The organism is uncultured Roseobacter sp. (assembly GCF_947488185.1).
Classification (GTDB): domain Bacteria; phylum Pseudomonadota; class Alphaproteobacteria; order Rhodobacterales; family Rhodobacteraceae; genus Roseobacter.
The window spans coordinates 953,359-1,010,212 of sequence record NZ_CANKYM010000001.1 but is presented as its reverse complement, the minus strand read 5'-3'; the positions used below and the strand labels follow the sequence as shown (position 1 = coordinate 1,010,212).

The following is a 56,854-nucleotide window of genomic DNA, read 5'->3' as shown; positions in this document are numbered from 1 at the left end:
GCGTGAAAGACGAGGATCTGAGCAGCCTCAAGGCGCAGGATGATGCGCTGAATACTGCCATTTCACAAGGTGATATTCCGGGATACCTGACCCATAATTACCAGTTTCACGCAACGCTCTATGAGATCGCACAAGCCCCAATCCTGAGTGCCACTGTAGATCGGCTGTGGCTGCGTTTTGCGCCATCGCTGCGCGTTGTCTGCGGTCGCTACGGCACGCTGAACCTGCCGGACAAACACGCGGACCTGCTGGTGGCTTTGCGCGCCCGCGATGCGGAGGCGGCGGCGACAGCCATGGCAGAAGACGTGCATCAGGGAATGCTGCAGATCCGGGCGTCCCTCGATACGGCTTCACCTGCCAAGCGATTCGATTGACTCTGGATAATTTGATCATATTCTGCCCGCACCGGCCACACGCCACACTCTCCAACTGACAGGTGCCCCATGTCCGCAATCACCAACCACATGCCCACGGCGGAGCTTCAGGCGCTGGATGCAGCACACCATATGCATCCTTTCACCACGAATGACGAGCTGGCGGACAAAGGGGCGCGGGTCATCACGCGGGCAAAGGGCGTTTACCTGACGGATAGCGAAGGCAATCAGATCCTCGATGGCATGGCCGGCCTGTGGTGTGTAAACATCGGCTACGGGCGCAAGGAAATGGCCGAGGTGGCGGCCCGCCAGATGATGGAGCTGCCCTATTACAACACATTCTTCATGACGACCCATGTTCCGGCCATCGCCCTGGCGCAGGAAATCGCCAAGCTGGCACCAGAGGGGTTGAACCATGTGTTCTTTGCCGGATCGGGATCAGAGGCAAACGACACAAACATCCGCATGGTCCGCACCTACTGGGCGGAGAAAGGCAAACCCGGCAAGAGCCATATCATCAGCCGCAAGAATGCCTACCACGGATCGTCTGTCGGGTCCGGGTCGCTCGGTGGCATGAACTATATGCACGCGCAGGGCGGCATGCCAATCCCCGGTATCCACCACATCAACCAGCCCGACTGGTGGGCCGAAGGCGGTGATATGACGCCAGAAGCGTTCGGCCTGGCCCGCGCGCAGGAGCTTGAGGCCAAAATTATAGAACTCGGCGAGGACAAGGTTGCCGCCTTCATCGCCGAGCCGGTTCAGGGCGCAGGTGGCGTTATCGTCCCGCCCGAGAGCTACTGGCCGGAAATCCAGCGTATCTGCGACGCCTACGATATCCTTCTGATCGCCGACGAAGTGATCTGTGGCTTTGGACGCACCGGCAACTGGTTCGGCAGCCAGACCATGGGTATCCGCCCGCACATCATGACCATCGCCAAGGGATTGAGTTCCGGCTACCAGCCGATCGGCGGATCGATCGTCTGTGACGAGGTTGCCGAGGTGATCAGCGCCACCGAATTCAATCACGGCTATACCTATTCCGGCCATCCGGTCGCCGCCGCCGTGGCGATGGAGAACCTGCGTATTCTGCAGGAAGAAGACATCATCGAACGTGTTCGAACCGTTGGCGCGCCTGCGCTCAGGGCAGGTCTTGAAAAGCTGGCCGAGCACCCGTTGGTCGGAGGGCTGTCGATCAAGGGGATGATGGCGTCGCTGCCCCTGACCCCGCATAAGGAAAGCCGCGCGAAATTCGCGGCCGACGCGGGGACCGTAGGGTACATGTGCCGCGAGCGGTGTTTTGCGAACAACCTGGTCATGCGTCATGTCGGCGACCGGATGATCATCTCGCCTCCGTTGATCATCGAGCCCGAGGATATCGATGTTTTCATGACCCGCGCGCGAACCGCGCTGGACGAAACCTATGCGCAATTGAAAGAACAGGACATGCTCAAGTCGGCATCCTGAAACCGTTGACTTGATTCGCTGCACCGCGGCTTGGCCGGAAATTTTGTCACTATTGCGGAAATTCACAGTACGTCGGCGCAATACCAGCGCTACATTCAGTCAAATCGCCTTGAATCAGGAATGATACCGCTAGCTGTCAGTTAAGCGCTTGCACCTGATCGGTTGCTTCGTGTTAGATTTGCGGCAATCAGTGCGGAAAACCGCCGGACACAATGGGGAGCCACTCTTGGCCGACACTAGCAATGCAGACGCGTTCGTCGAATTCGAACGCGTGCAAAAAAGTTATGATGGCGAAAATCTCGTTGTCAAAGACCTCAACCTCTCGATGCCCAAAGGTGAATTCCTGACGATGCTTGGCCCCTCGGGGTCCGGAAAGACGACCTGTCTGATGATGCTGGCAGGATTTGAGACCGCCACCCACGGCGATATTCGTCTGGATGGGGTGTCGATCAACAACATACCACCGCACAAGCGGGGCATCGGCATGGTGTTTCAGAACTACGCGCTGTTTCCGCATATGACCGTGGCTGAAAATCTCTCTTTCCCGCTGGAAGTGCGCAAGATGAGCAAACCGGACCGCGAGGCAAAGGTAACCCGCGCGCTCGGCATGGTGCAGATGGGCGATTTTGCCGGACGCCGCCCCTCGCAACTTTCGGGTGGCCAGCAGCAGCGGATCGCTCTGGCGCGCGCGCTGGTTTTTGAACCTGAACTGGTGCTGATGGACGAACCGCTGGGCGCTCTGGACAAGCAACTGCGGGAAACCTTGCAATTCGAGATTACCAAGCTGGCGCATGATCTGGGGATCACCGTCGTCTACGTGACACACGACCAGACCGAAGCGCTGACCATGTCCGACCGCGTTGCCGTCTTTGACGATGGCCGCATTCAGCAGCTGGCCCCGCCCGACAAGCTCTATGAAGAGCCTGAAAACAGCTTCGTGGCGCAGTTCATCGGCGAGAACAACACGCTCGAGGGCACAGTCAAGGAAATCAAGGGCGGGACGGCGCTCATCGAGTTGGACAGCGGTGAATTGATTGACGCACAGCCCGTGAATGTCGCGGCGGCGGGGGAGCGCACACGTGTGTCAATCCGACCGGAGCGGGTGGAGTACAACAAGGACCGTCTGAGCGAGGATGCCCATACGCTGAAGGCCGAAGTGCTGGAATTCATTTACATGGGCGACATCTTCCGCACACGCCTGCGCGTCGCGGGCACCGACGAGTTCATCATCAAGACCCGTAATGCACCCGACGTGCAGCGGCTCACCCCTGGTCAGCAGATCGAAATCGGCTGGCTGCCACAAGATTGCCGTGCATTGGACGCCTGAAGGCTGAGATGTACGACCTGTCGTGTCCGGGCAACGGGCACGATCTGACAGAGGCGGAGGCCAAGCCCGTTGCCACCTGCCTCAAGACCCAAACGGGCATATAATTGGGAGACTATAATGAAACTGACCAAGACGCTTTTGGCATCTACCGCGCTGACAGTTGCAGCCGGCATGGCCACAGCTGACGGCCACATGGCCAATGAAATGACAATTGTCAGCTGGGGTGGCGCCTACTCCAATTCGCAGCAACAAGCCTATCACAATCCGTACATGGAAAAGACCGGCATCAACATCATCAACGACGAATCCTCTGCCGAAGCCGTGGCCAAGCTGCGCGCGATGAACGAAGCAGGCAACGTCACATGGGACGTGGTTGACGTGGTTGCCGCCGACGCCATCCGTCTGTGCGACGAGGGCCTGGCGATGGAGATCGACCCGGACGAGCATCTCGCGGCCGCGCCTGACGGCACCTCCGCCGAGGATGACTTCGGTGACCTGCTGGTCTCCGACTGCTTTATCCCGCAGATCGTCTATTCCACGACCTTCGGCTACCGCACGGATATGGTTGGCGACACGCCGCCCACCTCTGTCTGCGCCATCTTCGACACAGATGCCTATCCCGGCAAGCGCTCGCTGGAAAAGCGCCCGATCAACAACATGGAATGGGCTCTGCTCTGTGATGGTGTTGCCAAGGACGACGTCTATGACGTGCTGGAAACGGACGAGGGCCAGCAACAGGCGCTCGATAAACTGGCCACCATTAAGGATGACGTGATCTGGTGGTCTGCCGGTGCCGACACGCCACAGCTGCTGGCAGACGGCGAAGTCGTGATGGGCTCGACCTACAATGGTCGTCTGTTCTCGGTGATCGAAGAGCAAAATCAACCCGTAGCTATGCTCTGGGACGCGCAGGTGTTCGATCTGGACGGCTGGATCATCCCAACCGGTCTGAGCGAGGAACGTCTGGCCCGTGCGCTGGACTACATCTATTTCGCCACAGACACGCAGCGTCTGGCGGATCAGGCCAAGTATATCAGCTATGGCCCGGCCCGTGCGTCGTCGGCACCGCTGGTTTCCACCCACGCGGATCTGGGTATCGACATGGCACCCCATATGCCAACCGATCCCAACAACGCGCAGAACACGTTCCTCTACAACTACGAGTTCTGGGCTGACTATCGCGACGACATCGACGCGAAATTCCAAGCGTGGCTGGCACAATAACCCCTCTCAGGGACTGATATCCAAGGCAGGGGCCGCGTAGTGGCCCCTGCTACATCAAAAGGACAGACCAATGCCCAAAGGCTACATCATCGGCCATATCACCGTCACCGATCCGGAGGCCTACAAGGAATACGTGATCAAGGACACGCCCATTCTGGAAGGGCTCGGAGGACGTTTCATCGTCCGCGGCGGACCGTCGGAAGTGATGGAGGGTGAAAGCCACGAGCGGCATGTGGTCATCGAATTCCCGTCGTATGAGGCTGCCAAAGCCGCCTACAACGACCCCGCCTATCAGGAAGTGATGAAAATCCGGCATCGCACGGCAAAGAGCACGATCATCGTGGTTGAAGGTGCCTGAATGACAGATGCGACGCAAAACTCCGGCCCGATGATGGCCGCCGATGGCACAACGCTGAAATCCAGCCTCAACCGGGCGCTGCGGCGTCAAAAACTACGTGCGCTGATGCTGATCGCGCCGCTGCTGATCTTTGTGCTGGTGACCTTTATCGCGCCGATCGCAGATATGCTGTTCCGCTCGGTGGAGAACCAGATTGTCTCCGACACCCTGCCGCGCACGACCACACTGCTGGCGGATTGGGACGGTGATACCGGTGGACTGCCTTCATCTGAGGTCTTCGAGGCGCTGTACACAGATATTTTCGTCGCGCAGGAACGCAAGCTGCATACCCGTCTCGGCTCGCGTCTGAATTACGAATTGACCGGCGTATCATCGCTCTTTCGTAAATCGGGCCGCAAGGTCGAGGATATGGGCGAGGTCTATCAGGATCAGTTCGAAGACCTCGATGGCTTCTGGAAGGACAGCGAAAACTGGAATGCGTTGATGGGCAGCGACAGCTGGCTTGCTGACCAGACCGCGTGGGATGAAAAATCAGACACCCGCCAGCCTGCCTTTGAGCTGCGCGAGGGAATCGACGGCCTGCTGCCGCAAACTGCGGCGACCTTCGAGATATTTGCCGATTTCGTCCAGAATGAAGACGAAGACAATCTCGCCAAGGAAGACCCCTGGGCGCTGGTCTATTCCGCGCTCTACACCGACCTGATGCAAGAACCGGACGTCTCGGGATATGGCGGTCCTGGCTCTGCCGAACTGCTGGAAGCGATGGGCGCCGTCGGCACATTCGAGACCGTGGACTACCCGGCGGCCTTTGAGGAGATCGACAAGGATTGGCACAGCATTGACGTCTGGCAGACGATCCAGACCTACAGCCCGGATTTCACCTCGGGCTATTTCCTCAACGCCGTCGATATGAAGAAATCACCCGACGGGCCTGAGATGCGCCCTGACAACGAACAGCTCTACATCAAGCTCTTTATCCGCACGCTGTTCATGTCGCTGGTTATCACCGGGAGTTGCATATTGCTCGGCTACCCGGTGGCCTGGATCCTCGCCAACCTGCCCGCGCGCACGGCGAACCTGCTGATGATCCTCGTGCTCCTGCCCTTCTGGACATCGCTGCTGGTGCGCACCTCCGCCTGGAAAGTCATGCTGCAACAGCAGGGCGTGATCAACGATACGCTCGTCTGGCTGGGCGTGGTTGCCGATGACAGCCGCCTTGCGCTGATCAACAATCAGACCGGCACGATCATCGCGATGACCCATATCTTACTGCCCTTCATGATCCTACCGCTCTACTCGGTGATGAAAACCATCCCGCCCAGCTACCTGCGTGCGGCGAAATCCTTAGGCGCCACGAATTGGACAGCCTTCTGGCGCGTCTATTTTCCCCAATCGGTACCGGGGATCGGCGCGGGTTCGATCCTCGTCTTCATCCTCTCCATCGGTTACTACATCACGCCGGAACTTGTGGGCGGGACGACGGGCACCTTTATCTCCAACCGGATCGCCTATCACATCTCCAGCTCTTTGAATTGGGGTCTGGCTGCCGCGCTTGGGGCAATCCTGCTGGCAGTCGTGCTGGGCCTCTACTGGGCCTACGACAGGATCGTCGGCATCGATAACGTGAAGCTCGGAGGCTGACCATGGCTGCATTGACCCCCATCTCCCGCACGCCCGTGTCATTCTATGTGCCCGTTGTCGCCGCAGCGGGCGCGGTGGCCGGTCTCCTTGTCGGCACCGCACAGGGCAGTTCCCTGATCGGCATCATCAGCGGCGCCATCCTTCTGGGTGCCATTGCCTTTCTGCTGACCCAAATCATCAAGGCCGAGGCACCGGGGCGGTGGGCACTGACCGCCTTGTTTGCCGTGGCCGGGTTTTTGATGGGCGGACTGGCCGCAGGCATCATCGGGCTGCTCTTCGGGTGGTTCTTTGGCTGGTTCACCTTCTGGCTCTTTGAGGGGCGATACCGCGCCTATGTCGCCCCCTATCTCACGCCCGGTCAGGTGCTCTGGCACTACACATTCCGCGTAATCTGCGGCGCGATCCTGGTCTTTTTGATCACCCCCATCCTCGTGGTGATGCCACTCAGCTTCAATGCCGAGGATTTCTTCACCTTCACACCAGAAATGCTGCGCTTTGATCCCGCAGGCTATTCGCTGAAACACTACGAAGACTTCTTCACCAACTCCGATTGGCAGGGCGCACTGGCAAACTCGGTGCGGATTGCCCCCATGGCGACCCTGCTCTCCGTCAGCTTCGGTACCCTCGCGGCCATCGGGCTCAGCCAGCCCCACGTGCCTTTCCGTCGCGCCATTATGGCGATCCTGATCTCCCCGATGATCGTGCCCCTGATCATCTCGGCCGCGGGCATGTACTTCTTCTACAGCCGCATCGGCCTGCAAGGCACCTACATGGGTGTGGTGCTGGCGCATGCCGCCTTGGGTATTCCTTTTGTCATCATCACGGTCACCGCCACGCTTGTCGGCTTTGATAATTCGCTGACAAGGGCAGCCGCCAATATGGGCGCCGGGCCGGTCACAACCTTTTTCCGGGTGCAGATGCCGCTGATCCTGCCGGGTGTCATCTCCGGTGGTCTCTTCGCCTTCATTACCAGCTTTGATGAAGTCGTGGTGGTGCTCTTCGTCGGTTCCGCCGGTCAGAAAACACTACCCTGGCAGATGTTCACCGGCCTGCGCGAGCAGATCAGCCCGACCATCCTCGCCGTGGCCACGATCCTCGTGATCGTCTCCATCGCTCTGCTGACCGTGGTCGAACTGCTGCGCCGCCGCTCCGAACGCCTGCGCGGCATGTCCCCCGCCTGAACGAAAACCACACAGCCTTCATTGTTCCAAAAATATGCCCGCTGGAGGCGCAGGGTCCCATCCCGCGCCCCGGCCACGTTCTACCGCAGACGTTTCAGCAGGCTCAACGAAGCATACCCGTCCTGCACTAACCCCTGGCTGCGCTGATAGGCCCGCACCGCCTCGATGGTTTTTGGCCCGATCCGCCCGTCAATCCCTTGCGTGCTGAACCCGGCCCGTGTCAGGCGCTGCTGCATCTCCTTGCGCTCCGCAAAGGTCAACGCCCGATCACCACGGGGCCAATTCGCCTTGATCTCAGGCCCGCCCTTGATCCGATCACTCAGATGACCAACCCCAATCACATAAGCATCTGCGGTGTTGTACCGCTCGATGACACTGAAATTCTTGAATATCATAAAGGCCGCCCCCTGCCCGCCCGCAGGCAGCAGGATCGACGCCTTGCCATAGTTGGGCACCGCGCGACCACTCATATCGACCACACCCAGCCGCGCCCACTGCCCGGGCGTCTTGGTGATCTTGCGGCTGGCCTGGGCATAGTTGAACCCGCGCGGCACCTGAACCTCGACGCCCCAGGGCTGGCCTTTGACCCAACCGAAACGCTTGAGGTAGGCCGCCGTTGACGCCAGCGCATCCGATGGATCGTCCGACCAGATATCGCGCCGCCCGTCTCCGGTGAAATCCACCGCGTAAGCAAGGTAGGAGGTGGGGATGAATTGCGTATGTCCCATCGCCCCCGCCCAACTGCCGGTCATGTTGCGCGGGCTGGTGTCGCCGTTCTGCAGGATCTTCAGCGCGGCAATCAGCTGTTCTTCGAAAAACGCGCCGCGCCGCCCGTCATAGGCCAGCGTGGCCAGCGATTGGATGATATCGTTCGAGCCGCGATACTCGCCATAGGCGCTCTCCAACCCCCAAACGGCGACCACAACCTCTTTTTCCACCCCAAAACGCGCCTCGATGGCGTCCAGCTTGCGCCGGTGCTTGCGCAGCGCCGCCTTGCCATTCTGGATTCGCGTGTCTGACGCGGCACTGTCGAGATACTCCCAGATCGTCTTGGTGAACTCCGATTGATTGCGATCCCGGCGGATCACATCGGGATCGTATTGCACACCCCGAAACGCCGCCTGCAGGGTCGAGGCACGAATGCCCTGCGCCCGCGCACGACCTTCGAAACTATTGATCCAACGCTCGAAACCTGGATTGGACGCCACCTGCGTCGCTGGGGTCAGGGTCGGCGCTACAGCCTCAGGGCGCAGCTTGGGACGGAGCGCAGAGGCGACAACCGTCACCTGATCTGCCGCGCGCGTCGGCTGCTCCGCCGGACGCAACACCGGCCGCAAGGATTGTGCCGTGCCCGCTGCTCCAACGCTTGTGCTCATCAATCCAGTTGCCAAAGCAACTGCGCAAAACGATCTTAACCGCATGATATGCCCTACTGCTGCTCATTATTGTTTCCAAAACTGTAGCGCGAGTCGGGCAAATTCGAAAGGATTCAATCGCTGGTTATGCGGTCCTTCGCCATTTCTTCGACCTGACAGCGGATAATTTCCAAATGCTCTCGTAGCATCGGCACGCGGCGTGGTCGAAAACTGTGATCCGTCCGCTTGAGCTTACGCATCCGGTCCAACCGGAACGTCCGGAAATCTTTGCGCAGATGGCACCATGCCAATAAGACATTTGTCTTGTCCAGATAGACCAGACCGAGCGGATCAACCTGTCGCACGGTATCTGCCCCTTTACGGTCGCGGTAATCAAAGGACACGCTGACCTCGTCCCAGGTGGCGGTGCGCAAGGCGGCCACATCGATCTCGATCTTGGGTAGGCTGACGAAACGGTGCGCATCCAGCACGGCATGTTGCAACCGGTGCGCCTGACGCGGTGGCACGCGCGCCTTGATCTTGGCAAGCGCAGACCGCGCCGCCTTGGCCAGCGCCGGATCGCCAATGACCGCCACATCGCGCAGCCCCAGTACTAGGGCCTCCAACTCATCATCCTCGAACCCCAAAGGCGGCAGCGCGGCATCCTCGATCAGCGTATAGCCAAAGCCCGCCTCACCGTCGATCACCGCACCCATGCTGCGCAGCGCGTCGATGTCACGGTAGATCGTCCGGGGCGACATTTCCATTTCATCGGCAAGCTGGGTTGCTGTGACGGGCGGTGGCAGACGGCGCAGGGTTTGCATCATCTGGAACAGGCGGTGTGTGCGGCTCATGAGATTACTCTAGCACAAGTAGTGACAGAAACTGGCAGTAGGTCCGTATAACCTTTGTCCAACATGAAAGGAGCGTACCATGATCACATTGCTGACCTACCCGCCCGCCTTTGGCCAGTTCTCCGGCAGCCCGTTCTGCATCAAGGCGGCGCATTTGCTGAACCTTTCCGGGCAACACTGGAAACGCGAAGACACGCTCGACCCGCGCATGATGCCGCATCAGAAACTGCCGGTCATCCGGGCTGAAGACCAGTTAATCGCGGACAGCGACATGATCCGCGCCTATCTGGAATCGCAAGGCGCACACTTCGATGCCGGTCTGTCGGACATCGACCGCGCGACGTCGCGGGCCTTTATCCGCATGGCGGAAGAGCATATTTACTTCCACATCGTCCTGGACCGCTGGGCGAATGAGGATGCCTGGCCGGAAGTGCGCGAGACCTATTTTGCCTCCGTCCCAAAGCTCATCCGCGGCATGGTTGCGAACAAGATCCGCAAAAACCTGCTGTCGGCCATGCGGGCGCAGGGATTGGGACGGTTCACGCCAGAGCAGCGTTTGGCCCGGTTAGAGCCTGATCTGGATGCCATCGTCGCGCGCCTGTGGCAAAACCGGTTCCTCTTTGGCGACAGACCAACCGCTGCGGACGCCTCTGTCGGCCCGATGCTGAGCGCAGCCTTGGCCAGCCCGGGAGAGACGGCCATGTCCAGTCGCATAAGAGAAAACGCGGTGCTGATGGGCTATGTCGAACGCGTCGAAGAGATGCTGCACTAGCGGCGGCTGCGTTTGACCTTGCGCTTGGTCTTATCCGTCTTGCGTTTGGCCTTGACGCTGCGGCGTCGGGGCGAACGCCCGGCGGGCGAGCGGCGACCCTGCGGGATGGCGTCGCCTTCCAGAGACAACAGTTCAAGGGCAATCCCACCGGTGACAGGCGCCGCCTCGGCCAGGCGCACGGTCACCCGCTGCCCCAGGCTGATCATCATGCCGGTGTCCGACCCCATCAGGGTGCCCGCTTCGGCATCGTAGTGGAAATACTCACGCCCGATGGAGCGCATCGGGATCAGCCCGTCAGCACCGGTTTCATCCAGCTTCACAAAGACGCCGAACCGCGCGATCCCGCTGATCCGCCCGGTGAGCTCATTGCCCACCCGCTCGCTCAGATAAGACGCCATGTAACGGTCGGTGGTATCGCGTTCGGCAACCATCGACCGTCGCTCCGTATCCGAGATATGCTCGCCGGTCGCGTCCAGAGTTTCATAGTCTTCGGGCCGCAAACCATCCTTGCCCCAGCCATGGGCAGTGATCAGAGCCCGGTGCACGATCAGATCCGCATAGCGCCGAATAGGCGAGGTAAAATGTGCGTATCGCCCCAGCGCAAGGCCGAAATGGCCCAGGTTTTGCGGCGCGTAATAGGCCTGTGTCATGGAGCGCAGGGTAGACATGTTGATCAGTTCCGCCTCGTCCGAGCCTGCTGCATCATTCAGCAACCGGTTCAGGTGCGCCGTCTTCAACACCTGCCCCTTGGCCAGCGTATAGCCACTGGCTTGCGCCGTCTCACGCAGCGCATCCAGCTTTTCGGGGCTGGGTTCTTCATGCACGCGGAAAAGCAGGGGCACTTTCTTTGCGATCAAAGTCTCCGCTGCCGCCACATTGGCCAACACCATGAACTCCTCGATCAACCGGTGCGCATCCAGCCGGTCCTTGAAATTCACCGAGGTCACCTGTCCGTCATCATCCAGCTCGATCCGCCGTTCCGGCAGGTCCAGATCAAGCGGCTGACGTCTCTTGCGCGCTTCGACCAGAGCCGCATAGGCAGCGTAAAGCGGCTGCAAAACAGGCTCTAACAAAGGGCCACAGCGGTCATTGGGTTGCCCGTAGATAGCCTGTTGAACCTCCTCATAGTGCAAAGACGCCGGGGACCGCATCAGCCCACGGTGGAAGCTGTGAGACAATTTGTTGCCCTCTGCATCCAGCTGCATGCGCACGGCGATACAGGCGCGCGGCACCCCTTCGTGCAGGGAGCAGAGATCGCCAGACAGACGATCCGGCAGCATTGGCACCACACGGTCGGGGAAATACGTGGAATTCCCACGCTTGCGCGCTTCGGCATCCAGCGCGGAGCCGGGCGTGACATAGGCCGCGACATCCGCAATCGCGACCCAGATGATGTGGCCCCCGTCGTTTGCCGGGTCCTCATCCGCATGGGCATAGCAGGCATCATCGTGATCCCGGGCGTCCGACGGGTCGATGGTGATCAGTGGCAGGTCTCGCAGGTCTTCGCGCGCATTGAGACCAACTGGCTTGGCACGGTCCGCTTCAGCAATGACCTCATCTGGGAAGGCGTCCGGTATCCCATGCTGGTGGATCGCGATGAGCGAAACGGCCTTGGCCGCCGAGGGATCACCCAGCCGTGTGACGATCCGCGCGCGGGGCAATCCCATGCGCGCCTTGGCGCCCGCCAACTCGCCTTCGACCAGCTCACCATCCTTGGCCCCGTGGGTAGCATCCGTCGCCACCAGCCATTCCTTGTCCGATCCTTTATCGACCGGCAGGATGCGCCCGCCCTCTGCGGTCTTGCGAAAGACCCCTAGAACCCGGCGTGGATTGGTCCCGATCCGGCGGATCAGACGCGCCTCATAGTGATGCGTGTCGCCTTTGACCAACGTGAGGCGCGCAAGGATGCGATCGCCTGCCCCCAGTGCGGGATCAGAGGCGCGGGGCACCACAAGCACCACGGGTTCTACGCCCTCACCCTGCCATTCCATTGGTTTTGCGAACAAATCCCCGTCGGCATCCGGGCCAGTCACCTGCAGGACGCTCACCGGTGGCAGGCGGTCCGGATCCTGATAGCTGCGCTTGCGCTTTTCCAGATGACCCTCCGCCTCAAGCTCCTTGAGCACGCGCTTGAGATCAATCCGCGCCGCCCCCTTGATGCCAAAAGCCTTGGCAATATCGCGCTTTGCGGTCAGCGTCGGATTTTCGCTGATCCAGTCGAGAATTTCGGTTTTCGTGGGGATGCGGGTCATACCCCTGAGGTAGCATGCGCGCCCGGTGCCGTCATGCGCAAATCGCGCGCCTGATCCACATCACGCAACGTATCGACATAGGCGATGCGGGCATCGGGCCAGCTGGCCACCGTATCGGCCAGCGCGTGTTCGGTGGACCACCGCACATCGGCAAACAGTCGCGGCGGCAGGGCATGTGCGCGTTTCGCACCGATCAGCCAATAGCCACCATCGGGTGCCGGCCCAAAGACGCCTTCCGCAGACCCCAGCGCGGCAAAGGCGCGGGCAATGTGGCCACGGGTAATACCGGGAACATCCGCGCCGATAATACACACCGGGCCTTGTCCCTGCAGGCGCAGGACGCGTTTCATACGGTCGCCGAGATTGCCACGCCCCTGGGGAATGCGGTGCAGATGCCGGGGCCAGACACGGCTCTGTAACCCGGCCACATCCGGGCTGACAGCCAGAACCAGATCCCAGCGCGGGTCCTGCAGCCGGTTCAGCAATGGCCGCGTTTGATGCCGGAACCACCAGGCGGCCGCGACCATGCCAATTTCGCGACCCAGACGGGTTTTCACCCGACCAGGATGCGGTTCCTTCAGCATCACGACGAGGGTGGATGTCACAAAATGCGTTCCATATCACGGTGATCTATGCCTGCGTCATCATAGACAGGACCGAAGGCGGCAAACCCAAGTTTCTCGTAAAAGCCGAGCGCCTGAACCTGTGCCCCAAGCACGGCCCGCGTCACCCCGGATTGCGCGCGCGCCAGGCCCAGCGCGGCCTCGATCAGCTTTGCCCCCAGCCCCGTACCCCGTGCGGTGCGCAGCACACAGACCCTACCGATTTTTGCCGTATCGCCCTTGATCAGAATCCGCGCCGTACCCACAGGCGTTTCACCGTCAACGGCCAGAAGGTGCAGCGCGGTACTGTCCAGCCCATCGATTTCCTCGGCCTCCGACACGCCTTGCTCTTTGATGAAAACCTGGCGTCGCAGTGCCAGACAGGTGGCGAGGTCATCCGTCTGCGCGATCTGCACCGTCACACGAAGTACTCCGTGAGAATGCGCGTATAGATGTTTTTGAGCTGCCTGATGTGGGCAACCTCCACATGTTCATCCACCTGGTGCATGGATTGTCCCACCAAGCCGAATTCCACCACCGGGCAGTGATCCTTGATAAAGCGGGCATCGGAGGTGCCGCCCGTCGTGGACAGAACCGGCGTCACACCGGTTTCGGCCTCCACCGCGCGTGCAACCAGATCGGAAAGCGCGCCGGGCGGGGTCAGGAAACTTTCCCCGGAAATCTTGATTTTAACCTCGGTCTTCACGGCGAAATCAGTCTCTATGAGGGCGATTTGCTCCTTGATCCACTGCGTCAGGGACGCACCACTATGGCTGTCGTTGAACCGGATGTTGACCGCCGATGAGCATTCCCCAGGGATCACATTGGTGGCGGGGTTGCCGGTGTCCACGGTCACAACGGCCAGGGTTGAGGGGTCAAAATGATCGGTGCCCTTGTCCAGTTCGTGGCTGGCCAAGCGGTCCATCAGCCGCATCATCGCCGGGAGCGGGTTGTTGGCGCGATGCGGATAGGCGGAGTGGCCCTGCGTGCCGATCACCTTGATCCAAGCGGTCATGGATCCGCGACGCCCGATCTTGATCATGTCACCCATTTTGTCAGGGCAGGTCGGCTCCCCGACCAGGCAGACATCCATGCGTTCATTCGCGGCCTCCATATGCGCCAAGAGCGCGGTGGTGCCATCGACGGCATCGCCTTCTTCGTCTCCGGTAATTGCCAGAATGATCGCGCCATCCAGTGGCGTGGTCTGAACGAAATCAATCGCGGCGGTGGCGAAGGCGGCGACACCCGACTTCATATCCGTCGTGCCCCGACCGTAAAGAACGCCGCCTTTGATCTCCGCCCCAAAGGGAGGCATCGTCCAGGCGGCGGCGTCCCCCACAGGCACAACATCCGTATGGCCGTTGAACCCGAACGTCTTGTTGTGGCCCTTGGGTCCCCAACGCGCAAAGAGGTTGCGGATGCCCCCCCGATCCGCCCAGGTGCACGCGAATCCGGCACCGCTCAATAGATCATGCAGCACATCCAGGGCACCGGCATCCTCTGGCGTCACAGACGCGCAGCGTACCAGATCTGCCGTGAGTGCAACGGGGTCCTGACCTGCCATGCGCTTTTCCTTATCCCTGACATGATGTGTGACCCAAGGTTTGTGGCCAAAAGGCAGCAATGCCAAGGGGGTCGGAACAAGAAATACTTAACAAATGCCCGCCATACGTGTTAACGAAAGGTTAACAATAATCCCGAGGCAGGGCATCAGCAGTGTGGTCACCATAATAGTGGGACCCAACGCACCAAACGATCGGTAAAGAGCAACCCGTATACACGGCGCTCGGACGATGCATTGTCTCGACCAAAGGGTATGAGGCATATACAATGGTTGCAGCATCCGAACTGCCCATTCGCACGGTCCGTGAAGGCACCGACGCTACCGACATGGCGGAAGCAATCTTTGGGTCTGGCGTGCGCGTCGAACGGGCCTCCTACACGGGCGACGTCGACAGCGCGGGCATCTACACAAACGGCAATTCCGTATCACCCGGTGTCGTACCCGGTGACAGTGGCGTGATCCTGTCGACCGGCAATGCGGAAAGCTTCACCAATTCCAACGGGTCGTCGAACCAGAGCAACAGCACCTCGACCAATACCTCAGGGCCGAATAACAATCCCCAGTTCAATGCCGCTGCAGGCGCGCGCACCTTTGATGCGGCTTATCTGGACGTGGATTTTGTGCCTGATCACGATCAGATGACAATCCAGTTCATTTTTTCGTCCGAAGAGTATCCCGAATTCCAGAATTCAATCTATCAGGATTTCGTGGGCGTCTGGGTCAATGGCACACAGATCGACATGGACGTCGGGAATGGCGACGTAGATCCAGGAAACGTCAATACAACCAATAATATCAACATGTTCGTTGATAACTCCGATGATGATTACAATACGGAGATGGACGGGTTCACCATCACGCTGACCCTGACCATGAATGTTGTGCCTGACGAGGTGAATTCGATCCGCATTGGCATCGCGGACGTGTCTGACAACCGCTACGATTCCAATCTGCTGATCGCCGGGGATTCCATTCAGACAGATCTTGTTGCCATTTCGGATACCGTTGAGGTTCTTACGGACGGTATCAAAACCATCGACGTGCTGAGCAACGACATCAATGAAGGCCCGGGCACGCTCACCATCACGCATATCAACGGGCAACCCGTTGTTGCCGGTGACACGATCACACTGCCAACCGGGCAGCAGGTCGTGTTGCAATCCGATGGCAAGCTGAGCGTGGTAGGGGATGGGGACCCGGAAAACTTCAATTTCACCTACACGGTCACCAACGGCAGTATTTCAGACGTTGGCTATGTCAACGCGACATCAGTGCCCTGCTTTGTCGCTGGTACGATGATCCAAACCACAAGTGGCAATGTGATGGTTGAACGGTTGCGTCCTGGCGATATGGTCATGACTCAGGACGACGGGCCGCAACCCCTGCGCTGGATCGGGACACGGCAGGTCGACGCCGTTGGGAAATTCGCCCCCATTCACATTTGCCCAAACACCTTTGGTGAACATGGACATCTTTTGGTCTCGCCACTGCACCGCGTCCTGATCCGGGACACTGTCGCGGAGTTACTCTTTGGCGAACCCGAAGTATTGGTCTGTGCCCGGGATTTGGTCAACGACCGATCGGTGCGGGCCCGCGAAGGCGGTCGGGTAACATATGTGCATTTGATGTTTGACCGTCACCAAGTGATCTTTTCCGAAGGCCTCCCGACCGAGAGCTTTCTGCCCGGACCGCAGACCACGGATATTTTCGAAGAGGAAATCGTTGCCGAAATATGCGCGATTTTCCCTGAAATAGACCCTGATACGGGGATCGGATACAGCCCGGCCGCGCGGCGAACGCTTAAAAGATACGAGGCCGCCTTGCTGCGCGCCTCCAGCGAGGCCGCATAATGGCGTGGCTGGCGGTTTGCGATCACAAAGAACGTCGGTTTTCCCTGCGGGGCCTTGGGGACGACCGCCATCCGGAACGACGGCATTCGGATGATGCCAACACCCTTTTAACCCGAGGCAGCATCGTCTTTGAGACGCGGACGTCGGCGGATGGGCGTCCACAAGAGCTGTTAGGATTTTCCAGGGGATGGCCAAACCAGGGCAGCCTGTCGTTCCGCGCCATTCCGGGCGGCGGTATTTCCCTGGTACAGGTCCAAGGCGAAAGCATTGCGCATGCCGCTCTCCAAAACAGCATGGTCGCGCGGACGGAAGTGTTGCGTATCACTTTTGCCTGGGACGCATCGCAGGAATGGGCTCAGCTAAGCGTTGAGCAACCCGACACCAATCAGATCGTCTTCGTCCCAGTACCCAATGCCAGTCCGATGCTGTTACAGGATTTGCGCAACATGCTGATGGGGCGCGGCAATCCCTGTTTTGCAAAGGAAATCGTGTTTGCCGCCCTTTCGGACGAAGTTGAGCGGATTGGCCCGATGCCGAGCCTCTGCCCGAGCGCCATGGTAGCAACCCCGCAGTGCTACCGCGCCGCGGGCACTCTGCAGCGCGGTGATACTGTCATAACCCAGTGCGGTGACGTGGTGCCGGTCTTGCACCGGGTTGATCGCACGGTACCGGCTCGTGGCAGTTTTGCGCCGGTGCGTTTGCGGGCGCCCTACTTTGGGCTGCTGGAAGATGTCGTTGTCGGACCCCGGCAACAGCTGATCATCGACGGTACCGAAGTCGAATACCTCTTCGCACAGGAGGCGGTCCTTATCCCGGCGCGCCATCTGGTAAACGGCTTTGCCGCGCTGTCTGCTACTGCAGGGGCCACCCAGCGCTACACGCAATTAATCCTACCGGATCACGACGCGCTTGTCGTGGCGGGCGCCGCTTTGGAGAGTCTCTACATAGGCCGGATTCGCCGTAACCCGGCGGAACTGGCAGCAACACTGCTGACCGACGTCCCAAGACATTCTCTGCCACAACACAGACGACCCGCGTTCAAAGTGCTCAAGTGGTTCGAGGCCATTCACCTGGCACGCCAACGCGCGGCTTAATCAGCTTCCACTTCCGGATGCGTGCCGTAAAAGGGCTCCATCTGTGCGATGATCACTGCGTTCTCATCAAGCGCGCGCTGCATCAGCGCCCGCTCATCGTCACCGATCTCATGACCCTCAGCCTCACGTTCCGTCAGCGTGCCGTAGCCGGTGACGTCGAGCGGTGCAGTGTCAGCCTGTTTCAGAACCGCCACAGTCTCGCGGACAGCCTCGGCCTCGTCGATCCCGCTGGCAAAAACAACCAGACCTGCGCCTGTGGCCTTCGCTGGCAGGCCATCGCCTTCCTTGCGTCCAATCTGAACAACCAGGGTAAAGACTTGCTGCCGTGACGGTTTCTTTTTCTCTGCCATGCACGTGTGTTAGGCCTTGGCGAAAGGTACCACAACGGCTTTTTCCACCAATTGGTCCGGCGCCCAACCGGTGTAGGGCGACCAATCGATAGCCATCTCGTGCAGATGGCGTACCCCGGCGAGGATGGCCGTACGCATCTCGGACCGCATCCGAAGATATCGATCCGCCTGTTCCTCCCAGCGGAATGCCATGCGGCCTTTGGCGTCCCGGCTCACCAGCGCATCAAGCAAAACCAGTGCCGTGCAATGCGCATAGGCGGCATGTTCCGGATCGAGCGAGATCAATTCCACCACTTCACCCGGAAACCAGCCGCCGTATTCCGAGAGAACGCAGCTGCCCTTGAGACAGTTTTCCAGGGCGGTTCGGTGGACGGTACGGGTATCCACCGGTGCTGCATCGCAGACGAGATCGCGCAGGGTGGCTGGCATGGAGCGCGCAATGACCTTCAATACCCGTATCAGGTCGGCGCCATCATAGGTTTGCAGATCGCGGCCCTCAGGCGCCCGATCAAGATTGACGCGGCGCGTCGTATGAGCCCAGCGATATCCATTCATCACCGCGGCCCGCACCGGTGATGAGCCTTTGCGGTAATGATCCTGAAACGCGTCCCAATTCCAAAAGAGATCATCGGCCCCGGAACCACCCTGCAACCTGTCAGCCAGCAACAGCGCGGTGGCGGTCAGAAAGGCATCGAGGCCTTTGTCAGGCAAGGCGGCCACAAGCAGCAGATCAGCATGAATTGACTCAACGTCCCGCGAAGACAGCACGCATTTCTGATCGAAGATGACACGGCGCAGCAATTGCTTTTGCGCCGGTTTCAGGCGGTCTGCCAGACCACTAAACCCGGTGGCGGCAGCAGATTGCAGGTCCCCGACAACCTGCAGGGTCTGGAACGATATGGGGACAGACGCATGACGCATAGATATGCGATAGCTCCACATCCGGGCCGGATTGCATCTCGCACCTGACCTTTGCCGGGTATTCCTGAGGCAGAATTGCCTTAGATATTAATGCAAAGTCTAATCACGCAGCAGTTCGTTGATTGAGGTTTTGGAGCGCGTCTGCGCATCCACCTTCTTGACGATGACCGCGCAATAGAGGTTCACACCGTTCTTGGAGGGCATTGAGCCTGCCACAACGACCGATCCTGCGGGAACTTCACCATAGGTGAACTCGCCGGTTTCGCGGTCGACGATCTTGGTCGATTTACCGATAAAGACCCCCATGCCCAGCACAGAGCCTTCGCGCACGATGCAGCCCTCGACCACTTCGGAGCGCGCGCCGATAAAGCAGTTATCCTCGATGATGGTGGGCCCGGCCTGCATTGGCTCCAGCACACCGCCGATACCGACACCGCCCGACAGATGCACCTTCTTGCCGATCTGCGCACAGGACCCGACCGTGGCCCAGGTATCGACCATCGTGCCCTCGTCCACGTAAGCACCAAGGTTCACAAAAGACGGCATCAGCACCACACCGGGCGCGATGAAGGCGGATTTGCGCACCACGCAGTTCGGCACCGCACGAAAGCCCGCCGCCCGCCATTGATTGTCGCCCCAGCCCGCGAATTTGCTGTCGACCTTGTCCCACCAGCCACCGTCTTGCGGGCCACCGGCCTGCATTTCCATGTCCTTGATGCGGAAGCCCAGCAAAACCGCTTTCTTGGCCCATTGGTTCACGTGCCAATCGCCATTCGCCTGCTTTTCCGCCACCCGCAGCTTGCCCCCGTCGAGTGCCGCAAGTGTATCTTCGATAGCCTCACGGGTTTCCCCGGTGGTTGCGGGCGTGATGGTATCGCGCGCCTCCCATGCGGCTTCGATGGCGGTTTCAAGCTGTGCGTTGGACATGAGGTTCCCCCAGGGAAAGAATTAACATGCAGCGCCTATACAAGTCCGGTGTCCCACGCGCAATCCATCCGGCGCAAAGCCATTGCATCTTGGCGCACAACATGGCCCCCTGCCTGTAATGAGTTATTGGAGTGACCCGGATGAATAAACCCCGCCACCCGCTGCGCGATGCGCATATGGACCGCAACGCGGTTCAGGACGTACCCGACACGCCGCAGACGCGCGCGCCTGCCTACCGGCTTGCCTTTGCCGATGAAGACTTCCTCTGCCGTGAGGAACTGCGCCCGGTGCGGCTGCAGCTGGAGTTGCTCAAGCCGGAGATGATGCTGGATGCGCATAACATCACCAGCACCATCGTGCTTTTCGGGGGCGCCCGCATTCCCAGCCCGGCAAACAAGGACAAGGCACGCACGAAAACGCTGTCCGAGCTGTCCCATTTCTACGACGAGGCGCGGGAGTTTTCACGGCTGATGACCCTGAAAAGCCTCGAAAGCAGCGGGCGGGAGAACGTGGTGGTCACCGGCGGTGGTCCCGGCGTGATGGAGGCGGGTAATCGCGGGGCGGAGGATGCGGGCGGCCATTCCATCGGGCTCAACATCGTCTTGCCGCATGAGCAGGCGCCCAATGAATACGTCACGCCGGAGCTGTGTTTCAACTTCCACTATTTCGCCATTCGGAAAATGCATTTCCTGATGCGCGCCAAAGCGATCTGCGTTTTTCCCGGCGGGTTCGGTACGATGGACGAGCTCTTTGAGACACTCACCCTGATCCAGACCGGACGGATGCAACCAGTGCCTGTCCTGCTCTTTGGGCGTGCCTTCTGGGAGCGTATTCTGAACTGGGAGGCGCTGGCGGACGCGGGCACCATTTCGGATGAGGATCTGTCGCTCTTCCGGTTCGTCGACAGCGCCGCCGACGCCATGCACCTGATCGAGAACTGGCAGGACCTGCCCGCCCGCGACAAACTGCCCGGGCGCAGCTGAGGGAACCATTCAACGGTCAGCCGCGTTACCTCCCCGAATAGCACATCATGGGGTCACATCGTGGCCCCGTTCATTTTCAGGAGGGCCACATGGCACAGGCACGCACAAACGGCAAAACCGACGTGAATGACGTTACCGCACAGATCGATACCATCAAGAATGACATTGCTGCGCTGACAGCGCTGATGTCTGACTTGGCCCAGGACAAGAAAGACGAAGCCAAGGAGCGCGCAGCGAACACCGCAGCAGCACTGAAATCCTCCGCGGCGCAGAAAGTGGATGCGGCACACGCCAAAGCGGTCGAAACCGGAGGACGCGTGCGCACGGATGCCGAGGCCGCGTATTACAAAGCCGAGGAAACGGTCCGTCAGCAACCCGCCATGGCAGTGGGGATCGCCGCCGGGATCGGTTTTCTGGTTGGCATGATGGCGACGCGTCGGTCGTAAGATGTTTTCGCACCTTCGCCAAAATATTCGAGACACTGCCCAACGGTTTGCGTTGGGCAGTGTCGGTGCGCTCATGACGCTGGTGGGACTGGGGTTTCTGAGCGCATCCGCGCTGATGCTCCTGCTCACTGTTACCGACCCGATGACGGCCAGCGCGATCATGGGGGGTGCGTTTCTGGGCATCGGATTGTTGATGATGGCCGCAGCAAGATCATCAAAGCCTGATCACAACCGGCATCACCGACGCGAGGTGCATCCGAAAACAGAAGAAATGCCGCCACTGGCCGCTGCCTTCATGCAAGGCATGGTGCAGGGCATGGCACATCGGCGTTAGGTTTTTCGGCCACCATTGTGTGGCCGTTATCCGTGTCAGGCACAGCCAGTGAATGGCGTTTCGCGCTCCAACTCGATCAGCTTTGCGAGATCTACTGACGGCAAAGCGCCAACTACGACCGTGCGACCAACCACCATGCCTGGCGTTCCGGGGATGCTGAGCGCACGGCCGAGCGCCAATGCCTCTTCGATCTTGACCGTCATCTCAGGGGACATCGCATCGTCCATCATCTGTTGTGCGTCAAGACCGTGACGCTCCGCGAGGTCGCGCACACCCACGATTCCGGGGCGCAGCACGCGCTGCATCATGTCGAGATGGATCGCGGTATGGTCGCCTTGCATGCCCCCAGCAAGCGCCACCCGAGACGCCCAGACAGATCGCTCTCCCAGCAACGGAAGCTCATGAAAGACCAAATCGATGGGCGCTCCGCTGGCCACGAGATCGGCCAGCCGTTTGTCCAGAACTGCGCAATACGGGCAATAATAGTCACTGAAAACGGCAATGGGCAAACGTTTGGGCACAATTTCTTGCGGGTATATCGCGGTACAGAGGTTGCCGGGCAACCGACCCGTCGCCGCTTCTTCTTCAGGCGTCAGAAGACCCGCAAAAAGATCACCACTGGCCGACAGATTTCCGCGCACCAATCGGCGAAAGCCAGGCGGGTTGGGAATCTGGGAAAATTCGAATGCACTGGTCTGCCGTCGCAGAATGGGTGGGATGGCCAGCGCAATTGCGACGGCCCCTCCGACGATCAAAGCATCGCGTCGGCGCATTACTGCCCCGCAAGCCCCGCTTCGGCCTCGATCTGGCGGCGCGATTTCCGCGCCCGTTCCGTCGCGGACTTGAGCTGCCCGCAGGCCGCCATGATGTCTTCCCCCCGCGGCGTACGAATGGGTGAGGCATAGCCTGCCTTGTAGATGATATCCGCAAACGCCCTGATGCGGTTGTTCGACGACCGTTTGTAGGGCGCGCCCGGCCATTCATTGAAGGGGATCAGGTTGATCTTGGCCGGAATACCATCGATGAGATTGATCAAGCGGCGCGCGTCTTCGTCGCTGTCATTCACCCCGTCCAGCATGACGTATTCAAAGGTGATCCGCTCGGAATTCGACACTTTGGGATAGCTGCGCAGCGCGTCGAGCAGCACGTCCAGGTTCCAGCGCTTGTTGATCGGCACCAGCTTGTCGCGCACCTCATCTGTGGTGGCGTGGAAACTGATCGCCAGTTGGCATCCGATTTCCTCCGCCGTGCGCGCGATCTCGGGCACAACGCCGGAGGTCGACAGCGTGATGCGACGGCGGCTGAGCTGAATGCCCTCGGCATCCATGGCGATTTTCATCGCGTCCCGCACGTTCTCGAAGTTATAGAGCGGCTCCCCCATGCCCATCAGGACGATGTTGCTGAGCAGGCGGGTTTCATCCTTGGGCGCACCAATTTCCGGCCACTCATCCAGGTCATCGCGGGCCATCATCACCTGCCCGATAATCTCTGCGGCGGTCAGGTTGCGTACCAGTTTTTGAGTACCTGTATGACAGAACGAACAGGTCAAAGTGCATCCGACCTGTGAGGAGACACAGAGCGTGCCGCGCCCCTCTTCGGGGATGTAAACGACCTCAACCTCATGGCCACCGGCGATGCGGACCAGATACTTACGGGTGCCGTCTTCGCTGACTTGCTTGGAGACAACCTCCGGAACTTCAATGACAAAACGCTCTTTCAACTCCGCACGCAGCGACTTGGCGAGGTTTGTCATCGCGTCGAAATCGCGTACACCCCACTGGTAGATCCACTGCCAGATCTGACCGACGCGCATCTTGGCCTGGTTTTCCGGCACCCCTGCCTCGATCAGCGCGGCGCGCATGGCATCGCGGGTCAAGCCGACAAGGTTGACCGGCCCCTCCGGCAGTTTGCGCGGCATGGTGTGTACATCTTGCGTGATCGGCGCTGAGGCAGACATGGGTTGTTCCTGACATGACGAAGATGCGCCTCTATATAGAGGTTTGCGCCAAGATCAAAAGGAAAAGCCCGTCAGGTCTGCGTGATCAGCTGGCACAGCGTTTTTGGGCTTCGTCCAGTGCAGCGGTGAACCCGCGCAGCGAAAAGGTATCCTTGGTTGTCGTGCCCCGGCTGGAAAGTCCCGTCACCGTTGCGTCTGCACCGCGTTTCATCGCTGCCACGATCTTTGCGTCCTCGGATGTGTCTTCGGGCCATGCCCATTCACCATCAGTAAAGAGCGAATAGTTGGTACCACCAATGTCGATATTCACTTTGGACCCGCTGGCAAAAGGATATCCCCCGGTGAAAGTGACCTGTGCATTCGCCCCCGATCCGGGACGAAAAAAGACCATCAGCAAGATCTGTCCACGGGTCGCGGCAACAACACGGCCATCCCGGGTATTGACCGTTTCTTTCGGAACGGAAACGCCCCAGCATTCACGCGGATTGTCATCCTCGTAGACGCCCCAATCGGTTTTCTCGGCAACCAGATTGCTGCTTTGATCCTGTGCCTGTGCGGCCATACCCGTCAGCGCCAGCGCCGAGACCAAACCAATGAAACCTTTCAAAATTCGCATGTCTTACAGCCTCCAGCCGTCTTTAACCTCAATGTCCCCGAACCTGCCCGGCGTGCCTTTTTCGACCCGCTCTCTTGCAAGACCCGTCAATCTTCTCGACAAGTGTCACAGTAACGCAAAACCCGCGACCCCCGAAAGTCCGATTAGCAGGTTTTTGCCAAATTCTTGAGGGTTAAAATGACGCAAGCGGTTCCGATGGTCGAAATCTGGCGCGGGGACTTTCTGGAAAGCGCGCATAGTGGTCATGCGGTGGTCTGTGATGACAGCGGTCAGATTGTCGAGGCCTGGGGTGATCCGGAGGCTATCGTCCTGCCGCGCAGTTCTGCCAAGATGATACAGGCCCTGCCGCTGATCACCTCCGGCGCGGCCAAGGCGGCACGCCTGACGTCAGAGCATCTTGCCTTGGCCTGCGCGTCGCATAATGGGGCGGCAATTCACACCACACGGGTCGAAGGCTGGCTGGAAACGCGGGGCCTGTCCGATGAGGCTTTGCGGTGCGGACCACAGATGCCCGACGATCGACCCGCGCGCGAGGCGATAATCTGCGCCCACGAAAGCCCCTGCCAGATCCACAATAACTGCTCGGGTAAACACGCGGGCTTTCTGACGCTGGCCCAGCACCTTGATGCCGGTCCTGAATATGTGGGAGCGGATCATCCCGTGCAAAAAGCCTGCCTCGACGCGTTTGAACGCACGACGGGGGAAACCTCTCCGGGGTTTGGCATTGATGGGTGTTCTGCCCCGAACTTCGCAAGCAGCCTGACCGGCATGGCGCGGGCGATGGCGCATTTCGCCGCCGCCCCGACTGACAGCGCCGAGGCGCAGCTGCATCAGGCAATGCGGAAGCATCCGGACCTGGTGGCAGGCGAGAAACGTGCCTGCACGGAACTGATGCGGGCGATGGACGGGAAAGTCGCGATCAAGACGGGTGCGGAGGCGTTTTTTATCGCGATCCTGCCCGAGCAGAAACTGGGCGTCGCCCTCAAGATCGTGGACGGCACGACGCGGGCCTCTGAATGCGCCATCGCGGCAATTCTGGTGAAACTGGGCGTGTTAGACCCTAATCATCCGGCGACCCGCAAACGGATGAACGCGCCCATCACCAACCGGCGCGACATTCAAACCGGGTGGATCAGGCCGTCCGCGGCGCTTGCCTGATCACATCTGGTGCACTTCGGCAACTTCGATGGACCCGGAACCATCGGCCACCATCGGACAGCCCTTGGCCATGTCGATGGCCTCGTCGATATCAGCCGCTGCCACGACGCTGAATCCGGACAGGGGATTGGCCCCACCATGGTCCTTGACCCCGTCTGCGGTCACCGTTTTTGACGTCCCAACGGGGTTGCCCGGATTGACGACCGCCTTTCCCATGGTCTCGAACCACGCTTGCCACGCGGCCATGACCTTGGCGCCCTCTTCTTCCGACTCCGGTGTTTTGCCGCCGTGGTAGGCGAATACATACTCTGGCATGGTGTGTCCTCCCGTGTAACCCGGTTGCAATGGTAGCACATGAAGGCGTGAGTCGTCTTTGATCAGCCGGTGACGAAGTCCGACACCGCGTATCCCTGCAAGAACAGCAGCGCGGTCAGATCACCGTGATTGATCCGCACATCGCATTGCGCTGCCACGGCGGGTTTGGCATGCAGGGCAACGCCCGTCCCCGCGCGGCCCAGCATGCCCAGATCATTCGCCCCGTCGCCGACGGCGATCACATCTGCCTCGCCGATGCCAAGGCGGCGCGTGATGTCGTGCAGCGCATCCACCTTGGCCTGTTGGCCGAGAATAGGCATCCCGACCTCGCCCGTCAGTGTGGCGCCATCGTTGAGCAGGGTATTCGCGCGATTTTCGTCAAAGCCCAGCTTTTCCGCCACGGCGCTGGTGAAATCCGTGAAACCACCGGAAACCAACGCGGCATGCGCCCCCTGCGCCTTCATCGTGGCCAGCAGCACCTCGCCACCCGGCATCAGGGTAATGCGGTCCGCAAGCACCTTTGCAATGGTGGCGACAGGCAGACCTTTGAGCAGTCCGACACGCGCACGCAGGGCTTCTTCAAAGTCCATCTCACCATTCATGGCACGGGCGGTAATCTCCTTGACCCGGTCGCCGATCCCCGCCTCATCGGCCAGTTCGTCAATGCACTCCTGCTGGATCATGGTACTGTCCATATCGGCCAGCAACATCTTCTTGCGCCGTCCTTCCTTACGCTGAACGGCAAGATCAACGCCTTGTTTTTGCAGACCTTCCCAGACCCCCCAGCGATTGTCCGGCAGTCGCGGCAACGTAAATTCTGCCGCCTCATCCGGGGCGAGCCAGACCACATCGCCCCCGCCCCAGGCATTGCGCAGGGCGTCTGGCAGGGCGGGCTGCAGGTTGTGTGCGCCCGCCGCAGACAGGAGAGTGGCGATATACATGGGCAAAGTTTCCGATCCGCGCAGAGTGTGTCGCAAAAAAACAATTTTGCGGCGTTCTAGCCTCGTTTTTTCCGTTGCACCAGACCATGCGCCGCCATAGACCCGTCCGTGGGACACCCTTCCCCAACGAAGGGCGCATATCTGGAAGGATAGCATTGATGGCTACTCAGAAACCGGCGACGCGGCCGGCAAACCCGCGTTTTTCCTCTGGCCCCTGTGCCAAACCCCCTACATTTGATTTGACGAATCTGTCCGACGCACCGCTGGGCCGATCGCACCGCGCAGCCCCCGGCAAGGCCAAGCTGCTGGAGGCGATCGAGACCACGCGCGAGATCCTTGGCGTGCCCGCGGACTATCGTATCGGCATCGTGCCTGCTTCGGACACCGGCGCGTTTGAGATGGCGATGTGGTCGCTTCTGGGGGAACGCCCCGCAGAGATGGTCGCCTGGGAAAGCTTTGGCGCCGGTTGGGTCACAGATGTCGCCAAACAACTCAAGATCGAGCACACCGTGCATACCGCCGACTACGGTGAGATCATCGACATGGCGGCGCTCAACTACGACAATGACGTCTGCTTTACGTGGAACGGTACGACCTCCGGCGTCCGGCTGCCCAGTGGCGATGTGATCCCCGCGGATCGCAAGGGTCTGACGCTTTGCGATGCGACCTCCGCCGCCTTTGCGACGGATTTACCTTGGGACAAGCTCGATGTGACGACGTTCAGCTGGCAGAAGGTGCTGGGGGGCGAAGCCGCACACGGCATGCTGATCCTGAGCCCGCGCGCTGTTGAGCGGCTGGAAAGCTACACGCCACCATGGCCGCTGCCGAAAATCTTCCGCCTGACCAAAGGCGGCAAGTTGATCGAGGGCATCTTCAAAGGCGAGACGATCAACACACCGTCCATGCTCTGTGTCGAGGACTATCTGCAATCTCTGGCCTGGGCGAAATCCGTGGGCGGGTTGCAGGGGCTCATCGCCCGCGCGGACGCAAACACCGCCGCAATCACCGCATTCGTGCAGCAACACAACTGGATCAGCTTTCTCGCAAGCGATCCGGGAACCCGGTCCAACACGTCTGTCTGCCTCAAATTCGCTGACGACCGGGTCAGAGACGGCGCAAGCTTTGCCAAAGCCATCGCGAAACGGCTGGCCGATGAAGAGGTGGCCCTTGATGTCGGTGCTTATCGCGACGCCCCTGCCGGTTTGCGCATCTGGTGCGGCGGCACAGTGGAAACCGCCGATATCGAGGCGATGCTGCCCTGGCTGGCCTGGGCCTTTGAAGCCGAAATCTCCTCCTGAAACAATGGTGGCCCAAGGCCCACCCTACCTGCCAATCCACAGGTAAGGTGGGCCTTGGGCCACCGCTCCCACAGACATTAAAGGACCAACAGAATGGCCCCTAAAGTACTCATTTCCGACAAGCTCTCCGAAGCCGCGGTACAAATCTTCCGTGACCGTGGAATCGATGTCGATTTCCAACCCGACGTTGGCAAGGACAAGGAAAAGCTCACCCAGATCATCGGCGACTACGATGGTCTGGCCATTCGCTCTGCGACCAAGGTGACCGAGAAGATCATTGCTGCTGCCACCAACCTCAAGGTCATCGGGCGCGCCGGGATCGGCACGGATAATATCGACAAGGAAGCAGCCTCTAAAAAGGGCATCATCGTAATGAATACGCCTTTCGGGAACATGATCACCACGGCAGAGCATGCCATCGCGATGATGTTTGCCGTGGCGCGTCAGATCCCCGAGGCCTCCGCTTCGACGCATGACGGCAAGTGGGAAAAATCCAAGTTCATGGGTGTGGAACTGACGGGCAAGACGCTGGGCGTTATCGGTGCCGGTAACATCGGCGGCATTGTCTGTGACCGCGCCCGCGCGCTGAAAATGAAGGTGCTAGCCTATGATCCCTTCCTTGGAGAGGAAAAAGCCAAAAAGATGGGTGTGGAGAAAGTCGAACTGGACGACCTTCTGGGCCGCGCGGATTTCATCACGCTGCACGTGCCCTTCACCGATCAGACCGCGAACATCCTCAGCCGCGAGAACATCGCCAAGACCAAGAAAGGCGTGCGCATCATCAACTGTGCCCGCGGCGGTCTGGTGGATGAAGAGGCTCTGGCCGAAGCGCTGAAATCCGGCCATGTGGCGGGGGCAGCCTTCGACGTCTTTGCCAAGGAACCGGCGAATGAAAACCCGCTGTTTCACCTGCCCAACGTGGTCTGCACCCCGCATCTTGGTGCTGCCACGACCGAGGCGCAGGAAAACGTAGCCCTTCAGGTCGCGGAACAAATGGCGGACTACCTCCTGACAGGCGCCGTGGCCAATGCGCTGAACATGCCTTCCGTCACGGCGGAAGAGGCCCGCGTTATGGGACCGTGGGTCAAGCTTGCCGGGCATCTGGGCAGCTTCACCGGGCAGATGACCGATGAACCCATACGCGCGATCAACATCCTCTATGACGGGGTGGTCGCCGACATGAACCTCGAAGCGCTCAATTGTGGCGTCATCGCGGGCATCATGAAAAAGGCCAACCCGGATGTGAACATGGTCTCCGCCCCCGTCATCGCCAAGGAGCGCGGCATCCAGATTTCGACCACAAATCAGGACAAATCCGGCGCGTTTGACGGCTACATCAAAGTCACGGTCGTCACGGCGAAACGAGAACGGTCAATTGCGGGAACCGTCTTTTCGGACGGCAAGCCGCGGTTCATCCAGATCAAGGGCATCAACATCGATGCGGAAATCGGTGCGCATATGCTCTACACCACCAATGAGGACGTGCCGGGTATCATCGGGGCGTTGGGTCAGACAATGGGCGACAATGGCGTGAACATCGCGAACTTTACCCTGGGCCGGGCCACCGCCGGCGGAGAGGCCATCGCCCTGCTGTATGTTGATGAACCTGTCCCGGCAGAAGCCCGCGCCAAACTGGCCGAAACGGGCATGTTCACCCAGATCAAACCGCTGGCCTTCGACGTGGCATGACCCATCGGGAGGCCGTCGCCACATGGCCTGGCCTCCCATTCCGCTTTCATCCTGCGGGACATTGCGGCATGAAGTGACCGTAACGCTGGGGAGCATTCATGACCAACCCGATCTATGCCATTGGTGACGTGCACGGACAGCTGGAGGAACTTCAACGGGTTCTGGCCCTGATCGAAGCGGATGGCGGACCCGATGCACAGGTGGTGCTGGTTGGGGATTATGTTGACCGCGGGCCCGACAGTCGCGGCGTTCTTCAGTTCCTGATCGACGCGGCGGCCGCAGGCCGCAACTGGGTCACGCTCAAGGGAAACCATGACCGCTATCTCAGTCGCTTTCTCGACGATACGATCGTGTATGATCCCGCCACCCGGCCCGACCTGTCGTGGTTCAACCCGCGTCTGGGCGGAGACAAGACCATGGCCGCTTATGGCGTTGAGGCCAATGAAACCATCCCCCCAACCGTGATCCGCAAAGCAGCTCTCGCCGCAGTGCCGCAGGCGCATCGCGATTTTCTGTCCAGGCTGCCGCTGATGCATGAAACAGAGAACCTACTGTTCGTGCACGCGGGCATCCGGCCCGGTATCGCACTGGACAAGCAGGTCGAAGACGACCTGATCTGGATCAGGGCACCCTTTCTGGATCATCAAGGGTCTCACGGGCCACTGGTGGTGCACGGCCACACCGCGCTCGAGCATCCGGAACACGCTGGAAATCGGGTCAATCTGGATGGAGGGGCGGGGTATTTCCGCCCGCTGCATGCCGCCGTTTTCGAAGGACGCGCGTGCTGGCTACTCTCCGAGACGGGACGCATCCCGTTGCGGCCATAGTGCCGCCCCCAGACACAACCATCCCAGAAGGCCCTGCCCGTGGTGGCTGAGGTCGCTTTTGGCGGAAAAGCCAAGCAGTTTCACCAGAAACAAGGGCGATGGCGGGTCTTGAACCACCCATTGCGGGGTCAACCCGTCAAAGATCAGCAGATAGTAGCCGTAGTAAGCCTGCGGCGAAATCCAGACGAATGCGCCAAAAAGCACCACCCCCACAAAGGCCCGCAGGATGAGACTGCGCGCGCGCGACAACCGCCACGCGAGAAAAACGGTGCCAGCCGCCAGCATAACGGACACCAGCACCAACCCGACCTGACCGGCGAGTGAAAGCGTGAAAAAACTGTCCTGCGCGTAGATGCCGTCTATCCCGTCCAATCCAACACAACCTTGCCCGAGCTGCCGGATTTCATGGCAGCAAAACCTGCCTTAAAATCATCAACCGGAAAACGATGTGTGATCACCCGGCTGACGTCCAAGCCGTTCTGCAGCATGGCAATCATCTTGTACCAGGTCTCGAAAATCTCGCGCCCATAGACGCCCTTGATCGTGATCGCCTTGAAGACGATGCGGCTCCAATCCACAGGGCTCTTCCCCGGCGGAATGCCCAGCATGGCGATGCGACCTCCCATGGTCATCGCCTCGACCATCTGATCCAGTGCGCGCTGGTTTCCCGACATCTCGAGGCCCACGTCGAAGCCCTGCTTCATCTTCAGATCAGAGACTGTTGTGGCCAGATCGGCCTCGGCCACGTTCACCGGCACCACATCGGCGACCTCTGCGGCCAGCGCCAGACGGTCCGGGTTCACATCCGTAATCACCACATGCCGAGCCCCCACATGCCGCGCGACCGCCGCCGCCATAATGCCGATGGGACCGGCACCCGTGATCAGCACGTCCTCTCCCACAAGGTCAAAGCTGAGCGCGGTATGCACCGCATTTCCCAAAGGATCGAGGATCGCGCCGATGTCGTCGGAAATCTCATCCGGCAGCGGAACGACATTAAAGGCGGGCAGCCTGAGGTATTGGGCAAAGGCGCCCTGCTCATTCACGCCAATACCGCGCGTGCCGGGATCAAGGTGAAACTTGCCTGCACGGCTCTGCCGGGAGGTTTTGCCAATCAGATGCCCCTCGCCAGAGCAGCGCTGACCGATTGTCAAATCCGTCACGTTAGAGCCTGTTTCCACGATCACACCGGCAAACTCATGGCCGGTGATCATCGGAACCGGCACGGTATGCGCCGCCCAATCGTCCCAGTTCCAGATGTGAATGTCGGTGCCGCAAATGCCGGTCTTGCTGATCTTGATCAGCACGTCATCCGGGCCGATCTCCGGCACCGGCGCATGGGTCATCCACAACCCCTCGCGCGGATGCAGTTTGGAAAGTGCCTTCATTTCATTGTTCATCAAATATGCCCTTCGCACCATCGCGTCACGCGATTACGCCGCACGCCCTGCCCGCGGCCTCAAAGGCACCGAGCGCCTTGTCCAATTCGCCGCGGGTCAAAGACGCATTCATCTGCGTCCGGATCCGCGCCTGGCCGCGCGGCACTACGGGGAAAAAAAACCCGGACACGAAAACACCCTCTTCGAACAGTTTCGCCGCCATCTCCTGCGCCAGCTGCGCCTCACCGAGCATCACCGGCACAATCGGATGTTCGCCCGGCAGCAGATCGAAGCCCAGCTTTTCCAACCCTGCGCGCCAATAGGCGGTGTTTTCGAACAACCGCGCCCGCAAATCGTCCCCTTTTTCCACCAGCTCCAACGCCTTGATCCCAGCAGCAACAATGGATGGCGGCAACGAGTTGGAGAAAAGATAAGGCCGCGCTCGCTGGCGCAACAGATCGATGACAGGTTGCGGCCCCGCAATATAGCCACCGATCGCCCCGCCCAGCGCCTTACCAAGCGTGCCTGTGAGAATATCAACGTCGACACCCGCATGTGCAGGTGTTCCTGCCCCTTTCGGACCCATGAACCCGGTGGCGTGGCAATCATCAACCATCACCATCGCCCCATATTTCTCGGCCAAAGCCTTGATATCAGACAGTTTCGCCAGATAACCGTCCATACTGAACACGCCATCCGTGGCGACCAGAATAAACCGGGCGCCCTCTTCACGGGCAAGCTTCAACTGCCCTTCCAGATCCGTCATATCCGAATTGGCATAGCGGTATCTTTTCGCTTTGCAGAGCCTGATCCCATCAATGATCGACGCGTGGTTCAAGGCATCGGATACCACGGCATCCTCGGGCCCCAAAAGAGGTTCGAATAGCCCGCCATTCGCATCAAAACAGGCAGCAAACAGAATGGAATCGTCCATACCCAGAAAGGCCGCAAGCTCCTGCTCCAGCTCCCGATGAATGTCTTGCGTACCACAGATGAAACGTACGGAGGCCATGCCAAAACCGCGCGGGTCCATCGCCTCCTTGGCGGCCGCGATCAGCTCCGGATGGTCCGCAAGCCCCAGATAGTTGTTGGCACAGAGGTTGATGACCTCACGCGGACCCACCGAGATCTGCCCGCTTTGCGGAGATGTGATCATGCGCTCGCGCTTCATCATGCCATCCGCCTCGATCTGAGCGAGGGTTTCGGTGATGTGCTGCAGATAGGCTTGCGTCATGATGAGACTCCTTTTGCCATCCATCTAACATAACGGATGCGCCTCCGAAATAGGGGATTTCATGATAGCGGATTTTTTCCGGTATTTCGGATATCAAGCATTCTGCACGACGAGAAAGGCCCGGACGTCGCCCGTTTCCGCGGCGATCCTATGCGTCACATCCGCAGCATAGCGCGCAGTATCGCCTACGTTCAGCGTACTCGACACCTCACCGCTGGTGACCGTCACCGCGCCATCGATCACGGTCAGATGTTCACGCGCGCCCCGCGCATGGGGTTGGCTGTCGAGCATACCTCCTTTGGCGATCGTCAGTTCATAGACCTCATGCCGTCCTGCGTCCTCGGGCGGGGACAGGATGCGAATACGGCAGCCGGAGCCAAGATTGTCGATGGTGGGCACCTCTGCAGCCCGCAGCGTTTCGATCTGCGCAACGTCCGAGGCACCGTCAAGCAGCCCTGCGAAATCGACCTGCAGCGCCCGCGTCAGGTTCCACAGCGTTGCAATCGTCGGGCTGCTTTCGCCCCGTTCGATCTGGCTGACCATGGAACGCGACACGCCCGACAGCTTGGCCACCGCATCCAGTGACAGATCCTGCGCACGCCGCGCCGCTTTGAGCCGGGCGGGCAATTGCGTCAGGATGGCATTATCGGTTTCCGTCATATCGGAGACATCGCCGATGTGCAGGATTGTTGTCAATTGAAACTGCGGCGCTGACGGGACGTCGTTGCTGACAACCGCGCTTTGCGCCAACATAAGGTGCAGAGGATCAACCGGGGAGGCCGCCATGACCAAAGACATCGTGATACTGGACGGAGCACGCACCGCCATCGGCACATTTGGGGGCGCCCTGGCAGGAACGCCGCCCATCGACCTGGGCACGGTTGCGGCCAAGGCGGCGCTGGAGCGGTCGGGTGTGGACGGTGCACAGATCGGCCATGTGGCCTTTGGACATGTGATCAACACCGAGCCGCGGGATATGTACCTCAGCCGTGTCGCCGCAATGCAAGCGGGCGTGCCGGACACGGTGCCCGCGATGAATGTGAACCGCTTGTGCGGCTCCGGCGTGCAGGCAATTGTCTCGGTCGTGCAATCGCTGATGCTGGGCGACGCCGAGTTTGGTCTGGCAGGCGGGGCGGAGAATATGTCCCGTTCTCCCTTCATCGTGCCGCAGCAGCGCTGGGGCGCGAAGATGGGCGACATCAAAACGCTGGATATGATGCTGGGCGCGCTCAACTGCCCCTTTGGCACCGGTCATATGGGGGTCACGGCGGAGAACGTCGCGGCAGAGCACGACATCACACGGGAACAGCAGGACGCCTTTGCGCTGGAGAGCCAGACGCGGGCGGCAGCGGCCATCGAAGCGGGCCATTTTGCCGGGCAAATCACACCGGTAGAGGTACGGGTCAAGCGCGACATGGTTGCCTTCGAGACAGATGAACACCCCAAGGCGACGACAGCGGAGGCGCTCTCCGGTCTGCGCGCGGTGTTCCAGAAAGATGGCTCCGTGACGGCGGGCAATGCCAGTGGGATCAACGATGGCGCCGGCGCGCTGGTTCTGGCCACGGCGGAGGCCGCCGAGAAGGCCGGGCTGAAACCGAGGGCCCGCATCCTGGGGTATGCGCATGCGGGTGTACGACCCGAGGTCATGGGCATTGGACCGGTCCCGGCGGTGGAAAACCTGTTGGCGCGGACCGGCCTGCAGGCCAGCGATTTCGATGTGATCGAAAGCAACGAGGCCTTTGCCGCACAGGCGCTGGCGGTCAGCAAAAACCTCGGTTTTGACCCCGCGAAGGTGAACCCCAACGGCGGTGCGATTGCCTTGGGCCACCCGGTTGGCGCGACGGGCGCGATCATCACGGTCAAGGCGCTCTATGAGCTGGAACGCATTCAGGGGTCCAAGGCGTTGATCACGATGTGTATTGGCGGCGGTCAGGGCATTGCCCTGGCCATTGAGCGTTTGTAGTCGGCGACAGCCAAGCCGCCGCTACAGTCTTAGAAGAACGTCAAATCCACGAGAACTAGCGTGAGCGTGGCACCGGTACCAATGGCGATCCCGAACACGATCGCCAGGAGAACCCTTTGCATCAAACCAGGTTTCGACGCGAGCTCTTCCGGGTTGCTCTGACGGACCAGCGCAGCCTCGACCATCCCCGGCAATCTCGGACCAAACCGGGCAACAACACGTGCGGTTTTTGTCAGGTCGCTCAGTACCGCTTTGGGTCCGATGGATTTGGAAATGTAGTCGGTCACGATGGGGGCCGCGACCTGCCAGATATTCATCTGCGGGTTGAGTGAACGCGCCACTCCTTCGACCACCACCATCGTACGTTGCAGCAGGATCAGTTCGGTCCGCGTTTCCATGCCGAAGCGTTCGGTCACCTCGAAGAGGTAGTTCAGCAGACGGCCCATTGAAATCTTGGACGCATCCATGCCGAAAATCGGCTCCCCAACGGCACGCAGCGCACGGGCGAATTCATCCACATCCTTGTCAGCAGGCACGTAACCGGCCTCGAAATGCACCTCGGCCACGCGTTTGTAATCCTTGCGGATGAAACCAAAGAGGATCTCCGCATAGACCCGGCGGGTGTATTCGTCGATGTGTCCCATGATGCCGAAGTCATAGGCAACGATATCGCCATTGGGCGCGACCTTGAGGTTGCCCTGGTGCATGTCCGCGTGGAAGTAGCCGTCCCGCAGCGCGTGGTTGAGGAAGAGTTGCAACACGCGTTCGCTGAGCGCCACACGATCATGCCCTGCCGCGTCAATCGCATCATTGTCGCCCATCGGGGCACCATCCGCCCAGCCCAGCGTCATGACGCGGCGGGCGGAATACTCCCACTTCATCTGTGGTAGCTGAAACCCGGCGTCGTCTTTGGTATTGGCCGCGAATTCGGACGCGGCAGAGGATTCCAGACGCAGGTCCAATTCGCCACGCACGACACCATCGAAGTGTTCGATCACCTCCATCGGACGCAGGCGGCGGGAGCCCGGCGAGAAAATCTCCACCATGCGCGCCGCAAGGTAGAAGGCGTCAACGTCTTTGCGAAACGCCTTTTCGATGCCCGGGCGCAGGACCTTGACGGCGACGGCCTCGCCGGTGCTGGCTAAGGTGGCTTTGTGCACCTGGGCAATCGACGCCGCCGCGACCGGTTCGCTGAACTCGGAAAACATCTGATCGACGGGCATGCCTAATTCGCGCTGCACCTCCTCCTTGGCTTCCTGCACCGAAAAGGGCGGCAGTTTGTCCTGCAGGACGCGCAGTTGCAGCGCCAGCTCGTCGCCCACGACGTCGGGGCGGGTCGAGAGAATCTGGCCGAACTTGATGTAGGCGGGGCCGAGCGCGGTGAGGGCGCGGGTGGCGGGCGGCATCGCCGGATCGCCCTTGTACCCCAGCCATTTGAACGGCAGACCCAGCGTGCGGGCGACAAATCGCAAGGTCGGCGGCGCTTCGAAAGCGTCGAGCACGACATTCATGGCGCCCGTACGTTCCAGCGTGGCACCGGTGCGGATGAGCCGCCAGATGTTGTGGGGACCACGCATGGGTTATCCTCTGGTATCGCCGTGCGGGCGCGAGGCGACCCGCCGGGGGCGCTGCCCCCGATCCCCCGGCATATTGACGGAACAATGAAGAGGGGCGCGCGGCGTCACAGCTTCCAGCCCGAATGCAGGCAGGCCACGCCCATGGTCAGATTGCGGTATTTGGCGTTTTCGAAGCCTGCATCGCGGATCATGGCGAGGAAGCTTTCCTGATCGGGGAAGTTGCGGATCGATTCGACGAGGTATTGGTAGCTATCGCGATCGTTTGCGATGATCTGGCCCATGCGTGGGATCACGTTGAAACTGTAGAGGTCATAGGCCTTTTGCATCGCGGGGTTGGGTAGTTGGCTGAATTCGAGCACCATGCACCGACCGCCGGGTTTGAGCACGCGGTAAGCCTCATGCAGCGCGTCCTGTGGGCGGGTTACGTTCCGGATGCCGAAGCTGATGGTGTAGACATCAAAACTGTTGTCTTCGAAGGGCAGCGCCATCGCATCACCCACCACCCAATCGAGGCTGTCCTGCATCTGTGCGGCCTCGGCGCGCTGGCGTCCTTCGACCAGCATCGGCTCTGTCAGGTCGAGCACGGAGGCGTGACCGAAGCCGGCGCGTTTGAGGAACCGGAACGAGATGTCGCCTGTGCCGCCCGCCACGTCGAGCAGCTTTTGCCCGGGGCGCGGCGCAAGCCAATCCATCATCGCGTCTTTCCAGAGCCGGTGAATGCCGCCCGACATCACATCGTTCATGATGTCGTATTTGCTGGCGACGGAGGAGAAAACGCCCTGCACGCGTCCGGCCTTTTCACCCTCGGGAACAGTCTCGAACCCGAAGTGGGTGGTTTTGTCTTTGGTATCTGTCATCGGCTCTTGTAGTCCCTGCGCTTCGCGCTTTGTTATAGGGCTCTGAGAGCCATGCACAATGCGGCCCTTTCGTCACAGGGAGACAAGATGCCCGAACTGCCCGAAGTTGAGACCGTCCGGCGCGGGCTGACCCCGGCCATGCAGGGCGTGCGGATTGAGAAGGCCGAGGTCAATCGACCTGATCTGCGCTGGCCCTTTCCTGAGAGCATGGCAGATCGGCTCACCGGACAGCGCGTGGAACAGTTGCGGCGGCGCTCGAAGTATATTCTGGCCGATCTGAGTTCTGGTGAAACACTGCTCATTCATCTTGGCATGTCGGGTCGGATGCTGGTGTCGGGTGATCCGTTGGGGCAATTCGTGCATGACCACCCTGCCCCGGAGAAACACGACCATGTTGTCCTGCATATGGAGAACGGCGCGCGGATCACCTTTAACGACCCGCGACGGTTCGGGGCGATGGATCTGATGCCGACGCAAGGTGCGGAGCACCACAAGCTGCTGTCTGTTCTGGGGCCGGAACCCCTGGGCAATGACTTTCACGAGGCGCATCTGATCGACGCCTTCAGGGGCAAGATGAGCCCGGTGAAATCAGCCTTGCTCGACCAGAGAATTGTTGCGGGACTGGGCAACATCTACGTATGCGAAGCCCTCTATCGCGCAAAAATCAGGCCGACACGCAAAGCGGGGCGTATTTCTGCCCCCCGGGTTGCCGGGCTTGTTCCGATCATTCGCGCAGTGCTGTCAGAGGCCATTGAGGCGGGCGGTTCGTCCCTGCGCGATTTTCGGCAAGCCGATGGCGAGCTTGGATATTTCCAGCACAACTTTGACGTCTATGGCCGCGAAGGAGCGCCTTGCCGTACCCCCGATTGCCCCGGCGTCATTGGGCGAATCGTGCAATCGGGACGCTCATCTTTCTTCTGCGCGCAATGCCAAAGATAGCTTGAACCTCGGGTGCGCATGGTATTGAGTCGAAGTTCCAGACAACAATCGAGAGCTCCTTTCAATGGCCTATGAGACGATCATCGTTGACGTAGAGAACCATGTCGCACAGATCACGCTGAACCGGCCCGATGCATTGAATGCGCTGAATGACGAGTTGATGAAAGAACTGGCCGACGCGCTGGCAGAGGCGCAGGCCAACGAGAAGGTCCGGTGCATCATCATCACCGGGTCTGAGAAAGCCTTTGCCGCGGGCGCGGACATCGCGATGATGAAGGACAAGACCTTTGTCGAAGCGTTTTCCGGGGATCTGTTCACGCCTGAGACCGACCAGATCATGCGGGTGCGCAAGCCCATTATCGCCGCTGTGTCAGGATACGCTCTGGGCGGCGGCTGTGAACTGGCGATGATGTGTGATTTCATCATCTGCTCGGACACCGCCAAGTTTGGCCAGCCGGAAATCAATCTGGGCGTGGTTGCGGGCATTGGCGGAACGCAACGGCTGACCCGCATTGTCGGCAAATCCAAGGCGATGGACATGAACCTGACGGGTCGGTTCATGGACGCGGAAGAGGCGGAGCGGTCCGGTCTCGTCTCCCGCGTGGTGGCGTGCAAGAAACTGCTGGAAGAAGCACATAGTGCTGCACAAAAAATCGCCGAAAAATCGATGGTCTCCGTGATGGTTGTCAAAGAAGCCGTCAACCGTGCCTATGAAGTGCCGCTGCGCGAGGGCCTGCTTTTCGAGCGGCGGATGTTCCATTCGCTTTTTGCCACCGAAGACCAATCCGAAGGCATGTCCGCCTTTCTGGAAAAGCGCGAAGCTCAATTTCGCGACAAGTAGGCGCTACGCGGCCGCTTGAGCAACGCAGGACTCCTCGAAAGACATCCCTGGCCATTACATTCTACTGCAAAAGGTCAACGTTGATTTTTGATATGGGCATCCGTAAGAATTCGTCCTTAGGTTGAATAGATGCGAGCCGCAGGTGGTTGGAAAGATAGACAGATACAGTCTGACATGGCGGGTCACCCCGGACCTGTTGGGCATTCTCGACAAATCCGGTGTGTTCACCGATACGAATCCAGCCTGGTTCACGACACTCGGCCGACTGCCCGAAGATATTGAAAACAGGAAGTTTTTCGACTTTATTCACCCCGATGATATCCCGAAAACCGAACAGGCCTTTGTCGATATTCAGAACGGTGAACCCATCCTGAATTTCGAAAACAGGTACCAGCATAAGGACGGTAGTTATCGTTGGCTGTCCTGGAACGCGGTGCCCGAGGAAAACCTGTTCTTTTGCAGCGCCCGCGACATCACAGACGCCAAGGACAACGAAAAGTCGCTCCGGACCAGAGAAGACGAAGCGCAGCTGCGCGAGCAGTTCATCGCGGTGCTGAGCCATGACCTGCGCACCCCGATTGCAGCGGTCAGTTCCGCAATCTGGACCGCGTTGCGGCAGGAACAGACGGAAAAGTCACGCAGGCTGTTGACGACGGCGGAGTTATCACTGGGTCGGATGACGGCGCTCATCTCCGACGTCATGGATTTTGCGCGGGCGCGTCTTGGCGGGGATATCGGGATCGCCCCGAAGCAGACTGTTGAGCTGACACCCATTCTGGCGCAGGTGGTTCAGGAAATTCGGTTGTCCAATCCTGATACGACTATCATCGAAGACTTTCACTTTCTCGACAACGTGCAGTGTGACGGAGACCGGATCGGCCAGTTGCTGTCGAACCTTGTCTCAAACGCGGTTTTTCACGGCGACCAGGATGAACCCGTTCGTGTCCGCGCCTTTGACGAAGGCAAAAATCTTGTTCTGACCGTCGCGAATTTCGGGAAACCGATCCCACAAGCGGCGCAGGAAAAGCTGTTCGAACCCTTCACCCGCGCCGAGCTGCGACAATCCCAGAACGGGCTGGGGTTGGGGTTGTTCATCGCCAAACAAATCGCCTTGGGACATGGGGGGACATTGAGCGTGACCTCCGACGAAATCGAAACCGAATTCCGGCTTGTCCTGCCCAAGAAGGCCCCCGCACCGGACTGAATTTGCCGTTTGCAAATCCTGCCAGCTTCTTTATAGAGCGCCCGATACATGCGCGTGCAGCCCGCTTTGGCTAGAATCACCTTTGGTTGAATATCAACCGAAACGGGGGGCACCGTGCAATCGAGACACATTGAACCCTTAGAAAAGGTGACGCACACATGGCCAATTCGCCACAGTCCAAGAAACGCGCCCGTCAGAACGAGGCCCGCTTTCAAGTCAACAAAGCGCGTCGTTCGCGCATCCGTACCTATCTGCGCAAAGTCGAGGAAGCGATTGCTTCCGGAGACAAGGACGCCGCGGCAAGCGCTCTGAAAGCAGCACAACCCGAATTGATGCGTGGTGTGACAAAAGGTGTCTTCCACAAAAATACTGCAGCGCGGAAAGTCTCCCGTCTGTCTGCACGCGTCAAAGCACTGGGGTAACGCTCCCCAAAAACAGCGATGAAAAGCGCCGATTCTTCGGCGCTTTTTTGCATTTATGAGACTCTTTCCGCGTGGCCGGAGATTCTTTTTTGAAAATTCAGAGTCAAGAATGAAGTTCAGTTGCCGTGCCGCTCACGAACTTGCTACCAGTGTATAGCGATTCATTTCGCCATGGGGGGACAGGCTCTGATCGGTCACTTCGCACTGCAGCGAAGACTATGACATCAGGGACTGGGCGCTGCGGGTAACCGTAACGCCTTCAGTCTGCAAAAGCTGCGCAAACAGCGTTTTGCCCTGTCAAAAAAGAGCGGACGGTGTCGTCTGACGGGGTAGCGCTTCCGAGCAATCGGAAACGTATTTCGATCAGGCTTTGCCTAATCTGTATATGTCCGTCGGACGTTCACCTGTTTCCGTGTGGGAGCGGGACAGGAGAACTATGCCTGCGGAACGAAGATAGAGACGGTGGGGCATACCAAACATGGGTGCTGCGCCGGAATTGGGAACGCTAAAGGGAAAACAGGTCAAACATGACTAAAGAAAAGTGGGGGCAGTTGAGGCAGAGACTGCTGAAGACCGTAGGGCAAAACAACTACACGAATTGGATTGAGCCAATCGAGTTTCGCGCCGCAAACGATGGAATTGCAACATTTGATGTACCGACCAACTTTCTGGGAAACTACGTTAACCAAAACTTTGCGGATCTGATCCTACATGAGCTGAAGACAGAAGATCCTACTGTGCGCCGCCTGTGCTTTGCCGTGCCCGCACCCGTGGGTGCACAGGAGACAGCAATGCAAGACCAGCCAACGGTAGCACCACGTGCTGCGAAACCCGCAAACTCCGGCACGCTGACCACCGCGCCACTGGACAAGCGCTTTACATTCGACACTTTTGTTGTCGGTAAGCCCAATGAGTTGGCCCATGCCGCCGCGCGGCGCGTGGCAGAAGGCGGGCCGGTGACATTCAATCCGCTCTTTCTCTACGGTGGTGTCGGCCTTGGTAAAACGCACCTGATGCATGCCATTGCTCATGAGTTGCGTCAGCGTCGTCCCGAAATGAATGTCCTCTACCTCTCGGCCGAGCAGTTCATGTATCGCTTTGTTCAGGCTTTGCGGGACCGTAAAATGATGGATTTCAAGGAAATCTTCCGGTCCGTTGACGTGTTGATGGTGGATGACGTGCAATTCATCGCGGGCAAGGATTCCACGCAGGAGGAGTTCTTTCACACGTTCAACGCGCTGGTTGATCAAAACAAGCAGATCATTATTTCCGCCGACCGGGCACCGGGCGAAATCAAGGACCTTGAAGATCGCGTGAAGTCGCGTCTGCAATGCGGGTTGGTGGTCGATCTGCACCCGACGGACTACGAGCTGCGGCTCGGCATCCTGCAGAGCAAGGTTGAACAGCAGCGCGCCAATTATCCGGGTCTTGAGGTCGAAGCGGGTGTGCTTGAGTTCCTCGCGCACCGGATTTCGACCAACGTGCGTGTGCTTGAGGGCGCGTTGACGCGGCTTTTTGCCTTTGCCTCGCTTGTCGGGCGCGAGATCAACATGGAACTGACGCAGGATTGCCTGTCGGACGTGCTGCGCGCCTCGGAACGCAAGATCACGGTCGAGGAAATCCAGCGCAAGGTCTCGGATCACTACAACATACGGCTTTCCGACATGATCGGACCCAAACGCCTGCGGTCCTATGCCCGGCCACGGCAGGTCGCGATGTATCTGTGCAAGAAGATGACCAGCCGGTCGCTGCCCGAGATCGGGCGCCGTTTTGGCGGGCGTGACCACACCACGGTCATGCACGGGGTCAAGCGGATCGAAGAACTGAAGTCGCAGGACGGCCAGATTGCCGAAGACCTCGAATTGCTGCGCCGCGCGCTGGAAGAATAGTCACACATCCGGCCCGCAGCCTTGCAAAAGGGCTGCGGGTCTTGACGCCCTGCCCTTTCCAACAGACAAACCAATAAAAGTCTTGTGAAGTCGGTGGAACAGGGTAATTTGCCTGTCCCGACTGGTGGGAAGGATAAGGCATCATGAAGATCAGCATCGAACGCGCAGCCCTGCTCAAGGCGGTGTCTCAGGCACAGTCCGTCGTGGAGCGGCGTAACACGATCCCCATCCTTGCCAATGTGTTGATCGAAGCCGAAGGCAGCGACGTGAGCTTCCGCGCCACCGATCTGGACATCGAGGTTGTCGACAAGGCCCCGGCCCAGGTCGAACGCGCCGGCGCCACCACTGTTTCCGCAACCACCCTGCATGAAATCGTACGCAAATTGCCGGATGGCGCGCTGGTCACACTCACCGCCGATGGCGCGACGGGTCGGCTGACTGTCGAGGCAGGTCGGTCGAACTTCTCGCTGGCAACGCTGCCGAAAGAAGACTTCCCGGTCATGGCATCATCTGAATATGCCTCGAACTTCTCGGCCCCGGCGCCAGTGTTGCGACGGCTTTTTGACAAATCGAAATTCGCGATCTCGACCGAGGAGACCCGGTATTATCTGAACGGTGTCTACATGCATGTCTCGGATGCGGAAGGCGGCCAGGTGCTGCGCTGCGTGGCGACCGATGGTCACCGGCTGGCCCGGATCGACGCCGATCTGCCGGAAGGTGCCGCGGATATGCCTGGGGTGATCGTCCCCCGCAAGACCGTCGGCGAATTGCGCAAGCTGCTGGACGATGACGAGATGAAAATCGCGGTATCGGTGTCGGAAACCAAGGTGCGCTTCGCCACGCCCGATATTACCCTAACCTCGAAGGTCATCGACGGTACCTTCCCCGACTACACCCGCGTCATCCCGCAGGGCAATACACGCAAGCTGGAGGTGGACGCCTCCGACTTTGCGCAGGCCGTGGACCGGGTGGCGACAGTGAGCTCCGAACGCTCCCGCGCGGTGAAGCTGCAACTGGACGAAGACCGGCTGGTGCTGTCGGTGAATGCGCCGGATTCCGGGGCCGCCGAGGAAGAATTGGCTGTGGCCTACGGTGATGAACGGCTGGAGATTGGCTTCAACGCCAAGTATTTGTTGGAGATTGCCAGCCAGGTGGATCGTGAAAATGCGGTGTTCCTGTTCAACTCCTCCGGTGATCCGACGCTGATGCGGGAAGGCAATGATCAATCCGCAGTCTATGTAGTCATGCCGATGCGCGTTTAATTTTTGCCTCCGGCGGGCATATTTTTGGAACAATGAAAGCCGGGCGATGGCGCTGTATCTGACATCGCTGACCCTGTCGCATTTCCGGTCGCACAAGCTAGGGCGGCTGGCCTTGGACGGTCGACCTGTAGCGCTGTATGGGGCGAATGGGGCAGGTAAGACCAATGTGCTGGAGGCCGTCTCGCTGTTCTCTCCGGGACGGGGACTGCGCCGGTCCAGTGCTGAGGATATGACACGGCGACCGGAGGCTTTGGGATGGAAGCTGTCTGGGGTTTTGCAGTCGATGCACCAATTGCATGAGATCGAGATCTGGTCCGAGAACGGCGCGGCGCGACAGGTCAGGATCGATGACAAACCCGCAGCACAGGTGGCGCTGGGGCGGATTGCGCGGGTTTTGTGGCTGATCCCGGCAATGGACCGTTTGTGGATCGAAGGGGCCGAAGGGCGGCGGCGGTTCCTGGACCGGATGACGCTGAGTTTCGAGCCCGGGCATGCGGAGGCGACTTTGGCCTACGAGCGCGCGATGCGTGAACGGAACCGGCTTTTGAAGGATATGGTGCGGGACCCTGCGTGGTACGGGGCGCTTGAGGCGCAGATGGCCCAGTCGGGTGTTACCATCCATGCCAATCGCCGCGCGGCTTTGGCGCAGCTGGCCAAGGCGCAGACAGATGCGACCACTGCCTTCCCTGCAGCGACGCTGACGCTTACCCATGGAGAGGGCGAGTTGCCGGAGACCGAGGATGAGTTGCGCGCAGCATTGGCCGACAGCCGCCCGCGCGACATGGCCGCAGGACGCAGCCTGATCGGTCCCCACCGTGCTGATCTTTACGGAGTTTATCAGGCCAAGGATGTGCCGGCGAAAGACTGTTCAACCGGGGAGCAAAAGGCGCTTCTGGTTTCGCTGATCCTTGCCAATGCGCGGGCGCTGGCGCAGGATTTCGGCGCACCGCCGCTGCTGTTGCTCGACGAGGTTGCTGCTCATCTCGACCCGGACCGGCGCGCGGCACTCTACGATGAAATCGCAGCCCTCGGCGCGCAGGCCTGGATGACAGGTACGGAGCCTGCGCTTTTCGAAGCCCTGGGAGATCGCGCGCAATACATCGAAGTGCGCGATGTCGATGGCCTGTCCGATCTCGTACCCCGGTCATGAGCATCGCATGGTCTGATCTGATTTTATACGCGGGCGCGCTGGTGATCCTGTTTCTGACGCCCGGCCCGGTATGGCTGGCACTGATGGCGCGAGCACTGTCAGGCGGGTTTCGCGCCGCCTGGCCGCTTGCAGTCGGTGTCGCGGTGGGAGATATTCTGTGGCCGCTGGTTGCGGTGCTGGGCATCTCCTGGGTGCTATCGGTTTTTGATGTGTTCATGGCGGTGCTGCGGTGGGTTGCGTGCGGCGTATTCGTCGGCATGGGGCTCTTGCTGATCCGGCACGCGGATCAGAAGATCAGCACGGACAGCCGCCTGACGCGGCCCGGCCTCTGGCCCGGATTTCTCGCGGGTCTTGTTGCGATTCTCGGCAATCCCAAAGCAGTGCTCTTCTACATGGGCGTTCTGCCGGGATTCTTTGACCTGCGCAGCGTAACCGCGGGAGACGTCAGCGCGATCATCGCCGCATCGGTCGCCATCCCGCTCATCGGAAACCTCTTGCTGGCGGCCTGTGTGAGCCATGTGCGAGCCCTGATCACCGCACCTCGAACCCTGGCGCGCATCAATGTAATCTCCGGGTTTCTGCTGATCTTGGTCGGTGTGGTTCTGCCGGTCATCTGACACAAAATATTGTGCCTGTGACGTGACATTCCCCTTTAGAAACCTTATAAAATACCAAAAATACGAAGGTGTAGCGGCATGTCCGACAACGAGCAATCGCCAGAAGAATATGGCGCCAATTCCATCAAGGTTCTCAAAGGCTTAGAAGCTGTTCGCAAGCGCCCTGGCATGTACATCGGGGACACGGACGACGGCTCCGGTCTGCACCATATGGTCTATGAAGTCGTCGACAACGGCATCGACGAGGCGCTGGCCGGTCACGCGGATGCCGTTACCGTTACCATTCACGAGGATTCTTCCGTTTCCGTCAGCGACAACGGGCGCGGGATTCCGGTAGGGATTCACGAGGAAGAAGGCGTCTCAGCCGCCGAAGTGATTATGACCCAACTGCACGCAGGCGGGAAATTCGACAGCAATTCCTACAAGGTGTCGGGCGGTCTGCACGGGGTGGGCGTATCGGTGGTGAACGCGCTCAGCGATTGGCTTGAACTGCGCATTTGGCGGGAAGGCAAGGAGCATGTCGCGCGGTTCGAGGGCGGTTTTACCACCAAGCATCTCGAAGTCGTGGGACTGACGGAGCGGACGGGCACCGAAGTACGCTTCATGGCGTCGACGGACACCTTTTCCAACCTCGAATACTCCTTTGACGTGCTGGAGAAGCGTTTGCGGGAGCTGGCCTTCCTGAATTCCGGTGTGCGAATCATTCTGGTGGACGAACGGCCCGCCGAAAACCTGCGGTCAGAGCTGTTTTACGAAGGTGGCGTCAAGGAATTCGTGAAATACCTCGATCGCTCGAAATCCTCCGTGATGCCGGAGCCGATCTTCATTCAGGGAGAGCGCGACGAGATTGGCGTGGAAATCGCTATGTGGTGGAATGACAGCTACCACGAGAATGTGCTGCCCTTCACCAACAACATTCCGCAACGCGATGGCGGCACCCATATGGCGGGCTTTCGTGGCGCGCTGACACGGACGATCAACAATTACGCGCAATCGAGCGGGATTGCGAAGAAGGAAAAGGTCTCTTTCACCGGGGATGATGCGCGCGAAGGGCTGACCTGCGTGCTGTCGGTGAAGGTGCCGGACCCGAAATTCAGCTCGCAGACCAAGGACAAGCTGGTCAGTTCCGAGGTGCGCCCGGCGGTCGAGGGGTTGGTGAACGAAAAACTGGCCGAATGGTTCGAGGAAAACCCCAACGAGGCACGCATCGTCGTGGGCAAGATCATCGAGGCCGCACAGGCGCGGGAAGCCGCGCGCAAGGCCCGCGAGCTGACCCGGCGCAAGACGGCGATGGATGTGAATTTCCTTGCTGGGAAGCTGAAGGACTGTTCCGAGAAAGACCCGTCGAAGACCGAGGTTTTCCTTGTGGAGGGGGACTCTGCCGGGGGATCGGCCCAGACAGGCCGTGACCGGCAGACGCAGGCCATCCTGCCGCTGAAAGGGAAAATCCTGAACGTGGAACGGGCGCGGTTTGATCGCATGCTGTCCAGCCAGGAAATTGGCAATCTGGTGATGGCCCTGGGCACCGGCATCGGCCGCGATGAGTTCAACATCGAAAAGCTGCGCTACCACAAGATCGTGATCATGACGGACGCGGACGTGGACGGCGCGCATATCCGGACGCTGCTGCTCACGTTTTTCTACCGGCAGATGCCGGAGCTGATAGAGAACGGGCATCTCTATATTGCGCAACCGCCGCTTTATAAGGTCTCGCGCGGCAAATCCGAGGTCTATCTGAAAGATCAGGCGGCGATGGAGGATTATCTGATCCATCAGGGCATCGAAGGGGCTATGCTCAAGCAGGGCAATGGGGAAGAGATCACCGGGCAGGATCTGATGCGCGTCGTCGATCTCGCCCGCCAGATGCGCCGCGTGCTGGAGGCTTTCCCGACACATTACCCGCGCCATATTCTGGAACAGGCGGCGATTGCCGGTGCCTTTGCGCCTGGCGTTGTGGACGCGGATTTGCAGGGCACGGCGGATAAGGTCGCCGCTCGTCTGAACCTGATTGCGCCTGAATACGAACGCGGCTGGCAGGGGCGGATCACGCAGGATCACGGCATCCGGCTGGCGCGGATTCTGCGCGGCGTGGAAGAGGTGCGCACGCTTGACGGGCGCATCCTGCGCGGCGGCGAGGCCAAGCGAACCGGCAACTTTACCCGGAGCCTGCAAGATGTCTACAACCTGCCCGCCACGCTGGTCCGCAAGGACAGAACCCAGATGATCCTCGGTCCGATGGACCTGATGGATGCAATCCTGCAGGAGGGCGAAAAAGGCCTGTCACTGCAGCGCTACAAGGGTCTCGGTGAAATGAACCCGGATCAGCTCTGGGAAACCACGCTGGACCCCGACGCGCGCACGCTCTTGCAGGTCAAGGTGGACGACATGGCCGAGGCCGATGATCTTTTCACCAAGCTGATGGGAGATGTGGTGGAACCACGGCGCGAGTTCATCCAGCAGAACGCGCTGAGCGTGGAGAACCTCGATTTCTGACAAACAGCCTTGTTAGGGTCTAGTCGTCCGCCCATTCCGGCATCGGTTTCTTGGTGATGAAGGCATCGATCCCGCGTTCGGTATCGCGGGCCATCATGTTTTCCGCCATGGCGGCACCCGTGTACGCGTAGGCAGAGGCAAGGTCCATATCCGCCTGCTTATAGAACGCCTCCTTGCCGATTTTCACGGCGGCGGGGGCTTTCCCGACAATGGTGGCAGCCATCTTGCGCGTAGCGTCAGACACCTCCGCATCGGGCACGACGCTGTTGATCAATCCGATCTCTGCCGCCCTCTCCGCTGACTGGAATTCACCCAGCAGCAGCATTTCCATCGCCTGTTTCCGTGTCAAATTGCGCGACAGCGCCACCATGGGCGTGGAACAGAAAAGTCCGATATTCACGCCCGACGTGGCAAAACGCGCGGTTTGTGCCGCGACGGCCAGATCGCAGGTTGCAACCAGCTGGCAGCCTGCGGCGGTGGCGATGCCCTGCACCTCAGCGATCACCGGTTGCGGCAGGTTGACGATGGACATCATCATCTTGGAGCAGGTCTGGAACAGCGTATTGAAGTAGGCCTTGCCGCCGTCCGCATCCTGTCGCCGCGCGGTCATTTCCTTGAGGTTATGCCCCGCACAGAAATGGGCCCCCGCCCCCCGCAGGATAACGGCCCGAACCGCCCGATCCGAGGCGATTTGATCCAGGGCGGATTGTAGGGCCGCCAGCACGTCCTCTGACAGCGCATTCATGGATTTCGGGCGGTTTAGGGTGATCGTCGCGATGCCATCCGATTGATCCAGCAAAACTGGCGCGCTTGTCTCTGTCATGGCCGAATGTCCCTCTGATCCCGGATAGGCGGTATCAAAGCGGGAAGCGCGGCGCGACTGCAAGCAAAATGTCAGAGGCCGGTCGTCGGGGACTTCGCCGCGATGTCCTTCTCCAGGTGAAACGCCGGGTCCTGCCAGAGCAGATGTGGCACCGGGTCCTTGGTTTTCAGCAGAAACAACCCTGCGATTTGCGCGTAGGAGCGATAGGCATAGCCGCCATTGCGCTCCAGAAATGCGGAGCGTCGCGCCATGTAGTAACCCTGCAACCTGTACCACGGCAGACGCGGGCAGGCATGGTGCACCGCGTGCAGATTGTTCTTGAGAAACAGGAAGGACAGCAACCCACGGTCCTCGATGATCACGCTGCGGCAGCGGGCGCGTTCGTGGGCGCGGTGTTCCAGAAACGTCCGTATCTTGAGTATGGAATGGCTGGCATAGGCGCAAAGCAGGTAGAGCCAGACCGGCATATCTGCCATCCAGATCCACCAAAGCACGACGGGGATCAGGCCACCGGCGTGGAAAAGATATGCGTCTCTAATCTGGGTATTTCCTCGCAGAACTGCACGAAAATCATCCCGGTAGAAAACGAGTAGCGCAATGATTGGACCAACCAGCATGCGCCCCAGAAGCGTGTTGTTCCACGTATAGATCACGCGCCGCACCACACCCCATTTCGCCCAGACCGACGGATCGATGAAATTGCTTTCCGGATCGTCGTAGGGATCGGTGAGCGCGGGGTCGTGGTGGTGCGCCAGATGGGTGTCGCGAAAGCGTGGATAGGGAATGGCCAGGCCCAGTGCCGGAAACACAAAGGCAGTGTTTAGCGCCTCATTCCGGAAGGGATGCCCGTGCAACACTTCATGGCTGAATGAGGAATAAAGCGTCAGGGCGAGGGCGAGGAGAATGCCCGAAATCCAGGGTCCGAGCGCGTCATAGGAGGTGGTGGATATCGCGAAACCGACATAGCACATCACACCGATGATCACGGTCGGCCATTCGATGGCAGGAGTAGTCACGTCAGGGGACTTCAATTTTTCCCTTTCTTTCAATGAGGTGTGATGTGGTAAGATCCGCGCAATAGGGTGACGGAATTAGCAAATCTTGCAAGAGCGTGAATTTGCGTTGGATGCGTTACTTTCGTCACGCTTTCACGATTTTGTTGTGTTTCCGCGCAATTATTGGATACTCACAGCATGGATAAACGTGATCTCTCCGCCCAGTTCAAAGAACGCCTTGAACAGGTGCTGGCGTCGCATCCCGCCGGTAAGGGGCAATTTTTGCGCGATGTAGGCATGGACCGGTCCGCGCTCAGCCAGTTTCTCAACCCCGAGAGCGACCGCCTGCCCCGCGCGGAAACACTGCGCCGGATTGCGCGGGTCAGCGGGGTTTCGGTGGATTGGTTGCTCTGCCTCGAAAATGCGCCGGAAGGCCGCCAGGAGGTCGCGGAAAGCGTGCAGATTGAGAAAGCCGTGCAAGCGGATGGATCGACACCGCTGGATCAATGGCGCAGTGCCGCATCCGGTTTCAAGTTGCGCTATGTGCCTTCGACCCTACCCGATATGGTCAGCCTCGCCCCCGAACCGGAAACCAATGTGTCCGATGCCCGTGGCGGCGGGGTCGAGAACGTATTGGGCCAGATTTCTCTGGATGACATGGATGTCGAAATTGCCATGCCGGTGCAGACGTTACAGGATTTATCCGCGCGCAGCGGGCTCTGGCGGGGTGCCGATCCCGATCAATGTCGCGCACAACTTGCCTATATGGCGCGGGTGTGTCGCAAGAATTATCCGGCGCTGCGGCTGCACCTGTATGACGGGACGCAGACGTTTTCCGCCCCGTTCACCGTCTTCGGCAAACAGCGCGTCGCGCTTTACATTGGAGATGCCTATCTGGTGATCAGCAGCCCCGACCAGATCCGCGGGTTTGCCAAGCAGTTCGACAGGCTGGTGCGCCGCGCGATCATCGGGGCCGACAGGGTGCATGAGATGCTTTCAGAGCTCGCCGACAAGGTCCGTTGACGTCTAGTCCGGCAGTTTCGCGCCAGCGTCCAGGTAGTTCGACATACGGGACCTGATGTCTTCGGGCCAGGGCACCGGGCGCCCAGAACCCATATGCACGTAGACCAGTACCGGCGTCGCCGTCATGCGCAACTGGTCACCACATCGCGCCTTGACGCTCAGATGCGCGGACGTCCGGCCCAGCCGCAACACCGAGAGCGACCAGGTCAGCACATCGCCCATCTTGCTGGGGGCGGTGAATTCCGCCCCGATAGAAACAGTTGGCACCCCATGTCCCGATTCCATGTGCATTTTCGAAAACGAATGGTGCAGGCCGCTATCGTGCCATTCCTCAACGGTCTGGTTCACCATTTCAAAATATCGCGGGTAAAAGACGATGCCCGCCGGGTCGCAATGCTGGAACAGGACCTTGATGCGATGCTGGAAGATCTCATTCATGCGAGCACCCTGACGGGTCTGCCGCTGGCGTCAAGAGTCAAGCATGATCGTGATCCGCTGCCAGATCAGCCAGGATCGGACAATCGGGACGGTCGTTTCCGGCACAGGCATCGATGAGGTGAGACAGCGTTGCGCGCATCTGGCCCAGCTCAGCGATCTTGCGATCAATCTCGCCCAGATGGGATTTTGCCAGCTTTTTCACATCCGCACTGGCGCGTTTCTGATCGTTGTAAAGCCGCAGCAGGTCGCGGCAAGCATCTATCCCAAAACCCAAGGACCGCGCACGGCCAATGAAGGCCAGCTTGTGCAGATCACTGTCGGAAAATTGGCGGTACCCATTGGCACTGCGCGCGGGCGCGATCAGGCCGATATCCTCGTAGTACCGGATGGTTTTGACCGGCAACCCGGTGCTGCTGGCGACATCGGAAATATTCATGCGATCCCCCGTTTCAATCCACGCAGACGCAAGGCGTTGCTCAGCACGAAAAGGCTGGACAGCGCCATGGCGCCAGCCGCCAGTTGTGGTGACAAGAGCAGTCCCAGACTGGCATAGAGTACCCCGGCCGCGACCGGAATAAGCGCGGTGTTGTAGGCAAAGGCCCAAAACAGGTTCTGGCGGATGTTACGCATTGCGGCCTGGGAGACGGACAGGGCCGTGCTGACCCCGCGCAGATCACCGGACATCAGCACGACATCGGCTGCACCGATGGCGATATCCGTCCCACTGCCGATGGCGATCCCGACGTCCGCGCGGGCCAGAGCGGGCGCATCATTGATGCCGTCACCGACAAAGGCGACCTTGATACCCGCTGACCGAAACGTCTCTAACGCGGCCGTTTTTCCCCGTGGCATGACACCGGCGACAACCTCGTTGATCCCGATCCGGGCAGCCACGGCCTCTGCGGTTTCCTGTTTGTCGCCGGTGATCATGGCGACGCGGTGCCCCTGTTCCCGCAGTCTGGCGACCACATCCGCCGCGTTGGGCTTGATCTGATCGGACACCGCAATCAGCGCGGCTGGCTTGCTGTCTATGGCGGCAAAAAACACGGTTTTTCCCTGCGCTGCCAGTGTGTGCCCCTGCCCCAGCGCGTCGCCCAGATCGATGCCCTCTTCCTGCATCAGGCGGTCCGAACCCACCAGAACCATATGGCCGTCCACCGATCCTCTGGCCCCCAGCCCGCTGAGCGCTGTCACGTCACGTGCTTCTGGAACATGAGCGACATCCGCACGCGCGGCCTCGACGATCGCGCCTGCCACAGGGTGTTCAACCCGCGCCTCCACTGCCGCCACCAGCGCCAGGGCATGAGCCCGGTCAAAATCACCCAAGGCACTGAAGTCGGTCAACATGGGCTCCCCTTTTGTAAGCGTCCCCGTTTTGTCGAATGCAATCAGATCCATATCCGCCAGCGCCTGCAGGGCATCGCCCTTGCGGAACAGGACCCCGAGTTCCGCCGCACGCCCGGTGGCCACCATGATCGACGTTGGCGTGGCCAGGCCCATGGCGCAGGGGCAGGCAATGATCAGCACGGCAACACCTGCGACAAGCGCATGCGACACCACCGGTTCTGGCCCAAAAGCCAGCCAGATCACCACCGTCAGCGCGGCCAAACCAAGCACTGCCGGCACGAACCAGAGCGTCACCCGATCGACAAGGGCCTGAATGGGCAGCTTCGCGCCCTGGGCGTCCTGCACCATGCGGATAATCCCGGCGAGCACGGTGTCGGCCCCGACCCTTTTGGCATCGAGACGCAGACTGCCGGGACCATTGATTGTTCCCGCTGTCACTGGGTCGCCCAGGGACTTTTCCACCGGCATCGGTTCCCCGGTGATCATGCTTTCGTCGATGTGGCTGGCGCCTTCGATGACCACCGCGTCGACCGGCACCCGCTCTCCCGGACGCAGCAGGATGATGTCGCCTGGCACAATCTCATCGACAGCGACGGTTTGCGCGACCCCGCCCCGCAGCACTTGCGCCGTTTTGGGTTGTAGTTTCAGCAAGGACCGGATGGCCGCGCCAGTCTTGCCCTTGGCGCGCGCTTCCAGCCATCGGCCCAGCAGAATGAAGGTGATGATCACTGCCGCCGCTTCGAAATAGACCACCTGCGCAGCGGCAGGCAGCAATTCGGGCGCCAGAAGAACGCAGAGCGAGTACCCATAGGCGGCGGACGTCCCGACAGCGACAAGGCTGTTCATATCCGGTGCGCCCTTGCGCAGCGCTGACACACCGGCCACGTAGAACATCCGACCCGGCCCCAGCAAGATCCCCGTGGTGAGCAGCGCCTGTAGCCACCAGCTTTGGGTCGTGCCAAGCGTGCGGGCGATGAAGTGGTGGAATTCGGGGATCATATGTCCGCCCATTTCCAAAACGAAGACCGGCAAGGTCAAAAGCGCCGCAATCCATGTGCGTTTCCCAAGCGCGTCGGCCTGCGCGCTCTGGCGGTTGGCCTGGTCATCCGCGTCGCGACCCTGCAGGACTTTGGCAGGGTATCCGGCCTCCGTCGCCTGAAGCGCAAGGGTTTCCGCCGAAGGGCCATCGCCCCGCACGTGTACAGTTGCCTCTTCCGTCGCGAGATTGACGGCAACGTCAATGACACCCGGCACCTCCGCGAGGGCACGGTCCACCCGTCCCACGCAGGAGGCGCACGACATGTTTTCAACGGTCAGTGTGATCTTTTGAGTGTCCAGCACGCGCAGGCCCCCGAAGCGGTTCAGGGATAGAGATAAGGCCTCCAGTTACTGGAAGGTCAAGACCTCAGGCGCGTTTCTCTTCCAGGGCGGGCTCGCTCTCAGCCACATCGACATCGGTTACATCTGGCTCCAACAGCTCCGCGTCTTCGATCCCGTCATCCGCGGCATCGTCATCCGGTGCCTTGCTCACGTCATCTTCAACCGCGCCCACGATCAGCGGCAACATCTGCACGCCCCCGGGCATCGCCACCTCGGAAAGGGGTGGTGTCTTCCACGCCAGCGTGTCGAAACTCTCGCAGTTTTCGCAGATCGGCGCCCATTCCGCGTGGATATGCTGGCAATTGTCGCAGATCCACTGCGGACCGCGCGATACGGTCAGCGCTCGCGCCAGCCAGCCGCGCACGACCGCGTCATCTGCACCCTCGCCCCGCTCGATGGCCGCCATCAAGGTCACGGACCGCGCGGTCGGATCGGTTTCGACCAGATCCCCAAGGGCGCGACGGGCTTCGGGGAAATCCTCATTTGCAATGTGGAGTTCAGCCAGCAGCATCCGCGTTTCAGGGTGCTGCGGATTGCTGCGCGTCAGAGCGGCAAAGCGCTTCAGGCGTTGTTCTGACGTTTCTTCGGGTTCAATAGCGGCAAAGGCAGCAGCGAGATCAGGGTGCGGCGCCACGTCCCACGCCTTTTTCAGCAAACGCGTGGCAAGGCGGGGTTTGCCTTTGTCGATGTAGCTGTGCGCCGCCATGACCGCCGCCGGGATCAGATCAGGTGACAGCTTGTTGGCCTCGATCGCCTTTTCCTGCGTCTCAATACCGCTGCCATCCGACAGGACATCCTTGGCCTCGGACAAGGCCAACACCGCATCGCGCCGTTTGTGCACGTCGCGCGGCAGATTGCCGTGCTTGAGCTTGGCGCTCAGCGTCTGACGTGCGCCGGACCAGTCTTCTTTCTGCGCCTGCAGCCGCAACAACACATCCTGCGTTTCTTCGTGCTTGGGTTTGATCGCAAAGGCTTTTTCCGCCAGTTTCAGCGCCGTTTCGGTATCCCCATCCGCCAGTTTCTGCTTGAGAATACCGCGCACGCCCACAAACCGCGTGGCGTCATTGGTCACCAGTTTCCTATAGGTTTCCTCCGCCTTCTGCCGATCACCTGCCAACTCAGCCGCCTGCGCCGTCAGGAGGTTCGTCAGCTCCGGTTTGCCAAGATATTTCTCGGCCTTGGCCGCCTTGGTCATGGCCAGCCGCCCCTCGCCGCTGGCCAGCGCCATCATCCCTTCGGAAAGCGCATCGAACCCTTTGCGCTCGCGGTTGCGGTCAAAGTATCGCGACAGGGCCGTCTCATCTCCGTTCAGAAAACGCCATGTCGCCACCAGCAGGGACACCAGTTTGAGCAACACCCAGAGCGCCACCACCAGCACCGCGACGGCAATCACTGACTGCAGCGGGCCAAAGGTGTATTCGCTGCCCATGACGGTGACCTGAACACCGCCCTCGCTTTCCAACAGGTATCCGGCCCCAAGCGACAGCAACGCGACAACACCGACAAAAAGGATAATCTTGATGAGGGACCAGAGCATGAATTCGTCTTCCTTAATTTACCGTCAGGCTGTCAGACAGAGCCTGAGCAGCATCGCGCGCCTCTTTGCGGGCATTTGCCCCGTCCAACCAGGCTTGCATCGCAGATTTCGAAGTCTCCGGCAGCGCGGCCAATTCGGTCAGCGCTGTCTCCAGATCACCGGACCTGACCGCTGCTTCGGCCCGCGACAGCACGGCGTCTGGGTCTGACCCCTCGCGCGGGGTGACCGAACGGGCGCTCAGTTGCCGTCGCAAAAATCCACCAATGCCCGCCACCTCCGATTCCGGAACGTCCGCCCGCGCGGCGGCCAATGCGGCCCGCGCGGCATCCGGGAAATTCTCTCGCAACGTCGTCATGCTGGGCACCCCTTCCGCTGCAGCGCTGCGCAGGGCATCCGGCACCTCCACGGGCGCCACTTCTTCGAGCGCGCCCAGGGCAGGCTCAAACGCCTCCCCATTTTCCACGGCTGTCACAACCTGCGTCAGCGCGGCCCGTGCCAACAATCGCGCCGCTTCCGCGCTTGCCTGGGCATCCTGTTCAGCCAAACGCGCTTCGAGCGCTGCAATTGACGATTGCAAGGCTTCGATCTCGGCGCTGTTGTCTACCGGCGGTGCGGTGGTCCCGGTTTCAGGGCGGGCTTCCAGCGCGTCAATCCGAGCCGTTTGGGCCTGCAGGGTGGACTGCATCGCCTCAAGCGCGCTGGAGACATCATTGAGGCCCGCGGTGATGGTGTCACCATCCGGCACGGCGGCGGGGGGTGCGTTTTCGAGATCTTGAATCCGCGCTGTCAAAGCGGCGGTTTCTTCGG

At 60.0% G+C, this 56,854-nt stretch carries 55 protein-coding genes (2 of these 55 running past the window's edge); 28 read left to right on the top strand and 27 right to left on the bottom strand.

What is annotated here, in order from left to right:
• The 7 genes from Q1A52_RS05055 to Q1A52_RS05025 all read left to right on the top strand — a co-directional run.
• Positions 1-374, top strand: partial view of a GntR family transcriptional regulator gene (locus tag Q1A52_RS05055; RefSeq protein WP_300011680.1) — the 3' portion only. 325 nt of this gene lie to the left of the window's left edge; only the last 374 of its 699 coding nucleotides appear in the window; its start codon lies beyond the left edge, outside the window; the stop codon is at positions 372-374.
• 69 nt (positions 375-443) lie between these two features.
• A complete protein-coding gene (locus tag Q1A52_RS05050) occupies positions 444-1,841 on the top strand; it encodes an aspartate aminotransferase family protein (protein WP_300011678.1) in 1,398 nt (465 codons plus the stop codon).
• Positions 1,842-2,067: 226 nt separating this feature from the next.
• Positions 2,068-3,168: an ABC transporter ATP-binding protein gene (locus Q1A52_RS05045; protein ID WP_300011675.1), complete on the top strand. Its 1,101-nt coding sequence runs from the start codon at positions 2,068-2,070 to the stop codon at positions 3,166-3,168.
• Between the two features lie 117 nt (positions 3,169-3,285).
• Positions 3,286-4,392, top strand: coding sequence for an extracellular solute-binding protein (locus Q1A52_RS05040; RefSeq protein ID WP_299779826.1), 1,107 nt, complete (start codon positions 3,286-3,288; stop codon positions 4,390-4,392).
• Between the two features lie 70 nt (positions 4,393-4,462).
• The gene (locus Q1A52_RS05035) at positions 4,463-4,750 is read left to right on the top strand and encodes a DUF1330 domain-containing protein (RefSeq protein WP_299826037.1); all 288 of its coding nucleotides are present in this window, start codon (positions 4,463-4,465) and stop codon (positions 4,748-4,750) included.
• Positions 4,751-6,391: an ABC transporter permease gene (locus Q1A52_RS05030; RefSeq protein ID WP_300011671.1), complete on the top strand. Its 1,641-nt coding sequence runs from the start codon at positions 4,751-4,753 to the stop codon at positions 6,389-6,391. It abuts the gene before it with no gap.
• Positions 6,392-6,393: 2 nt separating this feature from the next.
• The gene (locus Q1A52_RS05025) at positions 6,394-7,572 is read left to right on the top strand and encodes an ABC transporter permease (protein ID WP_300011668.1); all 1,179 of its coding nucleotides are present in this window, start codon (positions 6,394-6,396) and stop codon (positions 7,570-7,572) included.
• 80 nt (positions 7,573-7,652) lie between these two features.
• Here Q1A52_RS05025 and Q1A52_RS05020 read toward each other — a convergent pair whose 3' ends face one another.
• Positions 7,653-8,948 (bottom strand): lytic murein transglycosylase, encoded by a 1,296-nt coding sequence (locus Q1A52_RS05020; protein ID WP_300011665.1) that lies wholly within the window; start codon positions 8,946-8,948, stop codon positions 7,653-7,655.
• Positions 8,949-9,061: 113 nt separating this feature from the next.
• The gene (locus Q1A52_RS05015; protein WP_299779836.1) at positions 9,062-9,781 is read right to left on the bottom strand and encodes a YafY family protein; all 720 of its coding nucleotides are present in this window, start codon (positions 9,779-9,781) and stop codon (positions 9,062-9,064) included.
• Between the two features lie 79 nt (positions 9,782-9,860).
• Between Q1A52_RS05015 and Q1A52_RS05010 the strand changes: the two genes are divergently transcribed.
• Entirely contained in the window at positions 9,861-10,553 is a 693-nt protein-coding gene (locus Q1A52_RS05010; RefSeq protein ID WP_195821109.1) for a glutathione S-transferase family protein, read from the top strand.
• On the opposite strand, the gene rnr is transcribed toward Q1A52_RS05010, so the two are convergent.
• From rnr to dapE, 4 genes are read right to left on the bottom strand one after another with little or no spacing between them, the layout of a single operon-like run.
• Positions 10,550-12,805, bottom strand: coding sequence for a ribonuclease R (gene rnr / locus Q1A52_RS05005; RefSeq protein WP_300011662.1), 2,256 nt, complete (start codon positions 12,803-12,805; stop codon positions 10,550-10,552). The genes Q1A52_RS05010 and rnr overlap by 4 nt on opposite strands.
• On the bottom strand, positions 12,802-13,410 hold the full coding sequence (locus Q1A52_RS05000) for a TIGR04282 family arsenosugar biosynthesis glycosyltransferase (protein WP_300011659.1): 609 nt from the start codon (positions 13,408-13,410) through the stop codon (positions 12,802-12,804). Before Q1A52_RS05000 ends, rnr begins: the two co-directional genes overlap by 4 nt.
• Positions 13,407-13,829, bottom strand: a complete 423-nt coding sequence (locus Q1A52_RS04995; protein ID WP_300011656.1) for a GNAT family N-acetyltransferase — start codon at positions 13,827-13,829, stop codon at positions 13,407-13,409. Before Q1A52_RS04995 ends, Q1A52_RS05000 begins: the two co-directional genes overlap by 4 nt.
• Positions 13,826-14,971 carry a succinyl-diaminopimelate desuccinylase gene (gene dapE / locus Q1A52_RS04990; RefSeq protein WP_300011653.1) on the bottom strand — a complete coding sequence of 382 codons (1,146 nt, stop codon included), beginning with the start codon at positions 14,969-14,971 and terminating at the stop codon, positions 13,826-13,828. The genes Q1A52_RS04995 and dapE overlap by 4 nt, the downstream gene beginning before the upstream one ends.
• A gap of 266 nt (positions 14,972-15,237) precedes the next feature.
• Between dapE and Q1A52_RS04985 the strand changes: the two genes are divergently transcribed.
• The gene (locus Q1A52_RS04985; RefSeq protein ID WP_300011650.1) at positions 15,238-16,821 is read left to right on the top strand and encodes a Hint domain-containing protein; all 1,584 of its coding nucleotides are present in this window, start codon (positions 15,238-15,240) and stop codon (positions 16,819-16,821) included.
• Complete coding sequence (locus Q1A52_RS04980; RefSeq protein ID WP_300011647.1) at positions 16,821-17,915, top strand: Hint domain-containing protein; 1,095 nt, start codon at positions 16,821-16,823, stop codon at positions 17,913-17,915. Before Q1A52_RS04985 ends, Q1A52_RS04980 begins: the two co-directional genes overlap by 1 nt.
• On the opposite strand, the gene Q1A52_RS04975 is transcribed toward Q1A52_RS04980, so the two are convergent.
• From Q1A52_RS04975 to dapD, 3 genes are all read right to left on the bottom strand, one after another.
• On the bottom strand, positions 17,912-18,265 hold the full coding sequence (locus Q1A52_RS04975; RefSeq protein WP_300011644.1) for a hypothetical protein: 354 nt from the start codon (positions 18,263-18,265) through the stop codon (positions 17,912-17,914). The two genes, Q1A52_RS04980 and Q1A52_RS04975, sit on opposite strands and share 4 nt — an antisense overlap.
• 9 nt (positions 18,266-18,274) lie before the next feature.
• A complete protein-coding gene (locus Q1A52_RS04970; protein ID WP_300011641.1) occupies positions 18,275-19,186 on the bottom strand; it encodes a hypothetical protein in 912 nt (303 codons plus the stop codon).
• Between the two features lie 99 nt (positions 19,187-19,285).
• Positions 19,286-20,113: a 2,3,4,5-tetrahydropyridine-2,6-dicarboxylate N-succinyltransferase gene (gene dapD, locus Q1A52_RS04965; protein WP_300011638.1), complete on the bottom strand. Its 828-nt coding sequence runs from the start codon at positions 20,111-20,113 to the stop codon at positions 19,286-19,288.
• Between the two features lie 140 nt (positions 20,114-20,253).
• Here dapD and Q1A52_RS04960 point away from each other — a divergent pair, with 140 nt between their 5' ends.
• From Q1A52_RS04960 to Q1A52_RS04950, 3 genes are all read left to right on the top strand, one after another.
• The gene (locus Q1A52_RS04960; RefSeq protein WP_299779858.1) at positions 20,254-21,096 is read left to right on the top strand and encodes a TIGR00730 family Rossman fold protein; all 843 of its coding nucleotides are present in this window, start codon (positions 20,254-20,256) and stop codon (positions 21,094-21,096) included.
• A gap of 89 nt (positions 21,097-21,185) precedes the next feature.
• Positions 21,186-21,542 carry a DUF883 domain-containing protein gene (locus tag Q1A52_RS04955; RefSeq protein ID WP_300011635.1) on the top strand — a complete coding sequence of 119 codons (357 nt, stop codon included), beginning with the start codon at positions 21,186-21,188 and terminating at the stop codon, positions 21,540-21,542.
• Between the two features lies 1 nt (position 21,543).
• On the top strand, positions 21,544-21,876 hold the full coding sequence (locus Q1A52_RS04950) for a phage holin family protein (protein WP_300011632.1): 333 nt from the start codon (positions 21,544-21,546) through the stop codon (positions 21,874-21,876).
• A 35-nt stretch (positions 21,877-21,911) separates the two neighbouring features.
• Here the strand turns inward: Q1A52_RS04950 and Q1A52_RS04945 are convergent, their stop codons facing one another.
• From Q1A52_RS04945 to Q1A52_RS04935, 3 genes are all read right to left on the bottom strand, one after another.
• On the bottom strand, positions 21,912-22,649 hold the full coding sequence (locus Q1A52_RS04945; RefSeq protein WP_300011629.1) for a DsbA family protein: 738 nt from the start codon (positions 22,647-22,649) through the stop codon (positions 21,912-21,914).
• Positions 22,649-23,833 carry a 23S rRNA (adenine(2503)-C(2))-methyltransferase RlmN gene (gene rlmN, locus Q1A52_RS04940; protein ID WP_300011626.1) on the bottom strand — a complete coding sequence of 395 codons (1,185 nt, stop codon included), beginning with the start codon at positions 23,831-23,833 and terminating at the stop codon, positions 22,649-22,651. Before rlmN ends, Q1A52_RS04945 begins: the two co-directional genes overlap by 1 nt.
• Positions 23,834-23,918: 85 nt before the next feature.
• On the bottom strand, positions 23,919-24,449 hold the full coding sequence (locus Q1A52_RS04935; RefSeq protein WP_299779869.1) for an invasion associated locus B family protein: 531 nt from the start codon (positions 24,447-24,449) through the stop codon (positions 23,919-23,921).
• 177 nt (positions 24,450-24,626) lie between these two features.
• On the opposite strand from Q1A52_RS04935, the gene Q1A52_RS04930 reads away from it, so the two are divergent.
• Positions 24,627-25,607 carry an asparaginase gene (locus Q1A52_RS04930; RefSeq protein ID WP_300011623.1) on the top strand — a complete coding sequence of 327 codons (981 nt, stop codon included), beginning with the start codon at positions 24,627-24,629 and terminating at the stop codon, positions 25,605-25,607.
• Here the strand turns inward: Q1A52_RS04930 and Q1A52_RS04925 are convergent, their stop codons facing one another.
• Together Q1A52_RS04925 and serB are read right to left on the bottom strand one after the other, a co-directional pair.
• A complete protein-coding gene (locus tag Q1A52_RS04925) occupies positions 25,608-25,922 on the bottom strand; it encodes a YciI family protein (RefSeq protein WP_300011620.1) in 315 nt (104 codons plus the stop codon). It lies immediately after the preceding gene.
• 62 nt (positions 25,923-25,984) lie between these two features.
• Positions 25,985-26,863, bottom strand: a complete 879-nt coding sequence (serB, locus tag Q1A52_RS04920) for a phosphoserine phosphatase SerB (protein WP_300011617.1) — start codon at positions 26,861-26,863, stop codon at positions 25,985-25,987.
• Positions 26,864-27,021: 158 nt separating this feature from the next.
• Between serB and Q1A52_RS04915 the strand changes: the two genes are divergently transcribed.
• The 3 genes from Q1A52_RS04915 (at position 27,022) to Q1A52_RS04905 (ending at position 30,677) form a co-directional block, all read left to right on the top strand.
• Complete coding sequence (locus Q1A52_RS04915; protein ID WP_300011614.1) at positions 27,022-28,161, top strand: phosphoserine transaminase; 1,140 nt, start codon at positions 27,022-27,024, stop codon at positions 28,159-28,161.
• Between the two features lie 93 nt (positions 28,162-28,254).
• A complete protein-coding gene (serA, locus tag Q1A52_RS04910; RefSeq protein ID WP_300011611.1) occupies positions 28,255-29,850 on the top strand; it encodes a phosphoglycerate dehydrogenase in 1,596 nt (531 codons plus the stop codon).
• A gap of 98 nt (positions 29,851-29,948) precedes the next feature.
• Positions 29,949-30,677, top strand: coding sequence for a metallophosphoesterase family protein (locus Q1A52_RS04905; RefSeq protein WP_300011608.1), 729 nt, complete (start codon positions 29,949-29,951; stop codon positions 30,675-30,677).
• On the opposite strand, the gene Q1A52_RS04900 is transcribed toward Q1A52_RS04905, so the two are convergent.
• The 4 genes from Q1A52_RS04900 to Q1A52_RS04885 form a co-directional block, all read right to left on the bottom strand.
• Positions 30,639-31,049, bottom strand: coding sequence for a hypothetical protein (locus tag Q1A52_RS04900; RefSeq protein ID WP_300011605.1), 411 nt, complete (start codon positions 31,047-31,049; stop codon positions 30,639-30,641). The genes Q1A52_RS04905 and Q1A52_RS04900 overlap by 39 nt on opposite strands.
• A complete protein-coding gene (gene tdh, locus Q1A52_RS04895) occupies positions 31,037-32,077 on the bottom strand; it encodes an L-threonine 3-dehydrogenase (RefSeq protein ID WP_300011602.1) in 1,041 nt (346 codons plus the stop codon). The genes Q1A52_RS04900 and tdh overlap by 13 nt, the downstream gene beginning before the upstream one ends.
• 25 nt (positions 32,078-32,102) lie before the next feature.
• Positions 32,103-33,290 carry a glycine C-acetyltransferase gene (locus tag Q1A52_RS04890; protein ID WP_300011599.1) on the bottom strand — a complete coding sequence of 396 codons (1,188 nt, stop codon included), beginning with the start codon at positions 33,288-33,290 and terminating at the stop codon, positions 32,103-32,105.
• A gap of 93 nt (positions 33,291-33,383) precedes the next feature.
• Positions 33,384-33,950, bottom strand: a complete 567-nt coding sequence (locus Q1A52_RS04885) for a helix-turn-helix domain-containing protein (protein WP_300012185.1) — start codon at positions 33,948-33,950, stop codon at positions 33,384-33,386.
• 124 nt (positions 33,951-34,074) lie between these two features.
• Here Q1A52_RS04885 and Q1A52_RS04880 point away from each other — a divergent pair, with 124 nt between their 5' ends.
• The gene (locus tag Q1A52_RS04880) at positions 34,075-35,253 is read left to right on the top strand and encodes an acetyl-CoA C-acyltransferase family protein (RefSeq protein WP_300011596.1); all 1,179 of its coding nucleotides are present in this window, start codon (positions 34,075-34,077) and stop codon (positions 35,251-35,253) included.
• Between the two features lie 29 nt (positions 35,254-35,282).
• On the opposite strand, the gene ubiB is transcribed toward Q1A52_RS04880, so the two are convergent.
• Positions 35,283-36,830: a 2-polyprenylphenol 6-hydroxylase gene (gene ubiB / locus Q1A52_RS04875; RefSeq protein ID WP_300011594.1), complete on the bottom strand. Its 1,548-nt coding sequence runs from the start codon at positions 36,828-36,830 to the stop codon at positions 35,283-35,285.
• A gap of 104 nt (positions 36,831-36,934) precedes the next feature.
• Positions 36,935-37,687, bottom strand: coding sequence for a bifunctional demethylmenaquinone methyltransferase/2-methoxy-6-polyprenyl-1,4-benzoquinol methylase UbiE (gene ubiE, locus Q1A52_RS04870; RefSeq protein WP_300011591.1), 753 nt, complete (start codon positions 37,685-37,687; stop codon positions 36,935-36,937).
• An 87-nt stretch (positions 37,688-37,774) separates the two neighbouring features.
• Here ubiE and mutM point away from each other — a divergent pair, with 87 nt between their 5' ends.
• From mutM to gyrB, 9 genes are all read left to right on the top strand, one after another.
• Entirely contained in the window at positions 37,775-38,626 is an 852-nt protein-coding gene (gene mutM / locus Q1A52_RS04865; RefSeq protein ID WP_300011588.1) for a bifunctional DNA-formamidopyrimidine glycosylase/DNA-(apurinic or apyrimidinic site) lyase, read from the top strand.
• Between the two features lie 64 nt (positions 38,627-38,690).
• The gene (locus Q1A52_RS04860) at positions 38,691-39,467 is read left to right on the top strand and encodes an enoyl-CoA hydratase (protein ID WP_300011586.1); all 777 of its coding nucleotides are present in this window, start codon (positions 38,691-38,693) and stop codon (positions 39,465-39,467) included.
• A 142-nt stretch (positions 39,468-39,609) separates the two neighbouring features.
• Positions 39,610-40,671 (top strand): PAS domain-containing sensor histidine kinase, encoded by a 1,062-nt coding sequence (locus Q1A52_RS04855; RefSeq protein ID WP_300011584.1) that lies wholly within the window; start codon positions 39,610-39,612, stop codon positions 40,669-40,671.
• Between the two features lie 158 nt (positions 40,672-40,829).
• The gene (gene rpsT / locus Q1A52_RS04850; RefSeq protein WP_299779902.1) at positions 40,830-41,093 is read left to right on the top strand and encodes a 30S ribosomal protein S20; all 264 of its coding nucleotides are present in this window, start codon (positions 40,830-40,832) and stop codon (positions 41,091-41,093) included.
• Between the two features lie 527 nt (positions 41,094-41,620).
• Positions 41,621-42,982 carry a chromosomal replication initiator protein DnaA gene (gene dnaA / locus Q1A52_RS04845; RefSeq protein ID WP_299825940.1) on the top strand — a complete coding sequence of 454 codons (1,362 nt, stop codon included), beginning with the start codon at positions 41,621-41,623 and terminating at the stop codon, positions 42,980-42,982.
• Between the two features lie 143 nt (positions 42,983-43,125).
• Positions 43,126-44,244 carry a DNA polymerase III subunit beta gene (gene dnaN / locus Q1A52_RS04840; protein ID WP_299779906.1) on the top strand — a complete coding sequence of 373 codons (1,119 nt, stop codon included), beginning with the start codon at positions 43,126-43,128 and terminating at the stop codon, positions 44,242-44,244.
• Positions 44,245-44,290: 46 nt separating this feature from the next.
• Complete coding sequence (gene recF, locus Q1A52_RS04835) at positions 44,291-45,394, top strand: DNA replication/repair protein RecF (RefSeq protein WP_300011580.1); 1,104 nt, start codon at positions 44,291-44,293, stop codon at positions 45,392-45,394.
• Positions 45,391-46,011, top strand: a complete 621-nt coding sequence (locus Q1A52_RS04830) for a LysE family translocator (protein ID WP_300011577.1) — start codon at positions 45,391-45,393, stop codon at positions 46,009-46,011. The genes recF and Q1A52_RS04830 overlap by 4 nt, the downstream gene beginning before the upstream one ends.
• A 78-nt stretch (positions 46,012-46,089) precedes the next feature.
• On the top strand, positions 46,090-48,504 hold the full coding sequence (gyrB, locus tag Q1A52_RS04825; protein WP_300011574.1) for a DNA topoisomerase (ATP-hydrolyzing) subunit B: 2,415 nt from the start codon (positions 46,090-46,092) through the stop codon (positions 48,502-48,504).
• 19 nt (positions 48,505-48,523) lie between these two features.
• On the opposite strand, the gene Q1A52_RS04820 is transcribed toward gyrB, so the two are convergent.
• Positions 48,524-49,327, bottom strand: a complete 804-nt coding sequence (locus Q1A52_RS04820) for an enoyl-CoA hydratase (protein ID WP_300011571.1) — start codon at positions 49,325-49,327, stop codon at positions 48,524-48,526.
• A gap of 71 nt (positions 49,328-49,398) precedes the next feature.
• Complete coding sequence (locus Q1A52_RS04815; protein ID WP_300011568.1) at positions 49,399-50,343, bottom strand: fatty acid desaturase; 945 nt, start codon at positions 50,341-50,343, stop codon at positions 49,399-49,401.
• A 177-nt stretch (positions 50,344-50,520) separates the two neighbouring features.
• Between Q1A52_RS04815 and Q1A52_RS04810 the strand changes: the two genes are divergently transcribed.
• Positions 50,521-51,345, top strand: coding sequence for a helix-turn-helix domain-containing protein (locus Q1A52_RS04810; RefSeq protein ID WP_195821073.1), 825 nt, complete (start codon positions 50,521-50,523; stop codon positions 51,343-51,345).
• A gap of 3 nt (positions 51,346-51,348) precedes the next feature.
• Here the strand turns inward: Q1A52_RS04810 and Q1A52_RS04805 are convergent, their stop codons facing one another.
• The 5 genes from Q1A52_RS04805 to Q1A52_RS04785 all read right to left on the bottom strand — a co-directional run.
• Positions 51,349-51,783: a thioesterase family protein gene (locus tag Q1A52_RS04805; protein ID WP_300011565.1), complete on the bottom strand. Its 435-nt coding sequence runs from the start codon at positions 51,781-51,783 to the stop codon at positions 51,349-51,351.
• 37 nt (positions 51,784-51,820) lie between these two features.
• Complete coding sequence (cueR, locus tag Q1A52_RS04800) at positions 51,821-52,219, bottom strand: Cu(I)-responsive transcriptional regulator (RefSeq protein WP_300011562.1); 399 nt, start codon at positions 52,217-52,219, stop codon at positions 51,821-51,823.
• Positions 52,216-54,471: a heavy metal translocating P-type ATPase gene (locus tag Q1A52_RS04795; RefSeq protein WP_300011559.1), complete on the bottom strand. Its 2,256-nt coding sequence runs from the start codon at positions 54,469-54,471 to the stop codon at positions 52,216-52,218. The genes cueR and Q1A52_RS04795 overlap by 4 nt, the downstream gene beginning before the upstream one ends.
• A gap of 64 nt (positions 54,472-54,535) precedes the next feature.
• Complete coding sequence (locus Q1A52_RS04790) at positions 54,536-56,047, bottom strand: heme biosynthesis HemY N-terminal domain-containing protein (protein ID WP_300011556.1); 1,512 nt, start codon at positions 56,045-56,047, stop codon at positions 54,536-54,538.
• A gap of 13 nt (positions 56,048-56,060) precedes the next feature.
• Positions 56,061-56,854, bottom strand: partial view of a hypothetical protein gene (locus Q1A52_RS04785; protein WP_300011553.1) — the 3' portion only. The gene runs 538 nt beyond the window's last position; the window shows 794 of its 1,332 coding nt (coding positions 539-1,332); the start codon falls outside the window, past its right edge; its stop codon occupies positions 56,061-56,063.

Excerpts from the sequence above, each read along its gene's own strand:
- Q1A52_RS04925 (WP_300011620.1), bottom strand. The coding sequence starts at position 25,922 with ATGCCAGAGTATGTATTCGCCTACCACGGCGGCAAAACACCGGAGTCG.
- serB (WP_300011617.1), bottom strand. The coding sequence starts at position 26,863 with ATGTATATCGCCACTCTCCTGTCTGCGGCGGGCGCACACAACCTGCAG.
- gyrB (WP_300011574.1), top strand. The coding sequence starts at position 46,090 with ATGTCCGACAACGAGCAATCGCCAGAAGAATATGGCGCCAATTCCATC.
- Q1A52_RS04790 (WP_300011556.1), bottom strand. The coding sequence starts at position 56,047 with ATGCTCTGGTCCCTCATCAAGATTATCCTTTTTGTCGGTGTTGTCGCG.
- cueR (WP_300011562.1), bottom strand. The coding sequence starts at position 52,219 with ATGAATATTTCCGATGTCGCCAGCAGCACCGGGTTGCCGGTCAAAACC.
- Q1A52_RS04830 (WP_300011577.1), top strand. The coding sequence starts at position 45,391 with ATGAGCATCGCATGGTCTGATCTGATTTTATACGCGGGCGCGCTGGTG.
- Q1A52_RS04950 (WP_300011632.1), top strand. The coding sequence starts at position 21,544 with ATGTTTTCGCACCTTCGCCAAAATATTCGAGACACTGCCCAACGGTTT.
- dnaA (WP_299825940.1), top strand. The coding sequence starts at position 41,621 with ATGACTAAAGAAAAGTGGGGGCAGTTGAGGCAGAGACTGCTGAAGACC.
- dnaN (WP_299779906.1), top strand. The coding sequence starts at position 43,126 with ATGAAGATCAGCATCGAACGCGCAGCCCTGCTCAAGGCGGTGTCTCAG.
- Q1A52_RS04805 (WP_300011565.1), bottom strand. The coding sequence starts at position 51,783 with ATGAATGAGATCTTCCAGCATCGCATCAAGGTCCTGTTCCAGCATTGC.
- Q1A52_RS04935 (WP_299779869.1), bottom strand. The coding sequence starts at position 24,449 with ATGCGAATTTTGAAAGGTTTCATTGGTTTGGTCTCGGCGCTGGCGCTG.
- Q1A52_RS05040 (WP_299779826.1), top strand. The coding sequence starts at position 3,286 with ATGAAACTGACCAAGACGCTTTTGGCATCTACCGCGCTGACAGTTGCA.
- Q1A52_RS05010 (WP_195821109.1), top strand. The coding sequence starts at position 9,861 with ATGATCACATTGCTGACCTACCCGCCCGCCTTTGGCCAGTTCTCCGGC.
- Q1A52_RS04930 (WP_300011623.1), top strand. The coding sequence starts at position 24,627 with ATGACGCAAGCGGTTCCGATGGTCGAAATCTGGCGCGGGGACTTTCTG.
- Q1A52_RS05030 (WP_300011671.1), top strand. The coding sequence starts at position 4,751 with ATGACAGATGCGACGCAAAACTCCGGCCCGATGATGGCCGCCGATGGC.
- Q1A52_RS04975 (WP_300011644.1), bottom strand. The coding sequence starts at position 18,265 with ATGGCAGAGAAAAAGAAACCGTCACGGCAGCAAGTCTTTACCCTGGTT.
- ubiE (WP_300011591.1), bottom strand. The coding sequence starts at position 37,687 with ATGACAGATACCAAAGACAAAACCACCCACTTCGGGTTCGAGACTGTT.
- Q1A52_RS04955 (WP_300011635.1), top strand. The coding sequence starts at position 21,186 with ATGGCACAGGCACGCACAAACGGCAAAACCGACGTGAATGACGTTACC.
- rlmN (WP_300011626.1), bottom strand. The coding sequence starts at position 23,833 with ATGTCTGCCTCAGCGCCGATCACGCAAGATGTACACACCATGCCGCGC.
- Q1A52_RS04915 (WP_300011614.1), top strand. The coding sequence starts at position 27,022 with ATGGCTACTCAGAAACCGGCGACGCGGCCGGCAAACCCGCGTTTTTCC.
- recF (WP_300011580.1), top strand. The coding sequence starts at position 44,291 with ATGGCGCTGTATCTGACATCGCTGACCCTGTCGCATTTCCGGTCGCAC.
- Q1A52_RS04960 (WP_299779858.1), top strand. The coding sequence starts at position 20,254 with ATGAATAAACCCCGCCACCCGCTGCGCGATGCGCATATGGACCGCAAC.
- Q1A52_RS04945 (WP_300011629.1), bottom strand. The coding sequence starts at position 22,649 with ATGCGCCGACGCGATGCTTTGATCGTCGGAGGGGCCGTCGCAATTGCG.
- Q1A52_RS04820 (WP_300011571.1), bottom strand. The coding sequence starts at position 49,327 with ATGACAGAGACAAGCGCGCCAGTTTTGCTGGATCAATCGGATGGCATC.
- Q1A52_RS05025 (WP_300011668.1), top strand. The coding sequence starts at position 6,394 with ATGGCTGCATTGACCCCCATCTCCCGCACGCCCGTGTCATTCTATGTG.
- Q1A52_RS04890 (WP_300011599.1), bottom strand. The coding sequence starts at position 33,290 with ATGACGCAAGCCTATCTGCAGCACATCACCGAAACCCTCGCTCAGATC.
- Q1A52_RS04880 (WP_300011596.1), top strand. The coding sequence starts at position 34,075 with ATGACCAAAGACATCGTGATACTGGACGGAGCACGCACCGCCATCGGC.
- Q1A52_RS04860 (WP_300011586.1), top strand. The coding sequence starts at position 38,691 with ATGGCCTATGAGACGATCATCGTTGACGTAGAGAACCATGTCGCACAG.
- rpsT (WP_299779902.1), top strand. The coding sequence starts at position 40,830 with ATGGCCAATTCGCCACAGTCCAAGAAACGCGCCCGTCAGAACGAGGCC.
- tdh (WP_300011602.1), bottom strand. The coding sequence starts at position 32,077 with ATGAACAATGAAATGAAGGCACTTTCCAAACTGCATCCGCGCGAGGGG.
- Q1A52_RS04985 (WP_300011650.1), top strand. The coding sequence starts at position 15,238 with ATGGTTGCAGCATCCGAACTGCCCATTCGCACGGTCCGTGAAGGCACC.
- Q1A52_RS04980 (WP_300011647.1), top strand. The coding sequence starts at position 16,821 with ATGGCGTGGCTGGCGGTTTGCGATCACAAAGAACGTCGGTTTTCCCTG.
- ubiB (WP_300011594.1), bottom strand. The coding sequence starts at position 36,830 with ATGCGTGGTCCCCACAACATCTGGCGGCTCATCCGCACCGGTGCCACG.
- Q1A52_RS04905 (WP_300011608.1), top strand. The coding sequence starts at position 29,949 with ATGACCAACCCGATCTATGCCATTGGTGACGTGCACGGACAGCTGGAG.
- rnr (WP_300011662.1), bottom strand. The coding sequence starts at position 12,805 with ATGACCCGCATCCCCACGAAAACCGAAATTCTCGACTGGATCAGCGAA.
- dapD (WP_300011638.1), bottom strand. The coding sequence starts at position 20,113 with ATGTCCAACGCACAGCTTGAAACCGCCATCGAAGCCGCATGGGAGGCG.
- Q1A52_RS04970 (WP_300011641.1), bottom strand. The coding sequence starts at position 19,186 with ATGCGTCATGCGTCTGTCCCCATATCGTTCCAGACCCTGCAGGTTGTC.
- mutM (WP_300011588.1), top strand. The coding sequence starts at position 37,775 with ATGCCCGAACTGCCCGAAGTTGAGACCGTCCGGCGCGGGCTGACCCCG.
- Q1A52_RS05015 (WP_299779836.1), bottom strand. The coding sequence starts at position 9,781 with ATGAGCCGCACACACCGCCTGTTCCAGATGATGCAAACCCTGCGCCGT.
- Q1A52_RS04810 (WP_195821073.1), top strand. The coding sequence starts at position 50,521 with ATGGATAAACGTGATCTCTCCGCCCAGTTCAAAGAACGCCTTGAACAG.
- Q1A52_RS05050 (WP_300011678.1), top strand. The coding sequence starts at position 444 with ATGTCCGCAATCACCAACCACATGCCCACGGCGGAGCTTCAGGCGCTG.
- serA (WP_300011611.1), top strand. The coding sequence starts at position 28,255 with ATGGCCCCTAAAGTACTCATTTCCGACAAGCTCTCCGAAGCCGCGGTA.
- Q1A52_RS05035 (WP_299826037.1), top strand. The coding sequence starts at position 4,463 with ATGCCCAAAGGCTACATCATCGGCCATATCACCGTCACCGATCCGGAG.
- dapE (WP_300011653.1), bottom strand. The coding sequence starts at position 14,971 with ATGGCAGGTCAGGACCCCGTTGCACTCACGGCAGATCTGGTACGCTGC.
- Q1A52_RS04885 (WP_300012185.1), bottom strand. The coding sequence starts at position 33,950 with ATGACGGAAACCGATAATGCCATCCTGACGCAATTGCCCGCCCGGCTC.
- Q1A52_RS05020 (WP_300011665.1), bottom strand. The coding sequence starts at position 8,948 with ATGAGCACAAGCGTTGGAGCAGCGGGCACGGCACAATCCTTGCGGCCG.